This is a genomic window from Acidipropionibacterium jensenii DSM 20535 (assembly GCF_000425285.1).
Lineage (GTDB): Bacteria > Actinomycetota > Actinomycetes > Propionibacteriales > Propionibacteriaceae > Acidipropionibacterium > Acidipropionibacterium jensenii.
In genome coordinates this window covers 114,153-170,391 of record NZ_AUDD01000001.1, presented here as the reverse complement: position 1 = coordinate 170,391, position 56,239 = coordinate 114,153, and the positions used below count along the sequence as shown (strand labels likewise).

At 69.3% G+C, this 56,239-nt stretch carries 49 protein-coding genes (2 of these 49 only partly in view); 32 read left to right on the top strand and 17 right to left on the bottom strand.

Going from position 1 to position 56,239, the window contains the following annotated elements; translation table 11 throughout:
* Positions 1–796, top strand: the 3' portion of a protein-coding gene (locus H590_RS0100785) for a sensor histidine kinase (protein WP_028702052.1). Its footprint begins 587 nt before the window's first position; only the last 796 of its 1,383 coding nucleotides appear in the window; its start codon lies off the left edge, out of view; its stop codon occupies positions 794–796.
* Positions 793–2,151 carry a YibE/F family protein gene (locus H590_RS14100; protein ID WP_084149163.1) on the top strand — a complete coding sequence of 453 codons (1,359 nt, stop codon included), beginning with the start codon at positions 793–795 and terminating at the stop codon, positions 2,149–2,151. Before H590_RS0100785 ends, H590_RS14100 begins: the two co-directional genes overlap by 4 nt.
* A gap of 8 nt (positions 2,152–2,159) precedes the next feature.
* On the opposite strand, the gene idi is transcribed toward H590_RS14100, so the two are convergent.
* The gene (idi, locus tag H590_RS0100775) at positions 2,160–2,774 is read right to left on the bottom strand and encodes an isopentenyl-diphosphate Delta-isomerase (protein WP_028702051.1); all 615 of its coding nucleotides are present in this window, start codon (positions 2,772–2,774) and stop codon (positions 2,160–2,162) included.
* Between the two features lie 158 nt (positions 2,775–2,932).
* Here idi and H590_RS0100770 point away from each other — a divergent pair, with 158 nt between their 5' ends.
* Both H590_RS0100770 and H590_RS0100765 read left to right on the top strand, forming a co-directional pair.
* Positions 2,933–4,138 (top strand): MarP family serine protease, encoded by a 1,206-nt coding sequence (locus tag H590_RS0100770; protein WP_028702050.1) that lies wholly within the window; start codon positions 2,933–2,935, stop codon positions 4,136–4,138.
* 44 nt (positions 4,139–4,182) lie between these two features.
* The gene (locus tag H590_RS0100765) at positions 4,183–4,455 is read left to right on the top strand and encodes a YciI family protein (protein ID WP_028702049.1); all 273 of its coding nucleotides are present in this window, start codon (positions 4,183–4,185) and stop codon (positions 4,453–4,455) included.
* 1 nt (position 4,456) lies between these two features.
* Here H590_RS0100765 and H590_RS0100760 read toward each other — a convergent pair whose 3' ends face one another.
* Entirely contained in the window at positions 4,457–4,849 is a 393-nt protein-coding gene (locus H590_RS0100760) for a thiol-disulfide oxidoreductase DCC family protein (protein WP_028702048.1), read from the bottom strand.
* 254 nt (positions 4,850–5,103) lie between these two features.
* On the opposite strand from H590_RS0100760, the gene H590_RS0100755 reads away from it, so the two are divergent.
* The 4 genes from H590_RS0100755 to H590_RS18200 all read left to right on the top strand — a co-directional run bounded on the left by H590_RS0100755 (position 5,104) and on the right by H590_RS18200 (position 11,065).
* Positions 5,104–5,781 (top strand): HAD family hydrolase, encoded by a 678-nt coding sequence (locus tag H590_RS0100755; protein WP_028702047.1) that lies wholly within the window; start codon positions 5,104–5,106, stop codon positions 5,779–5,781.
* A 564-nt stretch (positions 5,782–6,345) separates the two neighbouring features.
* The gene (locus H590_RS0100750) at positions 6,346–7,353 is read left to right on the top strand and encodes an ABC transporter permease (RefSeq protein WP_084149162.1); all 1,008 of its coding nucleotides are present in this window, start codon (positions 6,346–6,348) and stop codon (positions 7,351–7,353) included.
* A gap of 2 nt (positions 7,354–7,355) precedes the next feature.
* Positions 7,356–8,216 (top strand): ABC transporter permease, encoded by an 861-nt coding sequence (locus tag H590_RS0100745; RefSeq protein WP_028702045.1) that lies wholly within the window; start codon positions 7,356–7,358, stop codon positions 8,214–8,216.
* A 65-nt stretch (positions 8,217–8,281) separates the two neighbouring features.
* Complete coding sequence (locus H590_RS18200) at positions 8,282–11,065, top strand: GNAT family N-acetyltransferase (RefSeq protein ID WP_245569810.1); 2,784 nt, start codon at positions 8,282–8,284, stop codon at positions 11,063–11,065.
* A gap of 46 nt (positions 11,066–11,111) precedes the next feature.
* Here H590_RS18200 and H590_RS0100735 read toward each other — a convergent pair whose 3' ends face one another.
* Positions 11,112–11,399 (bottom strand): phage holin family protein, encoded by a 288-nt coding sequence (locus H590_RS0100735; RefSeq protein ID WP_232020902.1) that lies wholly within the window; start codon positions 11,397–11,399, stop codon positions 11,112–11,114.
* Positions 11,400–11,641: 242 nt separating this feature from the next.
* Between H590_RS0100735 and H590_RS0100730 the strand changes: the two genes are divergently transcribed.
* The 4 genes from H590_RS0100730 (at position 11,642) to H590_RS0100715 (ending at position 15,264) form a co-directional block, all read left to right on the top strand.
* Complete coding sequence (locus H590_RS0100730; protein ID WP_051238015.1) at positions 11,642–13,003, top strand: DUF2252 domain-containing protein; 1,362 nt, start codon at positions 11,642–11,644, stop codon at positions 13,001–13,003.
* Between the two features lie 175 nt (positions 13,004–13,178).
* Positions 13,179–13,730 (top strand): HdeD family acid-resistance protein, encoded by a 552-nt coding sequence (locus tag H590_RS0100725; RefSeq protein WP_028702042.1) that lies wholly within the window; start codon positions 13,179–13,181, stop codon positions 13,728–13,730.
* Positions 13,731–13,772: 42 nt separating this feature from the next.
* Positions 13,773–14,906 carry a S1C family serine protease gene (locus H590_RS14090; RefSeq protein WP_051238014.1) on the top strand — a complete coding sequence of 378 codons (1,134 nt, stop codon included), beginning with the start codon at positions 13,773–13,775 and terminating at the stop codon, positions 14,904–14,906.
* 67 nt (positions 14,907–14,973) lie between these two features.
* Complete coding sequence (locus tag H590_RS0100715; RefSeq protein WP_028702041.1) at positions 14,974–15,264, top strand: GNAT family N-acetyltransferase; 291 nt, start codon at positions 14,974–14,976, stop codon at positions 15,262–15,264.
* Between the two features lie 68 nt (positions 15,265–15,332).
* Here the strand turns inward: H590_RS0100715 and H590_RS0100710 are convergent, their stop codons facing one another.
* Positions 15,333–15,863 carry a Dps family protein gene (locus H590_RS0100710; protein ID WP_028702040.1) on the bottom strand — a complete coding sequence of 177 codons (531 nt, stop codon included), beginning with the start codon at positions 15,861–15,863 and terminating at the stop codon, positions 15,333–15,335.
* A gap of 257 nt (positions 15,864–16,120) precedes the next feature.
* On the opposite strand from H590_RS0100710, the gene H590_RS14085 reads away from it, so the two are divergent.
* Genes H590_RS14085 through H590_RS14080 form a run of 3 tightly spaced genes read left to right on the top strand, consistent with a single transcriptional unit; the run spans position 16,121 to position 20,560 of the window.
* Positions 16,121–17,158: a hypothetical protein gene (locus H590_RS14085; RefSeq protein WP_036980436.1), complete on the top strand. Its 1,038-nt coding sequence runs from the start codon at positions 16,121–16,123 to the stop codon at positions 17,156–17,158.
* Entirely contained in the window at positions 17,151–19,940 is a 2,790-nt protein-coding gene (locus tag H590_RS0100700; RefSeq protein WP_028702039.1) for a multicopper oxidase domain-containing protein, read from the top strand. The genes H590_RS14085 and H590_RS0100700 overlap by 8 nt, the downstream gene beginning before the upstream one ends.
* A complete protein-coding gene (locus H590_RS14080; protein ID WP_051238013.1) occupies positions 19,937–20,560 on the top strand; it encodes a helix-turn-helix transcriptional regulator in 624 nt (207 codons plus the stop codon). Before H590_RS0100700 ends, H590_RS14080 begins: the two co-directional genes overlap by 4 nt.
* Before the next feature lie 11 nt (positions 20,561–20,571).
* On the opposite strand, the gene H590_RS0100690 is transcribed toward H590_RS14080, so the two are convergent.
* Positions 20,572–21,702, bottom strand: coding sequence for a 6-phosphofructokinase (locus H590_RS0100690; protein WP_028702038.1), 1,131 nt, complete (start codon positions 21,700–21,702; stop codon positions 20,572–20,574).
* Positions 21,703–21,800: 98 nt separating this feature from the next.
* Here H590_RS0100690 and H590_RS18735 point away from each other — a divergent pair, with 98 nt between their 5' ends.
* Positions 21,801–22,001, top strand: a complete 201-nt coding sequence (locus tag H590_RS18735; RefSeq protein ID WP_028702037.1) for a hypothetical protein — start codon at positions 21,801–21,803, stop codon at positions 21,999–22,001.
* 41 nt (positions 22,002–22,042) lie between these two features.
* On the opposite strand, the gene H590_RS0100680 is transcribed toward H590_RS18735, so the two are convergent.
* A complete protein-coding gene (locus H590_RS0100680; protein WP_028702036.1) occupies positions 22,043–23,506 on the bottom strand; it encodes an NAD-dependent succinate-semialdehyde dehydrogenase in 1,464 nt (487 codons plus the stop codon).
* A 106-nt stretch (positions 23,507–23,612) separates the two neighbouring features.
* On the opposite strand from H590_RS0100680, the gene H590_RS14075 reads away from it, so the two are divergent.
* The gene (locus H590_RS14075) at positions 23,613–24,416 is read left to right on the top strand and encodes an ABC transporter ATP-binding protein (RefSeq protein ID WP_084149170.1); all 804 of its coding nucleotides are present in this window, start codon (positions 23,613–23,615) and stop codon (positions 24,414–24,416) included.
* Complete coding sequence (locus tag H590_RS0100670; protein WP_028702035.1) at positions 24,413–25,849, top strand: ABC transporter permease family protein; 1,437 nt, start codon at positions 24,413–24,415, stop codon at positions 25,847–25,849. Before H590_RS14075 ends, H590_RS0100670 begins: the two co-directional genes overlap by 4 nt.
* A gap of 25 nt (positions 25,850–25,874) precedes the next feature.
* Here H590_RS0100670 and H590_RS0100665 read toward each other — a convergent pair whose 3' ends face one another.
* Positions 25,875–27,299, bottom strand: coding sequence for a phosphoglucomutase/phosphomannomutase family protein (locus H590_RS0100665; RefSeq protein ID WP_028702034.1), 1,425 nt, complete (start codon positions 27,297–27,299; stop codon positions 25,875–25,877).
* Positions 27,300–27,660: 361 nt separating this feature from the next.
* Between H590_RS0100665 and H590_RS14070 the strand changes: the two genes are divergently transcribed.
* The 3 genes from H590_RS14070 (at position 27,661) to H590_RS0100650 (ending at position 31,772) form a co-directional block, all read left to right on the top strand.
* The gene (locus H590_RS14070; RefSeq protein ID WP_161625989.1) at positions 27,661–29,820 is read left to right on the top strand and encodes an acetate--CoA ligase family protein; all 2,160 of its coding nucleotides are present in this window, start codon (positions 27,661–27,663) and stop codon (positions 29,818–29,820) included.
* A 735-nt stretch (positions 29,821–30,555) separates the two neighbouring features.
* On the top strand, positions 30,556–31,500 hold the full coding sequence (locus H590_RS0100655) for a hypothetical protein (RefSeq protein ID WP_232020901.1): 945 nt from the start codon (positions 30,556–30,558) through the stop codon (positions 31,498–31,500).
* Positions 31,497–31,772 (top strand): acylphosphatase, encoded by a 276-nt coding sequence (locus H590_RS0100650; RefSeq protein ID WP_028702032.1) that lies wholly within the window; start codon positions 31,497–31,499, stop codon positions 31,770–31,772. The genes H590_RS0100655 and H590_RS0100650 overlap by 4 nt, the downstream gene beginning before the upstream one ends.
* A 122-nt stretch (positions 31,773–31,894) precedes the next feature.
* Here H590_RS0100650 and H590_RS0100645 read toward each other — a convergent pair whose 3' ends face one another.
* Positions 31,895–32,212: a hypothetical protein gene (locus H590_RS0100645; RefSeq protein ID WP_028702031.1), complete on the bottom strand. Its 318-nt coding sequence runs from the start codon at positions 32,210–32,212 to the stop codon at positions 31,895–31,897.
* Between the two features lie 45 nt (positions 32,213–32,257).
* On the bottom strand, positions 32,258–32,563 hold the full coding sequence (locus tag H590_RS0100640) for a hypothetical protein (protein WP_097798123.1): 306 nt from the start codon (positions 32,561–32,563) through the stop codon (positions 32,258–32,260).
* Positions 32,564–32,836: 273 nt separating this feature from the next.
* On the opposite strand from H590_RS0100640, the gene H590_RS0100635 reads away from it, so the two are divergent.
* Positions 32,837–34,168, top strand: coding sequence for a hemolysin family protein (locus H590_RS0100635; RefSeq protein ID WP_197720469.1), 1,332 nt, complete (start codon positions 32,837–32,839; stop codon positions 34,166–34,168).
* The gene (locus tag H590_RS0100630) at positions 34,165–35,289 is read left to right on the top strand and encodes a hemolysin family protein (protein WP_028702028.1); all 1,125 of its coding nucleotides are present in this window, start codon (positions 34,165–34,167) and stop codon (positions 35,287–35,289) included. Before H590_RS0100635 ends, H590_RS0100630 begins: the two co-directional genes overlap by 4 nt.
* 7 nt (positions 35,290–35,296) lie before the next feature.
* Here the strand turns inward: H590_RS0100630 and H590_RS0100625 are convergent, their stop codons facing one another.
* Positions 35,297–37,021, bottom strand: a complete 1,725-nt coding sequence (locus tag H590_RS0100625; protein ID WP_028702027.1) for an NAD-dependent malic enzyme — start codon at positions 37,019–37,021, stop codon at positions 35,297–35,299.
* A 100-nt stretch (positions 37,022–37,121) separates the two neighbouring features.
* On the opposite strand from H590_RS0100625, the gene nhaA reads away from it, so the two are divergent.
* Positions 37,122–38,300: a Na+/H+ antiporter NhaA gene (nhaA, locus tag H590_RS14065; RefSeq protein WP_051238010.1), complete on the top strand. Its 1,179-nt coding sequence runs from the start codon at positions 37,122–37,124 to the stop codon at positions 38,298–38,300.
* On the opposite strand, the gene H590_RS0100615 is transcribed toward nhaA, so the two are convergent.
* Both H590_RS0100615 and H590_RS0100610 read right to left on the bottom strand, forming a co-directional pair.
* Positions 38,293–40,845 (bottom strand): YhgE/Pip domain-containing protein, encoded by a 2,553-nt coding sequence (locus tag H590_RS0100615; RefSeq protein ID WP_051238009.1) that lies wholly within the window; start codon positions 40,843–40,845, stop codon positions 38,293–38,295. The genes nhaA and H590_RS0100615 overlap by 8 nt on opposite strands.
* A complete protein-coding gene (locus H590_RS0100610) occupies positions 40,845–43,652 on the bottom strand; it encodes an MMPL family transporter (protein WP_051238008.1) in 2,808 nt (935 codons plus the stop codon). Before H590_RS0100610 ends, H590_RS0100615 begins: the two co-directional genes overlap by 1 nt.
* A gap of 199 nt (positions 43,653–43,851) precedes the next feature.
* Between H590_RS0100610 and H590_RS0100605 the strand changes: the two genes are divergently transcribed.
* A complete protein-coding gene (locus tag H590_RS0100605; RefSeq protein WP_028702024.1) occupies positions 43,852–44,484 on the top strand; it encodes a TetR/AcrR family transcriptional regulator in 633 nt (210 codons plus the stop codon).
* Between the two features lie 5 nt (positions 44,485–44,489).
* Here the strand turns inward: H590_RS0100605 and H590_RS0100600 are convergent, their stop codons facing one another.
* The 3 genes from H590_RS0100600 to galE all read right to left on the bottom strand — a co-directional run bounded on the left by H590_RS0100600 (position 44,490) and on the right by galE (position 46,416).
* Positions 44,490–45,182: an HAD family hydrolase gene (locus tag H590_RS0100600; protein WP_028702023.1), complete on the bottom strand. Its 693-nt coding sequence runs from the start codon at positions 45,180–45,182 to the stop codon at positions 44,490–44,492.
* Positions 45,183–45,248: 66 nt separating this feature from the next.
* The gene (locus H590_RS18195; RefSeq protein WP_154655305.1) at positions 45,249–45,404 is read right to left on the bottom strand and encodes a hypothetical protein; all 156 of its coding nucleotides are present in this window, start codon (positions 45,402–45,404) and stop codon (positions 45,249–45,251) included.
* A gap of 22 nt (positions 45,405–45,426) precedes the next feature.
* Positions 45,427–46,416, bottom strand: a complete 990-nt coding sequence (gene galE / locus H590_RS0100590; protein ID WP_028702022.1) for a UDP-glucose 4-epimerase GalE — start codon at positions 46,414–46,416, stop codon at positions 45,427–45,429.
* Between the two features lie 108 nt (positions 46,417–46,524).
* Between galE and H590_RS0100585 the strand changes: the two genes are divergently transcribed.
* The 6 genes from H590_RS0100585 to H590_RS14055 all read left to right on the top strand — a co-directional run bounded on the left by H590_RS0100585 (position 46,525) and on the right by H590_RS14055 (position 53,611).
* Positions 46,525–47,904: a sensor histidine kinase gene (locus tag H590_RS0100585; RefSeq protein WP_028702021.1), complete on the top strand. Its 1,380-nt coding sequence runs from the start codon at positions 46,525–46,527 to the stop codon at positions 47,902–47,904.
* Positions 47,905–47,945: 41 nt separating this feature from the next.
* A complete protein-coding gene (locus tag H590_RS0100580) occupies positions 47,946–48,602 on the top strand; it encodes a response regulator (protein WP_028702020.1) in 657 nt (218 codons plus the stop codon).
* A 149-nt stretch (positions 48,603–48,751) separates the two neighbouring features.
* A complete protein-coding gene (locus H590_RS0100575) occupies positions 48,752–49,687 on the top strand; it encodes an ABC transporter ATP-binding protein (protein WP_028702019.1) in 936 nt (311 codons plus the stop codon).
* Positions 49,687–52,191 carry an ABC transporter permease gene (locus tag H590_RS0100570; RefSeq protein WP_028702018.1) on the top strand — a complete coding sequence of 835 codons (2,505 nt, stop codon included), beginning with the start codon at positions 49,687–49,689 and terminating at the stop codon, positions 52,189–52,191. Before H590_RS0100575 ends, H590_RS0100570 begins: the two co-directional genes overlap by 1 nt.
* A gap of 201 nt (positions 52,192–52,392) precedes the next feature.
* The gene (locus H590_RS14060) at positions 52,393–53,073 is read left to right on the top strand and encodes a hypothetical protein (protein ID WP_051238007.1); all 681 of its coding nucleotides are present in this window, start codon (positions 52,393–52,395) and stop codon (positions 53,071–53,073) included.
* 22 nt (positions 53,074–53,095) lie between these two features.
* Positions 53,096–53,611, top strand: a complete 516-nt coding sequence (locus tag H590_RS14055) for a DUF3592 domain-containing protein (protein ID WP_051238006.1) — start codon at positions 53,096–53,098, stop codon at positions 53,609–53,611.
* A gap of 24 nt (positions 53,612–53,635) precedes the next feature.
* On the opposite strand, the gene H590_RS0100555 is transcribed toward H590_RS14055, so the two are convergent.
* Positions 53,636–54,031 carry a hypothetical protein gene (locus H590_RS0100555; RefSeq protein ID WP_028702017.1) on the bottom strand — a complete coding sequence of 132 codons (396 nt, stop codon included), beginning with the start codon at positions 54,029–54,031 and terminating at the stop codon, positions 53,636–53,638.
* Between the two features lie 29 nt (positions 54,032–54,060).
* Positions 54,061–55,758 (bottom strand): formate--tetrahydrofolate ligase, encoded by a 1,698-nt coding sequence (locus H590_RS0100550; protein ID WP_028702016.1) that lies wholly within the window; start codon positions 55,756–55,758, stop codon positions 54,061–54,063.
* Between the two features lie 150 nt (positions 55,759–55,908).
* Here H590_RS0100550 and H590_RS14050 point away from each other — a divergent pair, with 150 nt between their 5' ends.
* A protein-coding gene (locus H590_RS14050; protein WP_051238005.1) for an ABC transporter ATP-binding protein crosses the window boundary here: on the top strand, positions 55,909–56,239 show its 5' portion. It continues 662 nt past the right edge of the window; only the first 331 of its 993 coding nucleotides appear in the window; the start codon lies at positions 55,909–55,911; its stop codon lies off the right edge, out of view.

The window sequence follows — 56,239 nt, the reverse complement described above, 5'->3', positions numbered from 1 at the left end:
CCGCACCGACAAGCTGGACCCGATCCCGGTGCGCTCCTCCGACGAGCTCGGCCGACTGGCCACCTCCTTCAACACCATGCTGTCGTCGCTGGCCAGCTCCCGGGAGCGCCAGCGCCGGCTCATCGCCGACGCCTCCCACGAGCTGCGGACCCCGCTCACCTCGATGCGCACCAATGTCGAACTGATGCTGGCCGACCAGAAGACCGGGATGCTGCCCGAGGCGGCGCGCGGGGAGATCCTCACCGACATTGCCGCCCAGCTGGGCGAGTTCTCCAGCCTCATCGGTGACCTGGTCCAGCTCTCCCGCGACGACGCGATGACCCGGTCCCCCGAACCCCTCGAGCTGTCGGCGGTGGTCTCCAAGGCGGTCGAACGGGCCCGCCGGCGCGGGCCGGGGCTCACCTTCGACGTCGAGCTGGCCCCGCACCCGATGATGGGGGACGCCGCCACCCTCGAGCGGGCCGTGACCAATCTGCTCGACAATGCCGTGAAGTTCTCCCCTCCCGAGGGCACCGTCACCGTGCGGATGGAGGACGACAAGGTCATCGTCTCCGACCAGGGCCCCGGCATCGCCGAGGAAGACCTGCCCCACATCTTCGAGCGGTTCTACCGCTCCGACCGCTCCCGCAACACCCCGGGAACCGGCCTGGGACTGTCGATCGTGGCGCACACCGTCACCTCCCACAACGGCTGGATCAAGGCCTCCCGGGCACCCGGCGGGGGAGCCATGTTCACCATGAGCCTGCCGGTCGCCGACCTTCCGGAGCCCGCCGCCGACGAGACGGCCTCCGAATGAGCGACCCCGGCCATTCCCACCGGCCGAGCACCCCGGAGCAGGCCGCCCGGGAGCGCTCGGCCCTGGGCCGTCTGCTGCTGATGCTGGCCCCGCTGTTCCTGGCCACCGTGGTGGGGATCATCGCGCTGTGGCCCCACGACGTCTCGGCCCATCTGCAGTCCGACACCGCGGCCTGGAACGCGCCGGGGGTGACGATCGTCAACGGGACCATCGAGTCGGTGCGCAACGGCTCGTGCCAGGGCACCCCCGGCTCCACCGGAACCAGCACCGGGGAGAAGTGCGCGGTGGCCACGGTGAGGCTGGACCAGGGCAGCGACGCCGGCCGCACCACCACCATCCAGTTCACCTCGGCGGTCACCTCCTCGGGGATCGAGCCGGGCCAGGTGGTCCGGATGTACCGCTCCCCGGGAACCCAGGCCGGTCAGAACACCTCGGGCAGTGCACAGGGCACCGCCTCGGGGACCTACCAGTACTACGAGTTCGAGCGGACCACGCCGCTCATCGTCATCGCGGTGGTCTTCATGGTGGTCGTCGTGGCGGTGGCCAGACGCCGGGGACTGGCCGCCATCGTGAGCCTGGTGCTGGCCTTCGTCATCCTCTCGAAGTTCATGCTGCCCGCCCTGCTGGTCGGTTCACCGCCGGTGCTGGTGGGTCTGGTGGCCTGCTCGGCGATCATGTTCATCGTCATCTACCTCACCCACGGCCTGTCCACCCGCACCACCACGGCCCTGCTGGGCACCCTCTTCGGTCTGCTGCTGTCGGCCGGTCTGGGCTATCTGGCGGCCCGCTGGGCCCACCTCACCGGGGTCACCAGCGAGGACGACTTCATCATCACCGCCACCGCCCCGAATCTGACTCTCGGATCGGTCATCATCTGCGGGGTGATCGTCGCCGGCCTCGGCGTCCTCAACGACGTCACCGTCACCCAGGCCTCCTCGGTGTGGGAGCTGGCGGAGTCCTCCACCAGCCGCCGGGAGCTCTACACCCGCGCGATGCGGATCGGGCGCGACCACATCGCCTCCAGCGTCTACACGATCGCCTTCGCCACCGCCGGGGCGGCCCTGTCGACCCTGCTGCTGCTGAGCATCTACAACATGCCGCTGGGCGACATGCTGAGATCCGAGACCTTCTCCGAGGAGATCGTGCGCACCCTCGTCGGGTCGATCGGCCTGGTGCTGTCGGTGCCGCTGACCACCGCCCTGGGGGCGGTGCTGGCCTGGCAGACGGTGCACGGCCGGGGCACCGACAAGACTCCTGACCGGGCCGCAGAACGGGTCGCCGAGCAGCCCGTCGCCCGGCCTCGCCACGGACTCGACACCGATCCCGACGCGCCCTTCCGCCGCCCCCGGGACTGATCCCCGACTCAGGGCAGGTGGGCGCTGATGTCCTCGCCGAGCTGACGGACCTGGAGCACCGACCACGGGCTGAGCAGCGGGGACATCGTCTGGACCGTGCGGTAGAGATCCTTCCAGCCGACCCAGGCCACCTCCTCGACCTCCTCGGGATCGGGGTACAGCTCGACGATCTCCTCGGGATCGTCCAGCAGGGCCAGGTAGACCGGGCAGAGCTCGTCCTCGACGATTCCCGAGGCGTCGGTGGCCCGGTAGGAGAAGTCAGGGATGGCGCAGACCATCGTCGAGGGGTTGACGTCCAGGCCCAGTTCCTCGCGGACCCGGCGCTCGATGGCTTCGGGAATCTTCTCCCCCGGGCGGGGATGGCCGCAGCAGGAGTTGGTCCAGACCCCGGGCCAGCTCACCTTGCCCAGGGCCCGCCGGGTGATGAGCACCCGGCCGCCGACATCGAGGATGTGGCAGGAGAAGGCCAGGTGACGGGGGGTCGAGCGGGTGTGGACGGCCAGTCTCGGCGCCGTGCCGATCTGATGTCCGTCCCTGTCCAGGAGCACGACGAGGTCGTCCTGGTCGTCAATCGCCTCACCGTCGGAGGCTGGTCCGACGCCGGACTCGCTCTGACTCGTCATGGGGACAAAACTACATCATGTAGCACGAACTCATCAGGAGAACTGGTGCCAGTCACAGCTCATGACGAACTGCGCACAGATATGCACAGACAACCGTGTCAGTCTGGAGGGTGCGCCGATACTCCCGGTGCGATCCCGAGACGGAGGAGGATGGAGACATGAGCGGTTCCGGCGCACTGGACATCGTCCTGGTCCTCCTGTTGATCGGCCAGGCGGTCAGGGGACGACGTCGGGGCGCGGTGGTCGGTGTCCTCAGCCTGGCGGGACTGGTGCTCGGCGCCTGGCTCGGGCTGTGGCTGTCGGGTCGGCTGGCCCCCTGGATGGCCACCCAGGGAATCGGTCCGGTCGGCAGCGCCGTGCTGCGGATCATGGTGCTGCTGGCGGTCGCCGCCATCGGCGAGTCCCTGCTGTCGGGGATCGGCATGCGCCTCAACCGTGCCAACCGCATCCCCACCCTGAGGGCGGCCGACTCCCTGGTGGGGGCGGTCGTCTCGATCCTCGTCTCGGCCGTCGTGCTCACCGTGCTGGCCGGGGCGGTGCGCCCGCTGGTCCCCACCGACTGGTCCCGGGCCATCGCGGGTTCCCGGGTGCTCGCGGTCACCGACGAGGTCGTTCCCGACGCCGTCAACCGCGCCGCGGTGCGGGCCGCCGGATCGCTGGCCGACGGCTTCCCGAGGGTCTTCTCCGGTCTGGAGACCGAACCCGAACTGCCCACCGGGACCCCCGACGAGGCGGTCATCCGCAGCGCCGGGGTGCAACGGGCGGCCGGCAGCATCATCAAGATCAGGGCCACCTCCACGCTGTGCTCGCGGGCCTCGGAGGGCAGCGGCTGGGTGAGCGCCGACGACCGGGTGGTCACCAATGCCCACGTCGTCGCCGGGGCGAGCAGGGTGACCGTCCAGATCGGGGGGACCGGTCTGTCCCGGCCGGCCACGGTGGTCTCCTACGATCCGAACCTGGACCTCGCGGTGCTGTCGGTGCCGGGGCTGGACGCCAGGCCGTTGACGATGTCGTCTCCCCCCGCCGACGGCCAGCAGGCGGTGGTCGCGGGATTCCCCCTCGACGGACCCTTCACCCTGGCGGCGGCGCGGGTGCGCGGTACGATCCTGGCCCGCGGCGAGAACATCTACTCCACCGCCACCGTCACCCGTGAGGTGATGGCGATCCGCGGCACCGTCCAGCCGGGCAACTCCGGGGGGCCGCTGCTCACCACCTCCGGGGAGGTGGCGGGAACCGTCTTCGCCCGCTCGACCGGGGAGGCCGACACCGGATACGTCCTCACCAACTCCGCCACCCGGGCGATGATCACCGCCGGGGCCACCGACACGACCCCGGCCTCCACCCAGACCTGCGCGGTCGACTGAGGCCTTGGTCCGACCATCGCGGGGCCGTGGTCTACGATCTCCCCATGGCTGTGTTCATCGTCGAGACGACCTATGATCCCGAACTCAATGACAAGAGACTGGCTGCGCGCCCGGCTCACCTGAAGAACCTGGAGGCCATGCGCGAGCGCGGGCAGCTGGTCAATGGCGGGCCGCTGAGCGACGGGTCGGGTGCCGTCCTGATCTACCAGGTCGACGACCGCAAGACCCTGGACCGGCTGCTGGAGGCCGATCCCTACCCCAAGGATGCGGTGAAAGTCTCCTCGGTCCGCCAGTGGAAGCCCAACTTCGCATTCTGAGTCATCGGGTCCGGCAGGACTCCGATCCGCCCGGGAGTCGGTACCTGTTGTCGGCCACCCAGGCGTAGATCCGCTCGGCGACGGGAATGACGGGCGGGGCGCCGATGCCCCGACCGACCCACCGCAGCGGTGCCGGGCCGCCCGACAGCGCCTCCGCGATCGCGCGGGCTCCCCACACGACGGTGCCGTCGCCCCTCACCAGGGGGATCTCCCGGCGAGCCCGCACGGGGTCGACCGCCAGGGCGTCCAGATCGGCGTCGGTCATCGGGGCGACCGTCGCCGCAGCCTGCGCCGGGGCGGTCAGCCTCTGCAGAATCCTGGCCGTCCGGGTGCAGAACCCGCAGTCGGGGTCGTAGAGCAGTACCCCCTGCGGGGGCGGCGCGGTGAGGGTCATGTCTCCAGTCTGCCGCGGGCCGCAGGCGGCTCCCGGACGCTCCTCACAGCGGTGGAACTACATCGCTGAGTTTTGTCCCCAGCCTGGGGACAAGCCTGTGGACAACTCCGGGATGAGGTGTGCACAGCTCTGCCGGTCATCGTATTTCTCCTAGTCAGAGACCTGTGCACACGGTGGACGCGAGATACCCACAGAGCTGGGACAATCGCTGTGTCCACCACTGAACCGACCACTGATGCAGCCCAGGAGCCGTCATGAATCTCGGATCCCTTCCCACCCAACGGTTCGACGCCGTGATCCTCGACCTCGACAACACCCTGGTCGACTCCCAGGAGGCCCTGGTCGCCGCATTCGGCAGCTGGGCCCGGGAGTACCGCATCTCACCCGATCAGCTCACCGGAAGGGCCGGCTGGCGAACCCGCGACATCGTCGACGCCGCCATCGAGAAGCCCCGCCGCGCCGAGGCGCTGGCCCTGATCGACGAGCTCGAGCTGACCACCACCGAGGGCATCACCGCGATCCCCGGTGCCGTCGAGGCACTGTCCGCGCTGCACGAGGTCGCCGCGGTGGCCACCTCCTCGCGGCGTCCGGTGGCCCTGGCCAGGCTGGCCGCGGCCGGACTCGAACCGCCTCGGGTCATGGTGAGCGGTGAGGACGTCGAGCGCGGCAAGCCCGAGCCCGATGCCTTCCTGCTGGCCGCCCGGCGGCTGGACGCCGACCCGGCCCGCTGCCTGGTCGTCGAGGACGCCCCGGCGGGGGTCGAGGCGGCCCACCGGGCCGGCATGTCGGCCCTGGCGCTGACCACCTCCACCCCCAGCGCCGATCTGGACGCCGAGGCCGTGGTCACCGATCTGTCCGAGGTCTCCTTCACGGTGGGCCGGGACGGTGTGAGCATCACCGCACCCGGTTTCCAGCTGCGCTCAGAAGCGTGATTGAGACCCTGAGGAATATCAGATATTGATATATGGTCTCACGTTTCAAGACAATGTTGGAACCACGGTGGCTCTGCCCCTAGTGTCCTTCGCAATCCCGGTTGGTCGGGATCCGATCGGCAGTACCGTCCGATCGTCATGGTTGTTGTGAGTCACACTGTCGACTCACGCAACCCGGTTGAGGAGTTTGCGTGAACGCGATCGTGCACACCGTCGGAGGCCTGGCAATCTCAGCCCGCCGCCCGATGTGTATGTGCATGCCGTGTCCCAGCGCCCTCGACCCCATGTGTTGCCGCTGATCCGGCTGTTCGGCCTTCCGGGGCATCGGTCCCCGGAAGCCTCGCAGCAGTGACCTCTTCGGGCACCGCCCCTCTGTCACCCAGCTGCCAGATCCGTTAGCGCTGAGCACCACCCCAGATTCCGGCCCCCGAGGGCCTGATCCGTGGGCCTCTCGCGCCCTGCGGCTCCCCAGAACCACTCTGCCAGGGCCCCACCATGCATGCCCGGTCCACTCAACTGACCGGCCTCCGCAGTTCCTGTGCTGAAAGTTTGGAAGTATCAGAGATGGACCACTTCGTCCTCCACAACACCCGGCAGGTCGCCGCCGAGACGGCTGCCGCCCCACGCCGAGCGCACCTCGCCAAGTTGGTGCTCTACCGCATCCTGGGAGCCCTGTTCGTGCTGTGGGCGGCCACCACACTGACTTTCCTGGCCGTCCACGCAACCCCCGGCGACACCGTCTCCCTGCTGCTCGGCGAGAACCGCGATGATCCAGTGCTGCGTGCCCGCACGATTGAGCGATGGGGGTTGGACCACCCGCTGTGGTACCAGTACCTGGTCTACCTAGCACGCATCCCCACCGGTGACCTCGGAACCAGTTACAGCTTCTCCCGGCCAGTCACCTCGCTGCTCGCCGAGTCCATCGGGCCGACCCTCCAACTGGCCTTCTCCGCGGCTATCGGTGCCGTCCTGATCGCCTACCTGCTCACCGCGCTCACCTCGACACGGTTCCGCAGACTGCGGCCGATCTCCCAGGTCGTCGAGCTGATCCTGCTCTCGGCCCCGGCATTCTGGCTCGGGATCGTGCTGCTGCTGGTCTTCTCCTTCAAACTCGGTTGGTTCTCCATCGTCGACCCCGACTCACCCAGTGCCTTGGTACTGCCAGCACTGTCACTGGCCCTCCCGATCGGCTGCTATCTCACCCAGATCCTGCGCGACGGCGCCGACCGCGCGATGGAACAGCCGTTCTCACTCACCTCCCGCTCTCGCGGACTCTCGGCACCACAGGTCCACACCCGGCATGCCCTCAAGCACGGAACGGTCCCGGTGATCACGGTTCTGGGTCTGGTCATCGGCAGCCTTATAGGCGGGGCTGTGGTCGTCGAACAGGTCTTCGGCCGATCCGGGCTGGGCCAGATTGCCGTTCAAGCGGTCACTGTCAAGGACATCCCACTGATCCTGGGCATCACTCTGGTCGCCACGGCCGCCTTTGTAGCGGCCTCCACCGCCGTCGACATCATCGCCCTGGCGATCGATCCACGGCTTCGCACCGCACGAGCCTCCAGGAGCTGATCATGGCCGTCATCTCACTGTCCACCGCACCAGCAGTCGTCCGCCACCCCGGCAGACTGCGATCCAGTCTTGCGATCACCGCCAGTGGCACGGTCCTTGCACTGGCCGTCATCGCGGCACTGTTCCCCCGGTTGCTCAGCCACGTCGATCCGCTCTACGCCGACCCGGCCGTGTCCCTGCACGCTCCCAGCACCGCTCACTGGGCCGGAACAGATCTGCAGGGTCGAGACGTCTACTCACGGATCATTCACGGCGCCCGCTACTCCCTGTCGATCGGGTTGGGAGCCACCATGCTGGGCCTGTTCGCCGGCCTGGTCCTCGGGATCCTGGCATCCACCGGGCCGCGCTGGCTGGACTACACCGTCGGCCGGGCGATCGACATCCTGGCAGCATTTCCCGAGGTTCTGCTGGCCCTGCTGTTCATCGCTCTGACCGGCCCCGGCGTCCCCAACCTGATCGTCGCGATCGGGATCGCCGGGATCCCCAAGTACGCCCGCCTGGTGCGCACCCAGGTACTGCAGACACGCCAGTCCGGGTACGTCGAACAGGCCCGCACCTTCGGGGTCACCGGTGTCCGGTCGCTGCTGCGCCACATCCTGCCCAACGCCCTGGGATCGCTGCCCATCATCGCCACCATCGCTCTGGGCGAGGCGATCGTCAGCTCCGCAGGCCTGAGCTTCCTGGGGCTCGGTCCCCAGCCGCCGGCCCCCGAATGGGGCCTGATGATCTCCGAGTCGCGCGACTACCTGCGCCATGCCTGGTGGCTCGGCGTCTTCCCGGGTGCTGCGGTCACCACTGTCGTGATCGCCGCGACCGCACTGGGCCGCACCCTGCAGGCCCGCTACGAGAGAAGGTCGGCATGAGCCTCGCTACCACTTCACACACCGCAACCCACCGGGGAGTCGCAGTGACATCGAAGCCTGAACCCGTGCCTTCCGGATCCTCCGCATCCGGCCCCCGGACAACCGGTTCCCCAACCCCACTGGTGGAGGTCCGCAACCTGGATGTCCGGTTCACCGGCGCCCGTCGGGTGCATGCCGTGCGCGGAGTCTCGTTCACCATCAACCCTGGCGAGGCGCTGGCCATCGTCGGGGAGTCCGGATCCGGAAAATCGGTCACCTCGCGCAGCATCGTGGGACTTGCCGGCGACAACGCCGAACTGACAGCCGACCAGTTCTCGGTGATCGGCCAGGACGGACTGAGACTGCGCGAGGGCCAGTGGCGAGCCATCCGGGGCCGCCGGATCGGCTTCGTCCTGCAGGATGCCCTGACCTCACTCGACCCACTGCGCACCATTGGCCGCGAGATCACCGAGACCCTGCGCGCCCACCGCATCGTGCCTCGCCGACAGTACGGCGAACGGGTCGACGAGCTGCTTCGCGAGGTTGGTATCCCCGATCCTCAGGTCCGCTCCCGGCAGTATCCTCACCAACTGTCCGGCGGGCTGCGGCAGAGAGCCCTGATCGCCTCGGCACTGGCCGGCGCCCCCGACCTGTTGATCGCCGACGAGCCCACCACTGCCCTGGATGTCACCGTGCAGGCCCAGATCCTCGACCTGCTGGAGTCCCGGCGAGCCGAGGGAACCGCCCTGCTTCTGGTCTCCCATGACCTGGCAGTGGTTTCCCGGGTCGCCGACCGAGTGCTGGTGATGCATGACGGAGTGGTCGTCGAGCAGGGCCCCACCGAGAAGGTTCTCACCGCCCCGGAGCACGAGTACACAAAGGCTCTGCTGGCGGCGGTCCCGTCGGCCTCCACCCGCGGAACCCGACTGTCGGCGTCCCCCGGAATCCGGCTGCGTGCCCGGGCTGAGGCCCCTCTACGCCTCCGCCAGGAGACCGAGGGTCAGGTCGACACCGGCACTCCAGTGCTTGCCGCCCACAACCTCTCGAAGTCCTTCCCGCTGCCGGACGGCGGCACCCGCACCGCCGTCGATCATGTCAGCCTGACCCTGAAAGCCGGCCAGAAGCTCGGCATCGTCGGCGAATCGGGATCGGGGAAGAGCACCCTGGCCAGGCTTCTGCTGGACCTCACCCACCCCGACGAAGGTTCGATCGAGATCGGCGGAGTGCAGATCAGCGGTCCATCCGGACAGGACTCACGACCACCCACCCCGTGGGCAAGGCACCGCTCCGCACGCTCGCTGAGCCCCGCGCTGCGCCGTCAGGTGCAGTTCATCTCCCAGGACCCGCTCGGCTCCTTCGACCCCCGCTACACGACCGACCCCAGGGATGCACCCGACGTCCGGCGACCCCTCGACGCGCACGACCTGCCCCCCGAGGTGATCGCCTCGCTGTCGCCGATTCCCTCGACTCTCTGGTTCCGCGAGCTCCAGGTGCACGGGCGGGAGTTGGCGCTGCGCCATGCGCTGCCTGAGGAGTACCCCGAGGTGGGCGACGTCCTGGAGACGGCCTTCACCACCGGCTGCACCTCGACCCCCGAGTATGTGGCCTCCCTGCACGCCATCACGGAGCGGGCGCGGACCTCGAATGTCTGGGTGATCACCGATGACCGAGGAGTTCTGGCCGCGGTGCTCACCCCGATGCCACGATTCCTCGACTCCGACACCTTCACCTTCAACATTCTCGGTGTCGGGCCACGAGCACGGGGGCTCGGACTGGGCCGGGTGCTCACCGACCATGCCGTTGCGGTGGCTCGGGCGCTGGGGCTGCGCCGGGTCGACATCCATTCCGGGCCCCAGATGACCTGGGCGCACAGAATGTACCTGGATTACGGGTTCGTGCGGCGCATCGACTGGGAGACCGCGGTGGTCGATGGACACCAGCGGCTGCGCAGCTTCTCATACCGCATCACCGATCCCGCGCAGAGTAGCGCCGCTTCTGAATACCGCCTCGAGACCTCGGGAGGGTCTGTGAGTACTGAGACTGCACACGCCGGGTCGGCGCACACCGCCACCGCCGACCTCGCCTCGCACCGCCCGGCCGGAGAGGTGGACGACGCCGGCCGCTTCATCGCCGAGGAGCCCTCACTGCCCGGACCGGCCGAGCTGCCCGATACCCCGCTGCGCCTGATGGCACCCACCGATTCCCCGCGCAGCTGGGGCGCGGTGCTGGGGGCTCGGTTCGCCGCGCCGGACTGGGTGAGCGTCGAGCTCACCGGGCCCGGGAGCGCGAGCTCGCCCCAGCTGGTGGATGCCTCAGGGAATCTGGTCAGCGATGACTGGGCGTGGATCTCCCGCAGCCTGGCCGCCGCGGCAGATAGCCCGCTCTACCCGGCCGCCCGCCGGGACGAGATCGACCGGCTCGAACGGCTCATCGATGAGGAGGTGATCGGCGGCCTGGAGCAGGCCATCTTCTCCACCGACCAGCCGGTCCGCGATGCGGTCGAACGGCTGCTCTTCGCGCGTCTCGGGATGCTGGACCTGGCACTTCACCCGGCGGCCGGGAGAGGGCAGCGGTTCCTGCTCGGCAACGAGCTCAGCACAGCCGATCTGGCCCTTTTCGGGACGCTCGTCGGGTGGGACCTGTGCTACCGGGGGCACCTGGGGTGGGGATCCGCATCTCTGGTCGACTATCCGCAACTGTGGGCCTGGGCCCGTCGGGTGCTCGCGGTCGAGGGGCTGGTGGGCGCGGAGGACCGAGTGCTGCTCGGCCTGGAGCCCGACGCCAACGGCTCCTTCCACGAGGCCTGGGGACCGGCCGAACCAGTGGAGGGAGTGCCCGACATCCGAGCCGCCTGGAGGGCCACCGACTGAAGCAGTCCCTCGGGGCCACCCCGCGGTGGCCCTCCGGTGCCCAGGATCAGCCGGCCACCTTCTTCTTGATGAAGATGAGCGGCAGCAGCCACGCCCCGAACATCGTGACGATCCACACGATCAGGGTCCCGAAGACCCAGGTCGAGAAGCCGCGGATGGTGAGACCGTGGGAGACCGACGACGCCACCAGCAGGGCGACGTAGGTGGAGATGAGGCCGGCGGCGCCCAGCAGGGAGGACGCATAGCGGTTCGCCATCTTGAAGATGAACGGGGCGAGGACGCTCTGCACCACGGCGAACACGATGACGGCGAGGAGGAAACCAGAGATTGTCACCCGGAAATCATGAAGGTACAGCGCGGCGACCACCAGGCCGATCGCTGCTGTGGCCAGAAAGATGGCTGCCCGAATGACAAATCGGATCATGACGGCTCGCTCTCTGCGACATGGTGAATCACGGCCGGCACTCGACCCGCGATTCCGTGTACTCCCATGATGCCCCACCCGGTGCCCCCATTTGTGAGGGATTGCGGCGCGCGGGTTGGTGACGACGACAACGCCGGTGGATGATCTTTTCCATGAGCAAGGTTGTGTCACCAGCATTCACCCCCACCCCTCCCCCCTCCTTCGACGATCGGATCCACCGGGGCCGGGAAGCACGGGAGAGCACCACCTGGGACGGCGTCGCACAGCTGAGCACCACCGATCGCGACCCGATCGGCATCCTCTCCGAGCAGAATGAGGATCGCCTGCAGTCCCTGGTGCCGCTGCGCACCGAACGGATGAGCGTCAGCCCGTTCACCTTCTACCGCGGCACGGCGGCCCTGATGGCCTCCGATCTCGCCAGAACTCCCCACAGCGGCATCCTGGTGGCCTCCTGTGGAGACGCCCACGTCAGCAACTTCGGCTTCTACGCCTCCCCCCAGCGCAGCCTGGTCTTCGATCTCAACGACTTCGACGAGTCCGCCTGGGCACCATGGGAGTGGGATCTCAAGCGCCTGGTGGCGAGCATCGTCATCGCCGGCCGGTCGACGTCGCGGAAGAAGGCAGTGGTGCGCCAGACCGCGGTCGACACCATCGCCAGCTATCTCGACGCCCTGCGGGCCGCGGTTCACACCAGCCCGACCGAGCGCTACTTCACCCACTTCGACGCCGAGCAGCATGTCAGCCAGCTGAGCAAGAGGTCCCGCGAGGTGCTCAAGGACGCAATCGGGGATGCCGAGAAGCGCACCAGCGCCCGCGTCGTGAGACGGCTGACGGCCGTGGCGAAGGACGGCCACCGGCGATTCATCGAACAGCCTCCGGTGCTCACCCCGATCGATGACGCCGCGGCCGCCGCGGTGGCCGACGGTCTGAGGCAGTACCAGGACTCGGCCAGCGAGGACATCCACCTGCTGATGCTCCACTACAGGCTGGCCGACGTGGCACGGCGGGTGGTGGGGGTCGGCAGCGTGGGGACCCGGTGCTTCCTGGCACTGTTCGAGGACGGCGACGGCCACCACCAGGTCCTCCAGGTGAAGGAGGCCGGCCGAAGCGTGCTGGAGCAGTACGGCGGCATCGCCCAGCCGCCCGCACTCCAGGACACGATGACCTCCAGGGGGCAGGGCGCCCGCGTCGTCGGCCTGCAGCGCATCCTCCAGGGACTCTCCGATCCCTTTCTGGGCTACATCGACCAGGGCTCCCGGGGCTACTACGTGCGCCAGTTCCACGACATGAAGGGCAACATCGACATGGACACCCTCAAGAACGAACCCTTCAACCAGTACGGGACCGCCTGCGGCCGGGTACTGGCCCGAGCCCACGCCCAGTCCCCCGAGGCAGTGGAGATTCTCGGATTCGCAGGTCACGGGAAGAAACTCACCGAGGCGATCCTGTCCTGGTCGCTGGACTACGCGAAGCTCTCCGAGTCGGACTTCGACCTCTTCACGGCACGGTCCTGACCGAGGTGATCCCCGGACGCACTCCTGAGTTTTTCTCACCGATTACTCAGCTGCAGATGTTCTCCCGACACCCGGGAAACGTAAGATTTTTCCTACCAGAGAACGTTCCCCTAGGATACAATGTGGCGAGCCACCCGTCGGTGACAATTCGCCCTGTTCAGTGAAGGATACGCAAATGTCAGAAACTTATACCAGCGGTCTGGGCGAGGGCACCCGGCGATTCATCGCTGTCGCGGGATTGTTGGCAGCCCTTTCGGGTGTTGCAATTCTTGTCTGGCCGGGTCACGCGTGGAAGGCGATCACGGTCGTCATGGCCATCTACGCCGTCCTCGCCGGGCTCGTCTATGTCATCGGTGCCGTCGTTGGCAAGAGCCTGGGAACGGGTGGCCGCATCGGTCACGGCCTGCTCGGTCTGCTCTACGTCATCGCCGGCTGCTTCGCCTTCGGCCAGCTCAGCAGGACGGCCGTCTTCCTGGCCCTCTTCGTTGCCGTGATGATCGGCGTCATGTGGATGATGGAGGGTTTTGTCGCGCTGTTCGTGCTGAGCACCGGCGAGTCCTCCGCATGGAACATCATCTTCGCGGTCATCTCGATCCTGGCCGGAATCTCCCTGGTCTCCAGCCCGCTGTGGGGGGCCGTCTTCCTGTGGTGGCTGCTCGGCATCTCGCTGGTGGTCCTCGGACTCCTCAACGCCTTCCGAGCGATCTTCTCCAAGAAGAAGGCCTGAGACACCACCGCCGTCCCTGACCGGGTCGGGAGAGGAGCAGCAATGACCGGCGCGAACGCTCATGGCAGGAAGTCCCCTGCATCGTCGGGCAGGAGGTTCGAGGTCACCCCGGCCGTCCTGGCCGTGATGGCCGGTCTGCTGGTCCTCTCCCTGATCGCCTCAGGGGCGGCCCTGTGGGCGGCTCTGGCGAACCGCTCCGCGGGGCCGTCCGCATCCTCGTCCTCCGCTGCGACCTCGGCGGCCGGTACGAACGACTGCAATGCGGTGGTGATCGCGAAGAAGGTCCTTCCCAGCGTCGTCACCATCCATCTCACCTCCCCCTCCGGCCAGTCCGGAAACGGCACCGGGGAGTTCATCGACGACCAGGGCCACATCCTCACCAACGATCACGTCATCGCCGAGGCCGCCAAGGGCGCGAAGATGACGGTGCTGCGCTCCAACGGCGTCCAGTCCCCCGCCACACTCGTCGGACGTGTGCCGCGGCTGGATCTGGCGGTGATCCGGACCGCCCCCGACAAGGACACCGTGATCGACACGGCCGACTCCTCGAAGCTCAATGTCGGCCAGCCGACCGTCGCCCTGGGCGCCCCGCTCGGGCTGTCGGGATCGGTGACCCGCGGCATCATCAGCGCTCTGGGACGTCAGATGCCCCTTCCGGACGCCTCGGGGGAGTTGAGTGCCTTCCTGTCCGATGTCATCCAGACCGATGCCTCGATCAACCCCGGCAACTCGGGAGGGCCGCTGGTGGACTGCGACGGGCGCCTCACCGGCGTCAACACGGCGATCGCCACCGTGCCCACCGCCGAGGGCGCGGCCGGAGGGGGAAGCGTCGGACTGGGATTCGCCATCCCGGTCAACACCGCGATGGCGGTGTCCAAGGAGATTCTCAGCTCCGGTTCCTTCACCCCGGGATCGTTCGGGATCTCGGTCGTCCCGCTCGACGTCAGTTCCGCAGCGGGCTCCGGCGGCCTCTACGTCAACGCGGTGGTGGCCAACGGCGCGGCGGCCAGGGCCGGCCTCAAGGCCGGCGATGTGATCACCGAGTTCGACGGCCAGAAGGCCCGGTCCTTCGAGGACCTCGTCATCGCGACGGTTCGCAAGAGGGCCGGTGCCGTCGTCAAGGTCAGCTACACCAGGGACGGCCAGAGTCACAGCACTCCCGTCACGCTGCTCTGAGGCCCCCGGCGAGGCGACGTACCGTGGAGGCGGAGCAGCAGCATGCCGTCATCACCGAGGAGGACCCATGGCCGAGCCCACCATCACCGACAACACCGCTGAGCACCGCTACGAGGCGCACCTCGACGGCGAACTCGCCGGATACCTGGTCTACGAGCAGGACGGGGAGGTCGTCGACCTGCCCCACACCAAGGTCTTCTCCCAGTACGAGGGGAAGGGGGTCGCAGGGGCCCTGGTCCGACACGGCCTCGACGACATCCGCGCGCGCGGCGGGCTGACGGTGACGCCGACCTGCCCCTACGTCGAGAAGTGGATCCAGCGCCACCCCGACTACGCCGACCTGGTGCACCAGAGTTGAGACAGGGGCGCCGCCGGACCTCAGGTCCGGCGGCGCCCCTTCGTTCTGTCAGCGCCTCAGCGCGGTGATCAGTTCCTCGGCGAGCGGGTCTCGGAGCTGATGAACCAGGCCTGCTGCTCGAGCTTCTGGATGTAGCCGTGCAGGATGTCGGCCGAGGTCGGGTCCGCCTTGTCGACGGCGTCATGAACCTCGCGCATCGTGCCGGTCACAGACTCGACGGCGGCCACGACCAGGTCGATGGCGTCGTGGCTGTCGACCTCGCCCTGGGGGAACTGGGCGATCGAGGTGCGAGCGGCGACGACGGAGGGACGGCCGTCCGGGGTGGCGTGCAGGGCGCGCATCCGCTCGGCGACCTCGTCGGAGGCGTCGCGGGCGATGGCGACGACGTCATCCAGGTTGAGGTGGAGGCTGCGGAAGCTCGACCCCACGACATTCCAGTGAGCCTGCTTGCCGACCAGGCTCAGGGCAATCATGTCGACGAGAACCTTCTGCAGGTTGTCGCTCAGGTCCTTCGAGGCCACGAAGCCGTGCTCTGCGTTCTCCAGATGGGTCTGGGTGTCACCGGCGGGCTGCGGGACAGTGATGCTCTGCTGAGTCATTGACGATCTCCTTGTCTTGGACATCTGTGGGGGTCCTGACGACCTGCACCTGCTCGGCGCGGCCGCCCTGACCTGTTGTCGTTCTCACCCAGTTGTAACACAGGGTCGCCGCCGACTATTCCGTGCCCACCGGACCGGCCCGGGTCCGGCGTGTCGATCCCGTGGCGTCGGCGCTTGTCGGCGGTGATATTTTGTGACGAGTCGGTCAGCGAAAAGGAGAACCGGTGTCCACCCTCAGCCGCCATCGAGCATGGCTCATGGTCGGCGCCGGAATCGGCCTCCTGTGCGGGCTGGACGGCGCCCTCATCCTGCTGGGGGTGTGGTCCCCGGTGCTCTCGTCACGGCTGGCGCTGTGGCACGGCCCCTTCATGACGCTGGGATTCATCGGCACCGTCATCTGCCTGGAACGGGCCGTCGCGCTGAACCACCGGGCCGGATACCTCGTCCCGCTGTCCTCGGGCCTGGGGGCGGTGCTGCTCGCCAGCCCGGCGCCGGTGCCCTTCGGACTGAGCTTCCTGGCGGCCGCCCAGATCGGCCTGCTCGCCCTCTACCTGCCGCTGTGGAGACGCAGTCGCGACGACGCCACCGTCATCCAGGCGGCCGGCGCGCTGTGCGCCTGCGGGGCGGCCCTGCTGCTGCTGAGCGGAGCCACCGTCGCCTCGACGATCGGCTGGCTGTCCTCCTACCTGGTGCTCACCATCCTCGGGGAGCGACTCGAGCTGTCCCGGCTCACCATGATGCGCAACCGGTTCCTGCCGGGCTGCGCGATGGCCCTGCTCGCCGCCTTGCTCGTCCAGGTGGCCTCCCCCGCCCTCGGCTGGCCGCTGTTCGGCGCGGTCCTGGTGGTGATGTCGGTGTGGCTGGTCCGCAACGACGTCGCCCGGGCGGGGATCCGCCGCGGCGGCCAGGCGGCCTTCATCGGCGGAATGCTGATGATCGGCTACCTGTGGCTGACGGTCGCCGGGATCATCTGGCTGGTGGCCGGCCCGCTGGAGTCCGGACCCGGCTACGATGCAGCCGTCCACGCCGTCTTCCTCGGCTTCGTGATGGGCATGATCCTCGGCCACGCCCCGATCATCCTTCCCTCGGTGCTGCGCGTCCGGCTCGACTGGTCGGGGTGGTTCTGGCTGCCCGCGGTCCTGCTGGAGGTCTCCCTCGTCCTGCGTCTGGGCGTCGGCGACGGCCTGGACCGCCCGCTCGCCGTCCAGCTCGGCGGCTCGCTCAATGTCATCGCGCTGCTCAGTCTCATCGCGGTCGTCGTCACCCATGTCCGTTCCAGGAGGTCCCATGCCTGAGATCAGCCCCCGTCCCGCCGACGCACCGGGGAGCGCCCCCGGCGGCACCTCCGGCGCACGGCCGCCCCGGACCGGCAGGAGCGCCTGGCACCGCAAGGCCTCCCGGCCGGTCTCGCTGTGGCTGATGGGTCTGGTGGTGGTGCTCATCGCCGGACACTGGATCCCGCAGTCCCGCTGGCTGCTGGTGCACATGGTGACCCTCGGGGTGGCAACCACCTCGATCCTGGTGTGGGGCCAGTACTTCACCGAGTCGATCCTCCACGAACGACTCGGCGAACCCGACCGGCGTCGCCAGGTGATCCGCATCAACGCGCTCAATGTCGGCGTGCTGGCCTGCTGCGTAGGCATGGTGGGTGCCTGGCCGTGGGTCGTGGTGGCCGGCGCCACCGTGGTCGGGCTGGCGATGTGCTGGTACGCGATCGACCTGGGTCTGCAGGTGCGCCGGGCACTGCCGGGACGGTTCGACGCGACCGTCCGGTTCTACTCGACGGCGGCATGTCTGCTCCCGGTCGGTGCCGTCTTCGGGGCCATCATGGCCTTCTCCCCCGCCGAACCCTGGCGGACCCGACTCCTGCTGGCCCACCAGGGGGTCAACATCCTCGGCTTCGTCGCGATGACGGCGGTAGGCACCCTGGTGACCCTGTGGCCCACGGTGCTCCGCACCCCGATGGCCCCCCGGCAGGACCGGCACGGCCGGATCGCCCTGGTCATCATGATCGCCGCCGTCCTGGCGGTGGCCACCGGATCCCTGGGCGGATGGTGGTGGCTGACCGCCGCCGGGGTGCTGATCGAACTGGTCGCCGTCATCATCGTCGGCGTCGACATGGTCCGCTGCGCCTCCCGCAAACCGCCGCGCGACTTCCCCGGCTACTCGATGGCGGCGGCTATCTGCTGGCTGGCGGTGTGGCTGTGCTGGCTGGCGTGGACTCTGCTGACCCGGCGCGACCACCTCCTCCAGGAGGACATCACCGCACTCACCGTGCCGGTCGTGCTGGGGTTCATGCTGCAGCTGCTGATCGGGGCGATGAGCTACCTGATGCCGATGGTGATGGGCGGCGGGCCCTCCATCGTGAGAGCCACCAACGCGAAGATGCACACCCTGGGAGCGCTGCGCGCCACCGCCGCCAACGCGGGGCTGGTGGTCTGGGCGCTGTCCATCGGGACATGGACCTCCCGGATCGGACTGGGCCTGGCCGTCCTCGCGATGGCGGGGTTCCTGCCGGCGATGCTGGCGATGGTCAGGACAGGAGTCACCCTGCTGCGCGCCAAGAGGGCGGGAGCGGCGGGTTCGGTGCACCCGGTGGCGGGTTCGGCGGGTGAAGGGTCGACAGATCACTCGCCACATCACCCCTCGGAGCCCCGCGAGGACGAGAAGGCCAGTTCCGCGAGTGAAACGTCCACCTCAAGACCCACCATCCCCGCGGCAACCGCCCCGGCCGGCCGCCGATCCTTCGTCGAGGGAATGGTCGGCCTGGGCGCCGCCCTGGGTGCGGTGGCCGTGGGCCGGCGGCTGGACGGCACGCCCGGTCTGTCGGGCCCGGGCCTGTCGGGCGCCGCCGCGGTCGCCCCCACCGGTCGCACCACGACCGTGTCGGTGACGATGAAGGACATGCACTACCACCCCGCCACGGTCGACGTGCCGGCCGGCAACCGCCTGGTGATCTCGCTGACCAACGCCGATCCCGACCAGGTGCACGACCTCTACCTGGCCGGAGGGGCGCACTCCCCCCGGCTCTCCCCCGGCCAGAAGGCCACCGTGGACGCCGGCGTGATCACCGCTGCCACCCAGGGGTGGTGCACCATCGTCGGCCACCGCTCGATGGGGATGGAGCTGGAGGTGAGGGTCAACGGGGCCTCGGTCGGCCAGGGATCCGAGTCCCCGGCGGTCGGCACCGGACGCCGCAAGGTCGACCTCAGCCAGGCGCCGGGGCGCGGCTTCACCACCCGTGACGCCCGGCTTCCGAGCCTGCTGCCCGGGCGCACCCACCCGATGACGCTGACCGTCACCGAGTCGGTCCAGGAGGTGGCACCGGCCACCACGATCCACGCGATGACCTACAACGGCCGGGTGATGGGGCCGGTGATCCACGCCCGGATCGGCGACACCATGAACGTCCACCTGGTCAACCGGGGCACGATGGGCCACTCCATCGACTTCCACGCCGGGATCGTCTCCCCCACCCCGAACATGCGCACCATCGCGCCGGGAGCCTCGCTGGACTACCGGTTCACCCTGCCGAGGGCGGGAGTCTGGCTCTACCACTGCTCGACGATGCCGATGAGCTCCCACATCGCCGCCGGGATGTTCGGGGCGGTCATCGTGCCCCCGCGGGACCTGGCATCGGCGGACCGCGAGTACGTCCTCGTCCAGTCGGAGAGCTACCTCGACGCCCGCAACGGGGCCGAGGTCAATGCCGACAAGATCGCCGCCGAGACCCCCGACCTCACGATGTTCAACGGCCACGCCAACCAGTACGTCTTCGCCCCGCTGACGGCGAAGGTCGGGGAGCGGGTGAGGATCTGGGTGCTGGCGGCCGGACCCAGCCGCGGCATCTCCTTCCACGTGGTCGGCACCCAGTTCGACACCGTGTTCAAGGAGGGCGCCTACCTGCTGCGCCCCGACAACCCCGAGGGAGGCGGCGCCCAAGCCCTCGACCTGTCCTCCGCCCAGGGAGGATTCGTCGAGATGACCTTCCACGAGCCCGGGAAGTACACCTTCGTCAACCACTCCTTCGTGGAGATGGAGCGAGGGGCCCGGGGACTCATCGAGGTGACGGCATGACCAGCCTCACCGATCCGGGAGCCGACTCCCCCGCCGGGCGGGTCACCGAGGCGCTGAGACGCCGCGGCGGAACCGCCTCGGCCAGTGAGGTCGGGGCGGATCTGGGCCTCCACCCCTCCACCGCCCGCTTCCACCTGGACCGTCTGGTCAACCAGGGCAGGGTCCGGGTGAGCCGCGAGAGACGGGCCACCAGAGGGCGGCCGCGCACCATGTTCACCCTGGAGCCCGATCCGATCGAGGGCCCGAGGTCCTACCAGATGCTCGCCGAGGTCCTCGTGGCCAGCCTGGCCCGGCAGTCGGACGGCCCCGAGCGGGCGGCCCGGGCGGGCGCCGAGTGGGGACGCCACTTCACCGGACAGGACGTCGTGGCACTGCTGGCCGAGGTGGGGTTCGCGCCCTCACCCGATCCGGACCACGACGATCGGATCGCGCTGGGGCACTGCCCCTTCATCGATCTGGCGACCGATCACCCCGAGGTGGTCTGCCCCTTGCACCGCGGAGTGGTGGAGGGGGCGGTCGGCCACCCGGTGACGCTGGAGGCGCACCCGGGGGCGACCTGTTTCATCGATCTGGACCCGACCCTCAGCTCCGGGGCCTCGAGAACCCCCGGAGGACGCTGAGCCCGGACGGATCAGCCGTCGCCGAGGTTCGTCCCGACCTCACGGGCGGCTTCCACCCAGGGGTGGTCCAGCGGCACGTACTTCACCTTGCCGCCGACCTCCTTGAGGGGGACGGTGCCGGTGCCGGTGCCCTTCGCGGCGACCATGATCCCGAACTCGCCGTCCTGGACCACCTGGGCCCCCTTGGTCCCCAGCCGGGTGGCCAGCAGCCGGTCCTGGGCGCACGGCGTCCCGCCCCTCTGGACATATCCCAGAATGGTGACCCGGGAGTCCAGTCCGGTGGCGGCCTCCAGCTGGCTGGCCAGTTTGAAGGTGTTGTCGCGCATCGAGCGCTCGAGGTCCCGCTTGGCCTTCTTGGCCGTCTCCCTGGTGGAGGGGTTCCTGGTCTCGTCGACCAGAGCCTGGGCGCCGGACAGGGCGAGGGCATCGGTCTCGTCACGAGCCCCCTCGGCGACCGCGATCACCGAGAAGCTCAGCCCCTGCCTGCGGCGGGCCTCGACCGCGTTGACGATCGAGTCGATGTGGTAGGGCAGCTCGGGCAGCAAGATGACGTCGGCACCGCCGGCGATCCCCGATCCCAGCGCCAGCCATCCGGCCCGGTGACCCATGATCTCGGCGAGGATGATCCGGTGGTGGGAGTGGGCGGTGGAGTGCAGCCGGTCGATGGCCTCGGTGGCGATCTCCAGGGCGGTCGAGAACCCGAAGGAGTCGTCGGTGCCGACGATATCGTTGTCGATGGTCTTCGGCAGATGGACGACGTTGAGCCCCGCCTTGGACAGCTTGTTGGCGTTGCGGGCGGTGCCGCCACCGCCGAGGGTGACCAGGGCGTCCAGGCCGAGCTTCTCGTAGTTCTCCACGATGGTGGGGATCATGTCGCGGGTCTCGCCGTCGACCAGCATCCGGTTGACCTTGTCGCGGCTGGTGCCCAGGATCGTCCCGCCGATCGTGAGGATCCCCGACAGGGCCCGGCCGTCCAGCTTCATGTAGCGATTCTCGGCCAGCCCGCGGACGCCGTCCAGGAAGCCGACGAGCTCCATGTCGAACTCGCGGATGGCGGCCTTCCCGAAGCCGCGGATGGCAGCGTTGAGGCCCGGGCAGTCACCACCAGCGGTAAGAATGCCGACCTTCTTCTTCTTGGGCATGGACCCCTCCTGTCTGTCTGGCGGTCATCCTGCCATGTCCGGGCCCCGGCGTCAGCGCGCCGGGGGTCCGGCACCGGATCTGCGGACCGCGGCCAGCCGTGCAGCACCACCTTGGCGAGGGTGTGGCCCGACTCGACGATCTGGTGGGCCCGCCGCAGCTGCTCGACGTTGATCGGGGTCAGGCAGCGGGCCGCGGTGGTGACCACCGTGCCCCGGTCGACGAGGTCGGCGACCCGCTCGAGGATCCGGTGCTGGGCGACCTGAGGCCCTGGGTCGAGGGCCACGTCCAGGCGAGCTGAACGGGCCCCCGACGGGGACTCCTCGGATCAGAAGGGGCGGATCAGGACGGGTCGGGAAGGGCCACGTAGATGGTCTCCAGGAACTCCTCGATGCCCTGGTAGGACCCCTCGCGTCCCAGACCGGACTCCTTGACGCCGCCGAAAGGCGCCGCAGCATTGGAGAAGACGCCGATATTGGCGCCGATCATGCCGGTCTCGAGCTTGGCGGCCATCCGCTGGATGCGGTCGACGTCGCGGGTGTAGACGTACCCGGCCAGACCGACCGGAACCGAGTTGGCGATCGCCAGGGCCTCCTCCTCGGTGGAGAAGGTGGTGATCGGGGCGACCGGCCCGAAGATCTCGGTGGTCATCACCTCGGCGTCGGGGGCCACCCCCGAGATCACCGTCGGCGGGTAGAAGTAGCCCTTCCCGGAAGGCATCTCGCCACCGGTCAGCACGGTGCCGCCGGAGGCCTTGGCCGACTCGACCAGACCGTGCACCTTGGCCCGGTCGTGATCGGTGATGAGCGGTCCGACCTCGCTGCCCTCGGCCATCCCGTCGCCGACCGTCAGGCCGGACATGTACTTGGTGAACTTCTCGGTGAACTCCTCGGCCACCGACTCGTGGAGGATGAACCGGTTCGCGGCGATGCAGGCCTCGCCCATGTTGCGCATCTTGGCGCCCTTGGCGCCCTCCACGGCGGCGTCGACGTCGGCGTCGTCGAAGACGATGAAGGGGGCATTGCCGCCCAGCTCCATCGAGGTGCGCAACACGTGCTCGGAGGCCTTGGCGAGCAGCCCCTGGCCGACCGGGGTCGAGCCGGTGAAGGACAGCTTGCGCAGTCGCGGATCCGCCAGGATCTTGTCGGTGACGTCGTGGCTGCGGCCGGTGATGATGTTGAGCACTCCGGCGGGAAGGCCGGCGTCCTGCATCACCTTGGCGAAGAGCATGGTGGTCAGCGGGGTGGCCGAGGCGGGCCGGATGATGACGGTGCAGCCGGCGGCCAGGGCCGGGCCGGCCTTGCGGGTGGACATCGCCAGCGGGAAGTTCCACGGGGTGATGAACAGGCAGGGGCCCACCGGACGCTTGGTCACCAGCTGGCGGACCTTGCCCTCGGGCAGAATGCCGTAGTCGCCGCGGATGCGCACGGCCTCCTCGGAGAACCAGCGGAGGAACTCGGCGCCATAGGTGACCTCGCCGTAGGCATCGGCCAGCGGCTTGCCCATCTCGAGGGTCATCAGGCGGGCGAAGTCGTCGCGGCGCTCGGTGATGAGCTCCCAGCCGCGGAGCAGGATCTCGCCTCGCTCCCGAGGGGCGGTGGCCGCCCAGGCGTCCTGAGCGGCAACGGCGGCATCCAGGGCGTCGATGCCCTGGAGGGGGCCGGCGTCGGCGATGGAGGTGAGGACCTCCTCGGTGGCGGGATCGATGACGTCGAAGGTGCGGCCACCATCGGCATCGACCCATTCACCACCAATGAACAACTGGGAGGGAAGATCTGATGGAAGCGAACGGTCAGCGGTCGTCATGTCCCCCACATTACGACTCCGGTTCGGCAGTCATTCCGTCGGATGACGGCAGAACAGTCCCGGGGAATGATTCGCGACGACATTGGCTCCGAGCAGGCTGTGGGTCATGTCGAGCAATCCGCAACCGCAGACCATTGACGGCCCCCGCCCATTCCTGAACAGCCCTGTGGCGACCGGCCCGGTGACGACCAGCCCTGTGGCGACCGGGGCGCCGCCGCTGATTGTCGCCGACCGGCTGGTGAAGTCCTACGGACCCACCCACGCCCTGGTGGGGGTCAGCCTGACGATCGCCGCCGGGTCCTCGGTGGCGATCATGGGCCCCTCCGGATCGGGCAAGACCACCCTGCTGCACTGCCTGTCGGGGATCCTGCCGGTCACCTCCGGTGCGATCGGGCTGCAGCTGCCGAGCGGGCAGATCCGCCTCGAGACCCTCGATGCCGCCGGGCGGGCCCGGCTGCGCCGGGAGCACCTCGGATTCGTCTTCCAGCAGGGGATGCTCGTCCCCGAGTTGACCGCGGTGGAGAACGTCGCCCTCCCGCTGATGCTCAACGGCGTCCCGCGGGCGGCCGCCGAGAGGCAGGCCGAGGAATGGCTGGTGGCGTTGGGCCTGCCGGGTCTGGGGGAACGTCGGATCGGACAGCTGTCGGGAGGCCAGGCCCAGCGGGTGGCGATCGCCCGCGCCCAGGCCATCGACCCGGCCCTGGTCTTCGCCGACGAGCCCACCGGCGCCCTGGACAGCGCCACCTCGGTCGACGTGATGACCGCCCTGCTGCACTCGGTGACCGGCCGGGGACGCACCCTGGTGGTGGTGACCCACGACATCAACGTCGCGCGGTGCTGCTCGCGGATCCTCACCCTGGCCGACGGCCGGATCGTCTCCGACCAGCAGGTGACGGGAGGACGTCGATGACCACCGGCCTTCCGAACCCTGCTGAGAACCCGACCCCTGTCCACTACCCGTCCCCGCTCGAGATGCCCGGCGCCGGTTCCCTGCGGTCCACCGCCGCGATCTGGCCGATGCTGGCCCGCCCCACCCTGGCCGACCGGCGCTCCTGGGGGCTGCCGGTGACCGCCTTCGCGGTGATCGCCACGATCACCCTCGACGTCATCGCCGGTGCCGCCGTGTTCTGGCGGATCCCCGGCCAGATGAGCGTCATCTACCGCGGCCTGTCGGGGCTGGCGGCGGTCCTGCTGGTGATGCCGCTGGCGACCCTGGCCTCCTCGGCGGCCCGGCTGTCGGCCAGACGCCGCGACGAGCGGCTGTCCTCACTGCGTCTGCTCGGCGCCCGGTCGGGCACGCTGCGACTGCTCACCCTCGCCGAGGCCGGTGCGCACGCCCTGGTCGGGTGCCTCATCGGGATCCTGGGATACGGCCTGTCGATCCCCCTGCTGGGCCTGCTGCGCGTCAACGGATCCCGGATCGGGGCCTCCTCGCTGCTGCTCAGTGCCCCCGCCCTGGCCGGGGTCATCGGCGCCCTGCTGGTGCTGGCCCTGGCCAGTTCGGCGGTGAGCCTGCGCCGGGTCGAGATCTCCCCGCTGAGAGTGCGGATGCGTTCCACCGCCCAGCGCGTCTCGGTGGCGCGGATCATCATCGGCGTCGTCCTGCTGACGGTGGCGGCGTCGGCCGGGCGGATCGCACCCCTTCTTGGGGTCGGCACCGGACCGGTGGTGTCGATCGCCGTCGTCCTGCTGGCGATCGCGATCGGACTGGGCGTGATCTCCATCGTCGGGCCGAAACTGCTGGCGGTGTACTTCCGGTCCCGGCTGCGCAGGGCCCGGACCGCACCGGCGGTGGTGGCCGCGCGGATGGTGCTGGAGTCCCCCCGGGCCGCCTGGCGCCAGGTCTCGGCACTGGGCTCGGTGTGCTTCGTCGCGGTGGCCGGCGGCGCCGGCGTCGCCCTGATCGGCAAGGCCGGCAGTGCTGACGCAGATCCTGCCGGAGCGATGCTGATCGCCGACATCCGCACCGGGATCATCCTCACCATCGCTTTCGCCTTCGCGACGGTGGCCTGCTCGGTCGGCATCAACCAGACCTCGGCGGTGCTGGACCGCCGCGATGTGGAGGTCGGCCTGGATCTGGTCGGGATGACGATGGCCGAGCAGGAGCAGGCCAGACGCCGTGCCGTGCTGGGGCCGTTGTGGTTCGTGATGGCGGTCTCGATCGCCAGCGCGGCGATCGTCCTGATGCCCCTGGTCGGGGTGGCGCTGATCCTGGATCCGCTCACCATGGCGGTCACCGCGGCGGTGGTCGCCGCGGGAGCGCTGATGGTGGTCGGCGGGTTGCGGGCCACCCGGTCGACCCTGGCCGGGGTGCTGTCCGGCGGCCTGGAACGGATCGACTGAGTGGTTGAAGAGGGCCCGGGGCGACTCAGCCGAGGTCGTACTTGTCGACCACCGCGTCGACGCACCGCTGGGCCAGGGCGGCGTCGGGCATCTCGCAGAACACCCTCAGCAGCGGCTCGGTGCCGGAGAACCGGACGATGAGCCAGCCGCCGTTGGAGAAGTAGACCTTGATGCCGTCCATGTCGGAGACGTGGTCGACCGCCAGGTCGAAGGCCGGCAGGTCCTTGTCGACGTAGATCCGCCTCCTCAGCCCCTCCTTGGCCTCCGGGGCGAAGGAGAAGTCGTCCTCCACCATCTCGAAACTGCCGTAGCGCTCGACGATATCGGCGTAGATCTGGGAGAGCGGCTTGCCCCGCCTGGCGATCATCTCGACCAGCAGGGTGCCGGCGTAGACGCCGTCCTTGCCGGAGATGTGGCCCTTGACGGTCAGGCCGCCGGAGGACTCGCCGCCGATCACCGCACCGGTCTCGGCCATCTTCGCCGAGACCCACTTGAAGCCGACCGGCACCTCGTAGCACTTCTGCCCGTGGGCCTCGGCGACCCGGTCGAGCAGGTGGGTGGTGGCCAGGTTGCGCACGCACGGGCCCACCCATCCCTTCTCCTCCAGCAGGTAGGTGTACAGCAGCACCAGGATCTGGTTGGGGTGCAGGAAATTGCCCAGGTCGTCGATGATGCCGAGCCGGTCGGCGTCCCCGTCGGTGGCGATGCCCAGATCGGCGCCGCGCTCGACCACCACCCCGGCCAGCGCCTTGAGGGTCTTCGAGTTGGGCGAGGGGAGCCGGCCGCCGAACAGGGTGTCGCGGCGCTCGTGGATGGTATCGACGTCGCAGCGGGCGGTGAGCAGGATGGTCTGGAGGCAGGTCTTGGAGACCCCGAACATCGGGTCCAGGACGATCTTGAGGTGGGCGTGCCGGATGACGTCGAGGTCCACCTGGTCGAGGATCGAGTCGATGTACCAGTTCATCGAGGTCTGCACCCGGATGAGCCCCTGGTCGAGGGCCTCGGCGCGGGTGATGGCCCGCACGTCGTCGGCTGTCAGCCGGTTGACGTGCTCCTGGAGCGGACCGGTGACCTCGACCTCGGCGTCCCGGCCGCCCTCGGTGAAGACCTTGATGCCGTTGTAGATGGCGGGGTTGTGGGAGGCCGTGACGGCCAGCCCGTAGGCGCACTCCTTGTCGCGGACGGTCCACATGATCATCGGGGTGGGGGCCGGCCGGTCGATGATGCGGACGTGGATGCCGTTGCCGGCGAGCACCTCGGCCGCCCACCAGGCGAACTCAGGAGAGAGGAAGCGCTGGTCGTAGCCGATGACGACCGGGCGGTCGGACACCTTCTCGTGGTGGATCCGGTCGGCCAGCCCCTGGGCCAGTCGCTGGACGTTGGCCTTGGTGAAGGTGTCGGCGATCACTGCGCGCCAACCGCCGGTACCGAACTCGATCTCATCAGCCATGTCACCGACGGTAGCCGTCGGCGCCCGCCGGCCACCACGACCGCTCGGTCCCGACGATCGGTTCGCGCAACGAGCCTGAGCGTTCCGTCTCGCGCCATTGCTGAGGTTGGCGCCCCGGAGCCGGGCGCAGACGTCGTGACCCTCGCGTTCAACCCTGTGATCTGACGCCTGCAACTTTGCATCAAATGTCCCATGACATTTTCCCTGTGGATCACCTGTTCATCGCTGATTACAAGTGCGTCCAGAGCGATTAAGAATACAACTCCGTGCCGGAATTATTGCCCGAAAACACGTCTGCTACTGTGCCAGCGGCGGGTTCCCGCGGGCTCGCCGGCAAATCTTTGACATGGAGGTCTCACCAATGAGTGGCGAACTGGATTGTCTGTTCACTCCGCACCGCGTCGCGGTTGTGGGAGCGGGCACCAAGCCCACCAACCTCGGACACATGGTTGTCCGCAATCTTCTCAATGGGAATTTTGACGGCGTCGTCTATCCCATCAATCCCAAGCACGAGTCGATCGGCGGCGTGCCCGCCTTCCCGAGCGTTCGTGAAACCCCTGAGACTCCCGATCTCGCCATCCTGTGCGTGCCGGCGGTCGGTGTTCTCGACGTCGTGAAGCAGTGCGCCGAGGCCGGCGTCAAGGGCATCATCTGCATGGCCGCCGGGTTCCGCGAGGTCGGCCCCGAGGGCCGCGCGATGGAGGACCACGTCGTCGACATCTGCCACAAGGCCGGGATGCGCCTGCTCGGGCCGAACTGCCTGGGACTCCAGGTTCCCGAGCGCCGCCTCAACGCCACCTTCGCCGGGCACATGCCCAAGCCGGGCAACATCGCCCTGGTCTCCCAGTCGGGCGCTCTCACCGCGGCCGTCATCGAGTGGGCCCTGGGCAAGGGGATCGGCTTCTCCAAGCTCGTCACCCTCGGAAACGCCGCCGACGTCGAGCTGGCGGCCACCCTGGACTACCTGGTCGACGACAAGGACACCCACGCCGCGGTCGTCTACGCCGAGTCGATCTCCGACGCCCAGGCCTTCACCGCGGCGGCCCGGCGGTTCACCGCCAAGAAGCCGCTGGTCATCTACAAGGCCGGACGCTTCGCCGCCTCGGCCAAGGCCGCCGTCTCGCACACCGGTGCGATGGCCGGCGCCGATGAGGTCTACAACGCCGCCTTCGAGAGGGTCGGCGCCACCCGGGTGCTGCGGATCTCCGACCTGTACCACACCATCGAGCTGCTGGCGGCCGACCGGACCGCCCACCAGCCCACCCTGGCCGTCGTCACCAACGCCGGAGGCCCCGGCGTCATGTCGGTCGACGCCCTGTCGGAGCGCGGCGGACGTCTCGCCGAGATCTCCCCCTCGACCCTCGACGCCCTCAACGAGGTGCTGCCGACCGCCTGGTCGCACGCCAACCCGATCGACGTCCTGGGCGATGCACCGGCCAAGAGGTACCAGGCCGCCATCAAGGCCGCCGTCTCCGAGGACGACGCCGACGGCATCCTGGTGATCCTCACCCCCCAGGCCATGACCGACATCCTCGGCTCCGCCGACGCCGTCATCGCCGCCGCGCAGACCACCGACAAGCCGGTGCTGGCGGTGTGGATGGGCGGCGGCGCCGAGAACGACAAGGCCATCGCCAAGCTCGCCTCGGCCGGCATCCCGACCTTCGATTTCCCCGAGAACGCCGTCGACGCCTTCGTCAACACCACCCAGTCCCAGAGCTACACCGACCGGGCCGCCGCGCCGGCCGCCGTCGCCGACGACTTCGCTCCCGACCGGGAGCGGGCCGCCGCCCTGATCGCCGGGGTGCCTGACTCCGGGCTGCTGCCCGAGACCGAGTCCAAAGAGCTCTTCGACGCCTACGGGATCCCGGTCGCACTGCCCCGGCTGGCCACCAGCGCCGACCAGGCTGCAAAGCTGGCCGACGAGATGGGCTACCCGGTGGTCGCCAAGATCGCCTCCCCCGACATCACCCACAAGACCGACGTCGGCGGCGTCGTCGTCGGCCCTAAGAACGCCGATGAGGTGCGCGCGGCCTTCGAGCAGATCGTCGCCAACGCCAAGAAGGCCAAGCCGGAGGCCCACATCGAGGGTGTCGTCATCGAGCAGATGGTCGGCGCGGGCAATGCCGAGCTGATCCTCGGATCCACCCGGGATCCCTCCTTCGGCCAGACCATCATGGTCGCCGCCGGCGGCACCTCGGCCGAGATTCTCAAGGACTCCGCCCTCCAGCTGGCCCCGGTGGACGCCGGTCTGGCCCGCACGATGGTCGAGTCGCTGCGGATCTGGCCGCTCATCAAGGGCTACCGAGGCGCCGAGGGTGCCGACGTGGACGCCCTGGTGAAGGTCATCACCCGGTTCTCGACCCTGGTGGCCGACCACCCGGAGATCACCGAGACCGAGATGAACCCGCTGACGGTCTCGCCCTCCGGTGCGATCGCCCTGGATGCCCGGGCCGTCATCGACCGCGACGCCCTGGCCAACCCCCCGGCCAAGTACTCGCACCTGGGGATCCTGCCTGAGTGATCCGAGCTGTGTGGCTGGCCTGACTGGTCTGAATGGTCTTGGTGGCCTGACTGGTCTGGATGGCCTGACTGGCCTGGATGGCCTGACTGGCCTGGATGGTCTGAGCGCCGGGTGCAAGATGTCTTGCACCCGGCGCTCAGACGCTTCCTGGGGGTGGACAGCTGTCCCCCTGTCTGGTGGCTGTCCCCGTCGGTCAGCGTCTCCGTTTCGGTAGGTGCGCCCGCCCGGCGGATGTGGTGGCCGGGCCCCTCGGACGACGTCCCCCATCTGAGCCCGGACCCTCTGGTCGCTGACCCCTTGTCTGGTGGCTGTGACCCTCTGGTCGCTGTCTCTTCTCTGAACTGGGTCTCTGTCGGTCGGTTCCTCCGTTCCGCTGGGGACACCCGCCCAGTGGACGTGACAGCCGGCCCCTTGGACGACACTCTCGGCGGCCCACACCTCCCACTGATCGACGGATGCAGGGAAAAGGCACGGATGCAGTGGAGCTCCACTGCATCCGTGCCTTTTGCCTGCATCCGTGGGATTTCGACACCATTTCCCTGCATCTGTGACGGGGTTACCGACAGTTTTCCTGCATCCGTGGAGGTGACCCGACCACTTCCCTGCATCCGTGACGGGTACCCCGACCACCCCAGTTGTCCACAGCAGGAACCACCGCTCCGCGGGCCAGGCAAGTTGTCCACAGAATGGTGATGAGGTCTGGTGCCGCCGGGATTCCTGTGGCTGACTCCAGCCATGGACAGTTCACGGCGGGTGTGGCGGGTCACCGACCTGTGTCGCAGCGGGGTCTCATACGGGACGGTGAGACGACAGATCCGGGACGGCACGGTCTCCAGAGTTCGCCACGGAGCCGTGGTCGAGGGTCCACCTCCGGCGGACCTGCGCCACCGTCAGCTCGAGCTCATCGCCGCCACCGGCCCTGTTCTGACAGGCCAGGACTGGGTACTCACTCACACCTCCGCCGTCGCGCTGCTGGGACTGCCGATGCTGCGCGACGGCGCCGACACCGTCTGGGTCAACCGGGCGTCGGGGACCAGCGGCTACCGCAGCCCCCTTCTGGTGAGCCGGACCTGCCGGCTGGCCGAGGACGAGGTCGTCCGCGTCGGCGACCTGTTGGTCACCAGCCCGGGACGCACAGCCGTCGACATGGCCAGGCAGTTCGGTTTCATCGCAGGCACCGTCACCGCCGATGCCGCACTCGCCGGTGGACTCTCCCCGCCGGCCCTGCAGAACCTGGTCGACCGGGGATCCCGGCGTCACGGCAATGCCATGGCCCGCGCCGTCTGCGACTTCGCCGACGGGCGTTCCGAGAGCCCGGGGGAGTCGTCCATGCGGGCCATGCTGGAGTTGCAGGGGTGCGCCCCCACCGACCTGCAGGTCACGGTGTACGACCGGCACGGCCGCTTCGTCGCACGCTGCGACTTCGGATGGCTGGAGTACGGAGTGGTCGGCGAGTACGACGGCGCCCAGAAGTACCTGCGCGATCTGCGTCCCGGCGAGAGCACATCCGACGTCGTCGTCCGGGAGAAGCAGCGGGAGGCCGCCATCCGCCACCAGGGCCTGGAGGTCATCCGCTTCTGCCTCGCCGACCTGAGGCACCCCGCCGCCGCGGCCGCCAGACTGGGTCGTCTGCTCGCCGGACGACGACGCCGTCCGGTACCGGGCACCATGGAGGCATGAGCACCGTTCATGTCCACGTCATCGTCCGCGGCAGGGTTCAGGGGGTCGGGTTCCGCTGGTTCACCCAGAGCGCCGCCGAGAGCCTGGGAGTCGCCGGCACCGTGCGCAACTGCGCCGACGGCACAGTCAAGGCCGAGTTGGAGGGTCCCGAGGAGGACGTCGACTCCGTGGTCGCGATGCTGCACCGCGGCCCCGGCATGTCGCGGGTGGACGGGGTGGAGACGATGCCGGCAGCGGTCACCGGGATGTCCGGATTCCGGGTGACCGGATGACCCACCGTACGACCACCTGAGCCACAGAGCCACGAAGCAACAGGACGGTCCCCAGCGCGATCAGGACGACACCCGCAGCAACACCCGGGACGACACCGGCGGTGGGAACGAGGCCCGAGAGGTCAGTCCTTGTCGGTCGGCCAGGTCTCGGCGATGAACCGGCGGGCCGCGGCGACGTCGTCACGGGTGAGGTCCTCACGCTTCTTGCCGGCCACCGAGGCGGTGATCTCGGCCACCAGGTCCAGCAGCCGGGTGCGCTCCTGCTCGTGGGCACGCAGGTAGCCCTGCGCCTTCTCCGACGGGTGCTCGTCCCCCTCGAGCTTGGCGATCGTGTTCTGGAGCTGGACCAGCCACAGCTGGAGGGCTCGCAGGACCAGCGGCAGCTCATCGGCCAGAGCCTTTCCCACCGCGTCCCGATCGATCTCGAAGTGGTCTGTCATGGATCTCACCGTAGCCCGAACCGACTCGAGGACGAGCGGGGACCCTCAGCCGGCGAATCGTGCCAGCGCCTCGGCGAACTGGCCCGGCGGTACCGGCATGTCGGCGCGACGTCCGCGCACCTCGATCACCAGATCCATCTGGACGCCGTCGACCAGCACGCTGGTGGTGATCCCGCTGGCGATCTCCATCCGGATCACAGTGCCTGCCGGGGAGATCCGGGAGCTGCGGTAGCGGTCGCGCACGAATCGGTCGGCGTCGCGTGCCGAGCCGCCGTCAAGACTGTCGATGGCCCCGCGCACCCGGGCCACGGCGACGCTCAGCACATCGACGATCCCGTCCCGCTCGGCCATCTCGGTCCCTCCGTCCGCCTCCTGACACATCCATCCTTGCGCGGAGCGCAATTCCCCGGACGACCGCGCGCAACTGTGTCCTGTCGCCCCGCCGCCCTACACTGACCGTCATCATGGACAGTGACAGTTGCAGCCGTGCGTCGGCTGAACCTCCTCCCACCACGAACTCGACGGCCACCGCTCCTGTCACCAGGACCGCTGTGACCACGTCCCCCGCGACCGAGCCCCCTGCGACCAGCACCGCGCCGGACCTCTCGACCCCGGGGAGCCACCGTGTGGACTGACATCGCCATGCTGGCCGTCGGCGTCGTGCTGACCGCCTTCACCGCCATCTTCGTGTCCTCCGAGTTCTCCCTGGTGGCCCTCGACCAGGCCTCGGTGGAGAACCACGCCGCCCGCGGCGACAAGGGGGCGGCCCGGGTGCTGACCGCCATGAAGTCGCTGTCCACCCAGCTGTCGGGCGCCCAGGTCGGGATCACCCTCACCACGATCCTGCTGGGCTACACGGCCCAGTCATCGGCGGCGAACCTGCTCACCGGCGCCCTGGGGGACGCCGGTCTGGCCCGCGCCCTGGCCACCTCCATCGGCGTCTTCGCCGCGGCCGTCATCATCAACGTGTTCTCGATGCTGTTCGGCGAGCTGGTCCCCAAGAACATCGCGATGGCCCACCCGCTGCGCACCGGCGGCCAGGTGGCCCCTCTCCAGATGGTCTTCACCACCGTCTTCAAACCCCTCATCGTGGTCCTCAACGGCACCGCGAACTGGGTCCTGCACCGGATGGGCATCACCCCCCGGGAGGAGATCTCCTCGGCCCGGTCGGCCACCGAACTGGCCGCCATGGTGCGCCACAGCGCCGACGAGGGGACGATGGACCCCTCCACCGCCACCCTGTTCACCCGGTCCATCCACATGGAGCAGCTCACCGCGGTCGACGTGATGACCGACCGCGGTCTGGTGCGCACCCTGCCGGCCACCGCATCGGCGGCCGACGTCGTGGCGATGGCCTCGGAGACCGGGCACTCGCGGTTTCCGGTGCTGGGAGCGGGCACCGACGAGATCGTCGGCCTGGCCAGCCTGCGCCGCGCGGTCGGGGTGCCCTGGCAGCGCCGCGAGGAGGTCCCGGTGATCTCATCCTCCCTGCTCGACCCGGCACCACGGGTCCCCGAGACCCTGGAACTGAGCCGGCTGCTGGTCCAGCTGCGAGACGAGGGCCTCCAGATGGCCGTGGTGGTCGACGAGTACGGCGGAGTCTCGGGGGTCGTCACCCTGGAGGACGCCGTCGAGGAGATCGTCGGCGAGGTGGCCGACGAGCACGACCAGCTGCGCGCCGGGATCCGCAGCCAGCCCGACGGGAGCTTCCTGGTGCCCGGCCGGCTGCGTCCCGACGAGTTGCGCGACCGGACCGGCGTGAAGGTCCCCGACGACGGCCCCTACGAGACCCTCGCCGGCCTCGTGATGACCCTGCTGGGCCGGGTGCCGTCGATCGGCGACACCGCCCGGACCGAGGACGGGACGACACTGACCGTCACCCGGATGGTGCGACGCCGGGTCTCCCAGCTGCGCATCACCCCCGCCCCGAAGCCCGAGGACGAGGAGGAGTCATGAGCCCGATGGTCGGACTTCTCATCACCGTCGCCCTGCTCGGCGTCAACGCCTTCTTCGTGGCCGGCGAGTTCGCCACCACCTCCTCCCGGCGGTCCCAGATCGAACCGCTGGTGGAACAGCGCCGACGCGGGTCGGCGAAAGCCTTGTACGCCCTCGAGCACGTCTCTCACATGCTGTCGATCTGCCAGCTGGGGGTCACGGTCGCCTCGACCACCCTCGGTGCGGTGGCCGAACCGGCGATCGCCCATCTGCTGGTCCACCCGCTGACATCGATCGGGCTGCCGGCCTCCAGCTCCCATCTGGTGGCCCTGGTCATCGCCCTGCTGCTGGTGGTGTTCCTGCACGTGGTCTTCGGCGAGATGGTCCCCAAGAACATCTCCATCGCGATGCCCCAGAACGCCCTGCTGACCCTGGCCCCACCGCTGGTGGCGATCGGGAAGGTGGTAGCGCCGGTGATCTACGCGATGGACCACACCGCGAACTGGTTCGTCCGGCTGGCCGGCCTCACCCCGCGGACCGAGATCGCCGCCGCATTCACCACCGAGGAGGTCGCCTCGATCGTGGAGAGGTCCGAGGAGGAGGGCAAGATCCACGACGACCTGGGCCTGCTCAGCGGATCCCTGGAGTTCACCGACCGCACCGTCGGCGAGGCGATGGTCCCGCTGGCCGACCTCGTCACGCTGACCCCCGAGTGCACCCCGGCGCAGCTGGAGCACGAGGTCTCGGTGACCGGCTTCTCCCGGTTCCCGGTGAGTCAGCACGGCAGGATCACCGGCTACCTGCACGTCAAGGACGTCCTCTACGCCCAGGGCGCCGAGCACGACCGGCCGATCGGCGCCGAGCACATCCGCCAGATGGAGACGGTCCGGGTCGACGACGAGGTGGAGGACGCGATGCGCCAGATGCAGCGCACCGGGATCCACTGCGCCGCCGTGGTGCCCGAAGCTGGTTCCGCAACCGACGTCGACGCCGCCACCGACGCCTCGGCAACAACCGGCACCTCAACCACCACCGGCGGGAGCATCGACACCGACCGGATGATCGGCGTGATCTTCCTGGAGGACATCCTCGAGGAGCTGGTCGGCGAGGTGCGCGACACCCTTCAGCGGCCGCAGATCTGAGGGCCCCTCAGGCCGGGATCACCCGCGGGTAGCGCGGCTTCCACATCGACTCGTAGATCGCCTGGACCGGATTGTGGCCCAGCTTCACGGTGGCCAGATCCTGGTTCTGGGCGGCCTCGACCACCGACAGCGCGACCCGCGCCGAGATGGACCGCAGGCTCGACATCCGGGGCAGCAGGGCGGCCCCCTTGGCGTGCACGTCGACGGTGGAGGCCAGCGCGGTGGAGGCCGCCGCGACCATCCCCTCCGAGATCCGGGTGGCCCCCGAGGCGATCGCCCCCAGCCCGATGCCGGGGAAGACCAGGGCGTTGTTCGCCTGGGCGATCCGGTAGCTGGTCCCCTTATGGGTCACCGGCTCGAAGGGGGATCCGGTGGCGATCAGCGCCCTGCCGTCGGTCCACTCGATGAGGTCGGAGGGAACCGCCTCGGCCTTCCTGGTCGGGTTGGACAGCGGCATGATGATCGGCCGCTCGCAGTACTCGGCCATCTCTCGGACCAGGTCCTCGGTGAAGGCCCCGGCCTGGGCCGAGGAGCCGATGAGAATGGTCGGGCGCACATTGCGCACCACATCGGCCAGCTCGTAGTGGCCGCGGGTGTCGAGCTTCCAGCCCTTCAGGTCGGCGCTCGGGCGCGCCCAGGGGCCCTGGAAGTCGCGCAGCGTCAGACCCTCGCGCAGCAGACCGCGGGACCCCAGTCCCCAGAAGTGGCGGCGCGCCTCGTCGGCGTCCATCCCCTCCTCGACCATCACCCGCCGCAGCAGCGAGGCGATCCCGATCCCGGCGCTCCCGGCGCCGTGGATGACGATCCGCTGCTCGGCCAGGGGCGTCCCGGAGGCCTTCACGGCCGCCATCACGGCGGCGGCCACCACGGCCGCGGTGCCCTGGATGTCGTCGTTGAAGGTACAGTAGTCGTTGCGGTACTTGTCGAGGATCCGCGTCGCATTGGCGGCGCCGAAGTCTTCCCAGTGGATCATCGCGTGGGGGTAGAGCCGATGGGCGGTGGTGACGAAGCGCTCGATGAAGTCGTCGTACTGCTTGCCGCGCACCCGGGCGTGCCGGACGCCCAGATAGGTGTCGTCGTTGAGCAGTTCCAGGTTGTCGGTCCCGGTGTCCAGCACGACCGGCATCACCCGGTGCGGGTGGATCCCGGCGGCGGCGGTGTAGAGGGCCAGTTTGCCGACGGTGATCGCGACCCCGCCGACCCCCTGGTCGCCGATCCCCAGGATGCCCTCGGAGTCGGTGACGACGATGAGGTCGACGTCGTCGGGACGGTCCCCCATCGCCTTGAGGGAGCGCTCCATGGTGCCGGGATCGTCGATCGACAGGAAGACCCCGCGCGGACGCTGGTACCAGTGGGAATACTCCTGGATCGCCTGCCCGATGGTCGGGGTGTAGACGATCGGCATCATCTCCTCGATGTGGGCGGTGAGCAGGGCGAAGTAGAGCACCTCGTTGCGGTCGTGGGTGGCGTTGAGGTAGAGGTACTTGCTCAGTGCGTCGGGCTGGGCCTGGTACTGCCCGTAGACCCGCTTGAGCTGGCCCTCGAGGGTCGTCACCCCCGAGGGGAGCAGGCCGTCCAGGCCCAGCGCCTCGCGGGTCTCCAGGCTGAAGGCCGACCCCTGGTTGATCCCGGGACTGGCCAGCACCTGGTAGCCGCGGGCCATCACCTTGACGAACTCTCCCTTGTCGTCACTGGCAAACTCGAACTCATTGGGCTGAAATCCGGTCGTCATTGAACACTCATCTCCGCACATCGATGTCACGCAGGACGTATCCCCCAAGTCAACCACGCCGTCATGTCCTCATGCCCGGCGCCGTCCCTCAAGGAGTCCCATGACCAGCATCACCACCCGGGCGCGCATCGCCCTGAGCCGGGAGACCACCGGTGGTGTGCTGGTGCTGGTCGGGGCGGTGACCGGGCTGCTGCTGGCCAACACCGCCGCCCGCGACTCCTTCCACCGGCTGTCGGGGTCCCGACTGGGTCCTCTCACCGCCGACCAGTGGGCCCAGGACGTCCTGCTGAGCCTGTTCTTCCTCACCGTGGGACTGGAGCTGATCCAGGAGATCCGGGCCGGCAGCCTGCGCGACCCGCGTCGGGCCGCAGTGCCGATCCTGGCCGCCTGCGGCGGGGTGGCGATCCCGGCGCTGTGTTACGCGGGCGTGCTGTTCGCGATGGGGGCGGGCCGCTACGCCCACGGCTGGGCGATCCCCACCGCCACCGACATCGCCTTCGCCCTGATGGTGCTGGTGCTGGCCGGACGCGGCGCGCCGGCCGGTCTGCGGGTCTTCCTGCTCACGGTCGCGGTCGTCGACGACCTCATCGGGATCCTCATCATCGCGATCGTCTACTCCCACGGCCTGCGGCTCCCCGCGCTGATCGGTGCGGCGGCCGCGGTGGCGGTCTTCGGGTGGCTGGCCCGACGCCCCCGGGTGCGCTGGTGGCTGCTGGCCCCGGTGGCGGTGCTGGCCTGGCTGTGCGTGCACTCCTCGGGGGTGCACGCCACCATCGCCGGTGTCGCCCTGGGGCTGGTGATGCCGACCCGCAGGTTCGGCGGGGAGCTCGTCTCCAGGGCCACCCGGCTCGGTCAGCTCGTCCAGCCGGTGTCCAACGCGGTGGCCCTGCCGGTCTTCGCGGTCTTCGCCGCCGGGATCCCGCTGAGCGCAGGGTCCCGGCTGGTCGACCATCCGGTGGCATGGGCGGTCGCGATCGCCCTGGTGGTGGGCAAGCCGCTGGGGATCATGGCCACCACCGCCCTGGTCACCCGGTGGACGCCGCTGAGGATGGCCGAGGGGCTGACGCTGCGCGATCTGCTGCCGGTCGGCCTGCTGTGCGGGATCGGGTTCACCGTGGCGATGCTCATCGCCGGGCTGTCCTTCGAGGGGGCCGAGGAGGTCACCGCGGCCCGCGCCGCGGTGCTGATCGGCTCCCTCCTCTCGGCGGTCCTCGGCGCAGCCCTGCTGCACCACGACCGCCTGCGCCGCGAGCACCGGGACCGTTCGGTCCTCAGGTGAGTTCGGCGATCACCTTGGCCGGACTGATGTGCCGGGCCCGGTTGACCGCGAGCAGGCTCGCCAGTCCTCCGATCAGCAACCACATGATGATCGTCAGCAGGGATCCGAAGGTCGGTGAGTGACCGGCCAGGATCGCCGTCAGCGCCTCCATCGCGGGTTTCAGCGGGGAGATGTCGTGCACCCAGCGGACCGGACCCGGCACCGCCGAGACCAGTCCGACGGCGGAGGCGGCGGCCACCAGGATGACGCTGATGAACCGTCCGATGGCGTGCAGCCAGCCGGCCAGGGCGTGGTTGACGGCCAGGAACATCGCGCCGACCAGCAGCAGCATCCCGAACAGCCCCAGGCCGCGCGGCACCGAGATGCCGGTGGTGAGGGTCGCCAGCAGGGCCAGCCCCGCCGCGCTGGCCGCCATCACGCCGGCGCCGGTCGACAGCGAGCTCCACAGCAGGGAGAGGGTGGACCGGGAGGAGGTGAGCACCCGGGAGGGCACGGTGCGGGCCACCGTCCAGATCGCCAGTGCGCCGATCCACAGTCCGAGGATGAGGATCAGTCCGACCACCCATGCCGAGGTGCCCATCGGGGTGCTGCTCGCCCGCACCGGCGAGGAGACGGCGTCGGACAGCTTCTGCCGGTCGGAGGCCGAGTAGGTGGGCACCTGCTTGGCCCCCTTGGCGACGTCGGTGGCGAAGGTGTCGGAGCCCTGGGCGAACTTGACCGCTCCCTGGGACAGTTTCACCTGTCCGGCGTAGAGCTTGTCGGCGCCCTGGGAGGTCTGGTGCACCCCCTGGGCGAACTGCCCCACCCCGGCGACGTACTGCTGGGCGCCGGTGGTCAGGGTCGGCATCTGCTGGGCCATCGTGTGCACCCCGCCGGTGTACTGCGAGACCCCCTTCGTGTAGGTCGACACCCCGGACGACAGGGTGTGCACCCCGGCGGTGTACTGCGAGACGCCGTTCGTGTAGGTCGACACCCCGGATGACAGGGTGTGCACCCCGGCGGTGTACCGCGAGACGCCGTTCGTGTAGGTCGACACCCCGCTCGAGACCTGGTTGGCGCCGGTGGCGAGCTGGTGGACACCGTCCTTGAGGGCGGTGATCTGCTTGCCGATCTGGCCGGGCAGGGCCTTCAGGGTCGCGGTGAGCTGATCGATCCCCTCGCTGACCTTCGAGGCGTAGCTGCGCGCCCCCTCGCTGGTGGCCCGGGCCCCGCCCATCAGGGAGTCGGGGTCGGAGGAGCTGCCCATCGACTGGGCGGCCGCGGCCATCCCGGCTTTCACCCCGGCGGCCAGCTGTGCCCGGGCGGCGTCGGTGGCGCAGGCCTGGGCGTTCTGGGCGCAGATCTGGTTGACGACCTGGGCGATCTGGGAGTCGGTGGGTCGGGCCATCGCCCCCTGGTAGCGCTGCATTCCGGCGTAGACCCCGGCGCTGCCGTCGGCGATCGCGGTGGCCCCGGTGCTCAGCTGCTGGATCTGGGCGAGCTGCTCCTGGCTCATCGACGGGACGGTGCCGCTGGTCTGCTGGAGCTGGCGGTCGATCTGATTGATGCCGGCCGACAGCTGGTTGGCGCCGTTGCGAAGCTGGGTGCCACCGGCGTTGAGCTTGCTGCCGTTGGCGTCCAGGGTCCTGGTCCCCGAGGCCAGCTGGGTGCCACCGGCATTGAGCTTGCTGCCGGCGGCGTCGAGAGTCCTGGCACCTGAGGCCAGCTGGGTGCCACCGGCGTTGAGCTTGCTGCCGTTGGCGTCGAGCAGGGCGACCCCGGAGGCGAGCTGACGCACCCCGACCAGCAGCTGGGAGCCGCCGGAGGTGAGGGTCTGCCCGCCCTTGTCGAGCTGGCCGAGACCGTTGGACAGCTGCTGGCTGCCCGAGGTGGCGGACTTCACCCCGCCGGTGAGCTGCTGGGCGCCGTCGTTGAGCTGGGAGGCGCCCTTGCTGAGGGAGACCATCCCGCTGGCCGACTTGTTGAGCCCGATGTACATGTTGTCGAGGTACTGGCTGTTGAGGGTCTTGTTGATCTGGTTCTGGGCGGCCTGGGCGGTCATCGTGGCGATCGCCGAGTCGGTGACCGGGGAGGAGTCCGAGGTGGCCACCGTGATGACGGCCTGGCGGGCCTGGTCACCCTTGTTGGCCGAGTAAGAGGTGGCGTCCTTGGAGAAGGACTTGGGGATGGTGACGACGGCGGCGTAGCTGCCGTCCTTCAGTCCCTTGGCGGCGCCGGCGGAGTCGGCGAGCACCCAGGAGATGGGCCGCCCGTCGGTGGTCGTGGTGCTCGACTTGATGAGTTCCCCCGACAGCTGGCGGCCCAGCGGGACGAACTGGCCGCCCAAGGTGACCCCGGCGTCCTGGTTGACGATGGCGGCCTGCACCTGGGAGAGCCGGTTGGTCATCTTCCAGGTGGTGCCGATCAGCGCCCCGGCCACCACCAGCGGCACCAGCACCAGGGCGACCACGGTGTGCCAGCTCAGCGCGATGGTCGAGTGGGAGCGTTCGGCCCTGGGGCGGGCGCTGGAGGACCCCGAGGCTGTGGACTTCGTGCGTGGGGACATCAGTTCGCTCCTTCGGGAAGGGCGGGAGTCGGGTCGACGGCGGCGAGCTCGCCGACCCCGTCGGGGTTGAGCCAGTCGAGTCGGCCGGCGCGTTGGGCGCCGAGCAGGACGCCGGTGCGTCCTGCCGTGCGGGCCCGGGTGCACAGATGCTCCAGGGCGGCCCGGGACTCCGGGTCGACGACCTGGTCGGCGTGGTCGATGATGGCCAGTCGGGTGGTGGGGGCCAGGCCCCGGCGGAGCCTCTCGGCCAGCCCGTCGGGTTCGGCGGCGTCGACGAAGGTCACCAGCCGCCGGACCCGGGGGGCCCGGTCGGGAAGCAGTTCGCCGGCCGACCGGCAGGTGCCGGAGTCGAGGGTGAGACGCCCCGACAGGGCCAGCAGCAGGCCGGTGACGGCCCCCGGAGGTCCCACCACCGCCTGGACCTCGCCGGGTTCGACGTGGGCGCGGACCCCGCTGAACAGCCCCTCGACGGCGAGATCCTCGCCGTGGACGGCCTCGGTGTGGTCGGCGGTGGGCCACTGCGCGAGATTGCGCTCGCGGGTGACGGCCTCCCCCTCGATGTCGAGGACCGGGAGACGCTCGTCCAGCCACTTCGGCAGCCACCAGGCCTTGTCACCGAGCATCGTGAGGACGGCGGGGACGAAGGTCATCCGCACCAGGAAGGCGTCCACCACGATGCCGATGGCCAGCGCCAGGGCGATCTCGCGCAGCGCGTGCATCCCCTCGGGGATGAAGAAGGCGAAGACCGAGAACATGATGAGGGCGGCCGCCGTGACGACCTTGCCGGAGTGGACGAAGCCGTCCACCACGGCCTCCTTGGCCGCCATCCCGTGGGTGTAGGACTCACGCATCCGCGAGACCAGGAAGACCTCGTAGTCCATCGCCAGGCCGAACAGGATGCCCATCACGACGATCGGCATGAAGGAGATGATCGGCACCGGCTTGTCGATGTTGATGATGCTCAGGCCGACCCCGCGGTTGAAGACCAGCTGGGCGGCGCCGAGTCCGGTTCCCGCCGAGAGCAGGTATCCCACGGTCGCCTTGATGGGCACCGCGATGGACCGGAAGACCACGGTCAGCAGGATGATGCACAGCCCCACCACGAACAGCGCGAAGGGCAGCATCGCCCGGCCCAGCTGGTCGGAGACGTCGATCTGGATGGCGGTGACGCCGGTCACCCCGGTGTCCACCCCGAACTCGCTCTTCCACCGGGACTGCTGGTCGCGCAGCCGGTTCACCAGGTCGGCGGTGGCCTGGTCGGAGGGCCCGGTGGTCGGGATGACCTGGATCATGCCGGTGTCGACGTTCTGGTTGGGAATGGCGACCGGCACCTGCTTGACGCCGGGCAGGTCCGCGATCTCCTTCTTCAACCCGTTGATGACACCCATCGGATCGGTGGAGTTGACGATGTCAGCGGTGACGATGATGGGGCCGTTGAACCCCTCGCCGAACTTCTCGGTGAGGGTGTCGTAGGTCTGCCGGGAGGGGGTGCCGAGGGCGTCCTCGGCGGCACTGGGCAGGGAGAGGTGGAGGTCCTTGACCGGGATGGCCAGGGAGCCGAGCACCACCACGACGATGAGGACAGTGACCACCGGGACCTTGGTGACCACCCGCACCCACCAGCCGAAGATCCCCTTGCGGGGGTCCTTGGTGGCCCGGGCGGGTTCGGCGGCCGGTGCCGCGCCGCTCTGCCGGCCGGAGCCGGTGGCGCCGTCCCCGACCGCCTCCTGGTCAGCGGCGGCCACCTTTGCGGCGGCCCTGCTGCGCTTCCTGCGCGGACGGCGGGGGGCCATCCGCTGCCCCATCAGTCCCATGAAGGCGGGCAGCATGGTGAGGGCGATCGCCACCGCCAGGGCGACGCCGACCGCGGCGAAGACGCCCATCACGGTGAGGAAGGGGATCCCGGCGATCGCCAGACCGACCAGGGCGATGATGACGGTGGTCCCGGCGAAGACGACCGCCGAACCGGAGGTGGCCACCGCCCGGGCCGCCGAGGACTGCGGATCGACCCCCTCGGCGAGCTGGTCGCGGTGCCGCGACAGGATGAACAGGGCGTAGTCGATGCCCACCGCCAGACCCAGCATCACGGCCAGCAGCGGGGTGGTGGAGTTGATGTCGGTGAAATTGGCCAGCAGCATCGTGATGCAGGTGGAGATCCCCACCCCGATGAGGGCGGTGAGGACCGGCATCCCGGCGGCGACGATGGACCCCAGGGTGATGAACAGCACGATGAGGGCGACCACGACGCCGAGCGCCTCGGTGATCCCGATGGACGGGAAGGTGGCGCCGAAGGCCTGGCCGCCGACGGTCACCCTGGCGCCCACCGGCAGGGCCTGCTCGATCCGGTGACCGGCCTGCTGGAGGGCCGCCTTGTCCTTGTCGGAGAAGGAGACCTGGGTCGTGTTGCCCAGATCAACCTGGATGACGGCGGCCGTCCGGTCGTCGCTGATCATGCCGCTGACGTACTTGGCCCACGGGGAGGTGGCAGTGCGGACGAAGCTCAGCTTCCCGAGGTCGGTGACCCCCTGCTCGATCTTCGGGCGGATCGCCGCCGACTCCACCGAGTCCCCCTTGGGGACCACGACCACCACATCGGCGGTGAGATCGGCGGCCTGCGGGAAGGTCGCCTTGAGGTTGTCCATGGCCACCTGCGAGGGTGCGCCGGGAATGGTGAAGGTGTCCTCGAATGATCCCCCGAAACCGGCTGTCAGCCCGCCCAGCAGGGCCAGGATCCCGAGCCAGATCGCAATGACCGTCTTGGCGCGCCGGAAGCACCAGGCGCTGAGATCATGCAGGAAGGAGGACATCGTCACCTCAGAAATATCGACACACTCGGTTTCCGCGTGCCGTCGGCGCCGCTGGCGGACGATGACTCGCAGATCCGGGATGTCGGCCCGCCGGTACTCCCCCTGAGCAGGTCCGATACATACCCGTATCCAGTACGGAAGCGTATCCGATACACTTCCGTATGCAAACTGGCAGGGGCCGGAGGACAGGAGGCCAACGATGACCGATGTGATTGCGTCCCGCGAGCAGGTCAGCACCCGGCGGGAGGCCACCAGGCAACGGCTGGCCTGGGCGGCGATCCGGGTGTTCGCCCGCAAGGGGGTCGACGGCGCCTCGGTGGAGGAGATCTGCGAGGAGGCGGGGTTCACCCGCGGCGCCTTCTACTCCAACTTCGAGTCGAAGAACGACCTCTGCCTCGACGTCCTGCAGCGCTCGATCGACCAGACTTACCAGACCCTGTCGACCCAGCTGCCGAGGGTCTCGGCCAGCGAACTGCCGATCGAGCAGAAGCTCGACCGGGCCGTCAGCCTGTTCCTGTCCACCGTGAGCACCGACCCCCAGACCATCCTGGCGATCAACGAGATCCGCCTCCAGGCGGCCCGCGACCCCGAACTGCGACCGGCCTACCGGGCGCTCAACGAGTCCTGCACCCCGGCCCTGCGCGACCTGGTCGCCGACGTCATCGCGGCCAACGACGTCCGGCTGGGGATCTCGGTGGACGACCTGCTCTCGATCATGCGCACCCTCTACGACCAGCAGATGATCGAGGCGATCATCTCCGGCAACCCGGCCGATCACCTGGCGGTCGCCCGGCAGATGACGGCCCTGCTCAAGGTACTGATGCGCGTCTGAGGCGCTCAGCCCATCGCCGAGCCGGCGGCCGAGATCACCGCCGGCAGCTCGGCGATCGACCCGAGCAGGTAGTCGGGGCCGGCCGCCTCCAGGGTCTGCCGGTCCCCGGCACCGGTGAGCACGCTGACCGGGGCCACGCCGGCATTGCGGGCGGCCTGCAGATCGACGACGGTGTCCCCGGCCGCCAGCACCTGGCGGACGTCGACCACCCGGGTGCGCTCCATCGCCCGGTGGATGAGGTAGGGGGCGGGGCACCCGGAGGCCACGTCGTCGGCGGTCACGACGGTGTCGATGAGCGGCCGGCGGGCCGGCCACCAGCCCAGTTCCTCCATCAGAGGGGTCACCGATGCCTCGTTCAGATCGGTGGTGAGGGCCACCCGGATGCCCTCCTCGTGGAGGGTCTCGAAGGTCTCGGTGGCCCCCGCGATCTCCTGCGGCGGGTCGGTGCGCCAGCTGTCCGCCAGGATGGTGGAGAACCTCAGGAACTGGGCGCGTGCCGCACCGCGGGCGGGGTGCACCCCGCCCAGCGCCATCAGCGCCGAGATGGCGCTGGTCCGCTCCACCCCGGACCAGACCTCCAGGTCCTCCTGAGCGACGCTGGCGCCGGTCTCCTCGACCGCCGCGCGCAGCGCCCGCGACACCGCACCACCGTCATCGACGGTGGTGCCGGCCATGTCGAAGGTCACCAGTGAGACCATCGTCTTCTCCTTCTCGCGCCACGGGGCGCCCCGCCTTGAACCAGCCCAGCCTTGAACCAGCCCGGCTCAGAACCAGCGGGGATGCGGGTCGGCCGAGGAGACTCCCTCGGTCGCCACCGCCCACAGGGCGGCCCGCTGACGGCGTCGGTGGGCGTCGATCCGCCCGCCGACCAGACATCCGGCCGCCAGTGCGACCAGACCCCACCAGAACCTGTGCTTCATCCTCGTGCCGGTCCTCCGGGGCTCAGTAGCCCAGGATCTTCTTGCGCTCGGGCAGCCAGGCGATGGCATCGCGGATGCCGTCGGCCGGGGTGAGCTGGGCGCTCCAGCCGAGCAGATCCTTGGCGCGGTGCGAGACGGTGTAGGCGCCGGCGACGTCACCGGGACGGGGCGGGCCGTAGACGACGTCCAGCGGCTTGCCGGTGCCCTCCTCGAAGGCGTCCACCAGCTCCTTGACGGTGACCCCGTTGCCGGTGCCGATGTTGAAGACCTGGTAGGGATCCTCGGCGGTCACCTCGTCGAGGTGCTCGAGGGCGGCGACGTGGGCGCGGGCGAGATCCCAGACGTGGATGAAGTCGCGGATCCCCGACCCGTCGCGGGTCGGCCAGTCGGCTCCGGTGACGGTGAAGGTGGTCTTGTCCAGCCAGGCGTCGATCATCTTGCCCAGGACGTGGGTGGGGTGCTCGATCTGCTGGCCGGTGCGCAGCTTCGGGTCCGACCCGATCGGGTTGAAGTAGCGCAGCGACAGGGCCTTGAGGTCGGAGGCGTGGGCGGCGTCGCGCAGCACGAACTCGACCATGAACTTGGTGGTGGCGTAGGGCGAACCCGGGTCCAGGGCGGACTTCTCGGTGACCTTGAACTCGGCGTCGGTGGCGTAGATGGAGGCCGAGGAGGAGAACAGGATGCGGTTGACGCCGTTGCGGGCCATCGCCTGCAGCAGCTTGATGGTCTTGGCAACGTTGTTCTCGTAGTAGGCCAGCGGCTGGTCGACCGACTCGGGGACGATGATCTTGGCGGCGCAGTGCACCACGGCGTCGATCTGGTTCTCGGTGAACACCCGGTCCAGCAGGTCCTGGTCGGCGACGTCGCCCTGGTAGAACTTCCGGTCGCGGACGAACTCGCGGCGTCCCGCCGACAGGTCGTCCAGGACCACCACCTCGTGGCCCGCCTCCTCGCAGGCCGACCCGACCGTCGACCCGATGTATCCCGCTCCGCCTGTGATGAGAATCCGCATCGTTGACCGTGCCCTTCGTCATTGAGTGTTGTCGCGTTGATGCCCGGGGCAATCCTACGGCAAATCCCGCGCGACGGCTGGTTGAGGGCCGTCCATACACTGGTGACGATGAGCAGCAGCGGGCGTGACGCGACGGCCCCCGCACCGCAGCAGAGGTCCGGGAGCGGTGTTCGTGCGCGCCTGACGCGGTTCTCCTCGACCCGGTCCACCCGGGGTGCGGCGCGCACCGAGGAGCAGCTCTCGATCCCCGGCATGGAGGAGGTGCTCAACCCCGAGCTGGGCGACGGCCGCCCCCAGGACTCCGAACGGGCGCTGTGGGTCGACATCACGCTGGTCGTGGTGCTCACCGTTCTCACGGTGGTGCCCTATGTCACCTCGGTCATCATGCATCCGAGTCCGGAGTACATCGCCGCCCTGGTGAGCTCGATGGTGATGGTCGGGTCGGTGACGATCCGCCGCGACCAGCCGATGCTCATGATGGGTCTGGTCGGGCTGGGCGCCACCATCCAGCTCATCATCGTCCCCTGGCCGGTGCTGTCCCTGCTCACCATTCCGATCGCCTCCTACTCGGTGGCGCGCTGGACCGGCGGCCCGCAGTCCCGCTGGGTGCTGTGGGCGGGGGCGCTGGGGGCCATCCTGGGGCCCACCCGGTGGCACGCCGCGATGACCGCCGACTACCCCGCCAACGGCGGCACCCCCTGGATGCTGTGGTTCCTGTCGATGGCGGTGTGCGCCGGCCTGGTGATCACCCCCTACGCGATCGGTCGGCGGCTGCGCGAGGCGGCCCTGATCGGCTCCCAGCAGCGGATGGCCAAGGCTCAGCGCTACCGGTCCATCCTCGCCGAGCGGGAGCAGGACGCCCGGGTCATCGAGGAGCGCACCCGCAATGAGATCGCCCGGGAGCTGCACGACATCGTCGCCCACTCCCTGTCGGTGATGATCGTCCAGGCAGAGGGGGGCAAGGCGCTGGCCCTCAAGAAGCCCGAGAAGGCTCCCGAGGTGCTCGACATCATCGCCGACACCGGACGCGACGCCCTGGTCGAGATGCGCAGGATCGTCGGGGTGCTGCGCCAGGACCCGTCCGAGAAGGCCGCCTTCTCCCCCTCCCCCGGACTCACCGACATCCCCGAGCTGGTGGAGCACTCCGGGGACCGGATCTCCCTCACCGTCACCGGGGAGCGCCCGGAGGTCCCCGAGGCCCTCGGACTGACCGCCTACCGGGTGGTCCAGGAGGCGGTGACCAATGTCCTCAAGCACGCCGGTCCGACCGCCCACGCCGAGGTGGCGGTGCACTACCGGCCCACCACGATGTGCCTGACCATCACCGACGACGGCCACGGCGAGGCGATCCAGGGGGACGGCCGCGGGCACGGCCTGCAGGGGATGCGGGAGCGGGTCACCTCGATGGGCGGCCAGCTGGACACCGGCCCACTGGCCGACCGCGGGTTCCGGGTGCGCGCCCTGCTGCCGCTTCGATCGGGACGCTGACCTCCCTCTAGGATGGGGTGTTCCCTCACCCCGGAGGTCCCATGCCCGAGCCGATTCGCGTGCTGCTGGTCGACGACCAGTCCCTGGTCCGTTCCGGGTTCCGGATGCTCATCGAGGCCGAGGACGACATGGAGGTGGTCGGGGAGGCCTCCAACGGCGCCGAGGCCCTCGACGTGCTGCGCACCACCCCGGCCGATGTCGCGCTGATGGACATCCGGATGCCGGTGATGGACGGGGTCGAGGCGGCCCGCCGGATCGCCGCCTCCCCGCTGGACACCAAGGTGATGATCCTCACCACCTTCGACCTGGACGAGTACGTCTACGCCGGGCTGAAGGCGGGCGCCTCCGGCTTCCTGCTCAAGGACGCCCGGCCCGCCGAACTGCTCTCGGCGATCCGCAGTGTCGCCGCCGGTGAGGCGGTGGTGGCCCCCTCGGCCACCCGGCGCCTGCTGGACCACGTCGTCCCGAGGCTGCCGAGCAACCCGAAGCAGAACGAGGAGCGGCTCTCGGTGCTCACCGACCGGGAGCAGGAAGTGCTGGTGGAGATCGCCAAGGGCGCCACCAATGCCGAGATCGCCCAGACCCTCTACATGGCCGAGGGAACCGTCAAGACCCACATCGGCCGGCTGCTGGCCAAGCTGGAGTGCCGCGACCGGGTCGGCCTGGTGCTCTTCGCCCGCGAGGTCGGCCTCATCTGAACCCATTCTGAGGGTGCCCTGAACCTCGACTGAGCGTCCCCTGAGGCTCATCTGAGCGTGCCCTGAGGCTGTTCTAAGATCCCCGCCAATCTCGCCGCCACGCCACCGTGCGACAGAACCACCGGCACCGGCGGCCGTAGGGTGGCCGCATGTCGACTCCGCCGCGCCGTTCCTCCGCCCCCGACCCCTCCGTCGGATCCGCCGAGACCCCGGATGCCGAGGCCCCGATCGGAACGCCGCGGCGCGGTGAGGCCGGGCCCCAGGGTTCCCCGTACCTGCAGAACCCGGCCCAGCCCTACCCGGGGGCCCAGCCCTGGCAGTCGGGAGCCCCGGCCGCCGGACCCCGCCCCGAGGACCTCGCCCAGGATGCCGCCGCGGCCCTCGGCGTCACGAAAGTCTACGGTTCCGGACCCACCCAGGTGGTCGCCCTCAACGGCGTCGACGTCCAGTTCCGGCGCGGCTCCTTCACCGCCATCATGGGCCCCTCCGGATCGGGCAAGTCGACCCTCATGCACTGTCTGGCCGGACTGGACCGGATCACCTCGGGCCGGGTGCTGCTGGCGGGCAAGGAGCTCAGCACGCTTCCCGACAAGGCCCTCACCCGGGTCCGCCGCGACGAGGTGGGATTCATCTTCCAGTCCTTCAACCTGCTGCCCACCCTCACCGCCCGGCAGAACATCCTGCTCCCGCTGGATCTGGCCGGGGCCAGCCCCGATCCGGCCCTGTTCGACCAGCTCACCCAGGGTCTGGGGATCGCCGACCGGTTGAACCACCGGCCCTCCGAACTGTCGGGAGGCCAGCAGCAGCGGGTCGCCTGCGCCCGTGCGATGATCGCCAAGCCCTCGGTGGTCTTCGCCGATGAACCCACCGGGGCCCTCGACTTCAAGTCCGGCACCGCCCTGCTGGAGTACCTGCGGCACTGCGCCACCGATCTGCACCAGACCATCATCATGGTCACCCACGACGCGCGGGCCGCCTCCTACTCCGACCGGGCCCTCATGCTGCTGGACGGGCGCATCGTCGACGACATCGACTCGCCGACCGCCGAGACGGTCGGCACCGCCATGGCGAATCTGGAGGCGTGATGCTGCGCAACGCTGTTCAGGAGGTCCGCTTCCACCCGGGCCGCTACGTCGCCACCCTGGTGGCGATCGCCATCTCGATCGGCTTCATGGTCGGCGTCTCGGTGTTCATCCGCACCCAGTCCAACGCCCTGGGTCAGCAGGAGTCCCTGGTGACCTCCAGGGCCGACGTGGTCGTCGACCTCGGCTCCACCAGCGAGAACATCGTCCCGGCCAACGTGACCAGCACCATCAAGGCCGTCCAGGGAGTGTCGGCCGTCGAACCCGCCCTGCAGACCAACGAGATCGTCCAGAAGGATGACAAGGCAGTCCAGGCAACCTTCTACGGACTGCCCTCCGAACGCTTCCGTTGGGCGGGACTGTCCTCGGGGTCCTGGCCCTCCCAGCCGACCCAGATCGCCCTGTCCGAGGAGGCCGCCGGCAAGCTCGGCGTCCAGGTCGGCGACAAGGTCGCCTCCGGCACCACAGAGCTGACCGTCAGCGGGATCAGCGACGACCCGCGCTCGCTGTTCGCCCAGACTGTCTACGTCGATCCCGCGGTGCCGATTGCCGCCGGCTTCCAGCCGTCGGTCTGGCTGATCGCCACCAGCCCGGGATCCGACCCCGGACAGGTCTCGACGGCGATCCAGTCGGCCGTCTCGAAGCTGCCGGGGATGGCCAAGCCAGGCACCAGGGCCGGGGATCTCCAGGTGGCCCCGGCCGATGAGTACCGGGCCCGCAGCATTACGGCACTGACCGGCAATTTCGACGTCTTCAAGTACATGCTGATGGTTTTCGCCGGCGTAGCGCTGATGGTGGGAATGATCATCATCTTCACCACCTTCCTCATCCTGCTCGCCCAGCGCCGCCGCCAGATCGGCCTGATGCGCACCGTCGGCGCCTCCGGCGGTCAGGTGAGAGGGCAGTTCTTCGTCGAGTCGGTGATCATCGGGATCATCGGATCACTGCTCGGCATCGTGCTGGGAGTTCTCATCGCGCTCGCCGGGGCGGCCTACACCGGGGCCCTGGGGTTCGGCCTGGTGATGCCCTGGTCCGATCTGGCCATCGAGTTCGGGATCGGGGTGGTGGCCACCGTGCTGGCCGCCTTCGTCCCCACCCTGAGAGCCACCCGGGTCGCTCCTCTGGAGGCTCTGCGCCCAGCACCGACGATCGAGACCAGGCGCACCTCGGTGGCCCTGGTGATCATCAGCTCGGTGCTGGTGGTGGCCGGCGCCCTGCTGGCCTGGCAGGCACTGAGGGTCGACAGGTGGAACATCGCCTGGGCGATGGGATCGGTGGCCCTGCTGGGGATCGGGATCCTCCTCTCGACGCCGGTCTACGTGCCCTGGGTGATCCGCGGGCTGGGCCTGATGATCCGGCCCTTCGGGGCCACCGCGAGACTCTCGACGGCCAATGCGGTCCGCAACCCGGTGCGCACCGCTCTGACCACCGGCGTCCTGATGCTGGCAGTGGGGATCATCGTCACCCTTCAGATCGGCACCGCCACCACCCGCCAGAGCGTCCTGGATCTCATCGACGAGCAGTTCCCCGTCGATCTGAGCGTCACTGCACAGGCCGTCACCTACGACGTCAACACCGGTGAACCGAAACCGGCGACCTCGGTGGCGCTGCCGAGCGCCACCGTCTCCGACTTCTCGAAGCTGCCCAATCTCAAGTCGCAGATCTCCCTGCGCGGAGCGCCGATGGTCATCAGCGACAGCGACTCCCCCACCCTGGTGATGGGGGCCGACGCCTCTCAGCTGCGGCCGGTCAGCTCGACGACCGCCGATCAGCTGGCGCCCGGCCGGGTGCTGATGAGTGCCGATGCGGGATTCAAGACCGGTGACCATGTCGACGTCAAGGGAGCCAGGGGGACCCTCAATCTCACCGTCACCGTCTCCAAGGCCATGGAGAACTCCAGCGTGGCGATGGTGAACAGCGCCGATCTGGCGAAGCTCACCCAGGCGCCACCGGTCGTGGCGGTCTGGGCGGCAATGGCCGAGCGGACCGATATGGCCCAGACCCTGGCTCCGATCGTCAGCATCCAACAGCGCAACCCCGATGTGATTCTCGGCGGCGGTGCCCTCTATGCAGCGGCCATCGAACAGGTCCTCAACATCCTGCTGATCGTGATGACCACCCTGTTCGGGGTGGCGGTGGTGATCGCCCTCATCGGGGTCGCCAACACCCTGGGGCTGTCGGTGGTGGAGAGACGCCGGGAGTCGGCCCTGCTGCGCGCGATGGGCATGCAGCGCGGATCGCTGCGCCTGATGCTGTTCTTCGAGGCGGTCCAGATGGTGATGGCCGGGGTGCTGGTCGGCATCATCTCCGGCGGCTTCTTCGCCTGGTTGGGGATCAAGTCGGTGTTCAAGATGTCCGGGGCGCCGTTGTCGGTGAAGTTCGCAGTCGACTGGCCGACCACTATCGGCCTGATCGCGATCTGTTTCGTCGCCGCCTCGCTGGCCTCGATCCTGCCGGGACGCCGGGCGGCGAAGGCCACCCCGACGGAGGCTCTGGCCGAGGAGTAGGTGTGCGCTCGACCAGGACCTCGATGACAACACCTCGCGGGTCCCGGACAACACCTCTCCGGGTGCTGACAACACCCGGACCGACTCGGGCAACACCCGGACCGAACGGGATACATCCGGCGAACCGCCGACAACATGTCTGACAACACCTCCTTGGTGGTGTGGCTCCTGAGATGCCACACACACCAAGGAGGTGTTGTCATGACCGTCACGACCGGTGACCGCCTGCACCACGAGTGGCTGCACACCGTCGACCAGCCCTGGGCCGCCGAGGTCATCGCGGACCTTCCGGTGCGTCCCGGAACCCTCCCCCACCAGCTTCCCGCCGCGATCCGCACCGACCCGCAGCTGGCCCGTGCCACCGTGCTCGCCGCCCAGCAGGACGGGCTGCTGGCCGGTCTGGCCTGCCAGGCCCTGCTCCAGGTGGTCTTCCCGATGCTGACCCGGATGGCCCGCCGGGACCCCAGCAGCAGCCTCGACGACTACCTCGCGGAGGCCTGGCTGCGGATCAGGACCGGAAAGGTGAGCCCGGCCACCACCGTCCCCACCACGATCGGTCTGGACGCGCTGTACGCCGTGTGCCAGCCGCGGCGCCGGCTGGCCGCCCGGGAGATCCCCTGGGAGATCCACGACATGCCGGTCGTCGAGAATGACCCCGACCAGGCTCAGCTCGCCCTGGCCGTCCTCGGTGCCGCCGTCGCCCTGGGGATCGTGGCCCGCTCCCAGCTGCCCCTGCTCTCCAGCGTCTACGTCCTGGAGATGTCCAGCTACCGGGCCGGCCGGGCGCACCGGATGAGCGCCGAGGCGGTACGGGCGCGGTGCAGCCGGGCGATCCGGAGGATGAGGCGCCACGCCGGGGAGATCAGAGGGTATCTGGAGTGATCGCGGTCGTACTCTGGTGGGCATGACGAAATGGCGCAGTGTCCTGGCCGTGCTGGGTGTGGTGTATCTGCTGACGGTGAGCTGCCTGTTCTTCATCCTCGGCCACCGCTACGACATGTTCCAGCGCCACGGCGACACCGTGCAGGGCACGGTGGTCGGCTTCCGTCACGCGCCGAGTGTCGGATCGGGCCCCCTCCACCTGGTCTCCCAGCCCTCCGGCGACCGACTTGCGGTCATCGAGTACCAGCGCGACGGCAGGACCCGCACCGTCACGAGCAATCCGTACACCAGGGCGAGCTCCTACACGCTGGGGCAGAAGGTCACCCTGGTCCTGGACCGCAGTCAGGACGGCGACATCAACAGCGAGGTCGTCGCGGTCAAGGACCACAACCAGACCCGGCTCAAGATGATGCCCTACGTCTTCCTGGCGGTCGCTCTGGGACTGGCCTGGTACCTGGGCATCAGCCATCCCGGGATCCTGAGACGGCGGAGGGCCCGTGCCGCCCTGCCCGGGGGCACCGCACCCGGCACCCCCTGAGATTCTTCGCTGCGCCCCGGCGTGTCAGCCGGCGGCCAACCGCCAGGCGAGGAACTCCTTGAGATAGCCGGTCTCCCCGTCGCGACCGCCACGTCCGACATGGAGCGGCGGCAGCGAGGTCTCCAGCCTCACCCCGCGCAGCCGTTCCCTGAAGCCGCCGGCCACCACCAGCTGGAAGTACTCGCCGTTCTCCCCGATCGCCAGGCTGTGGCTGGCGTTGAGGTACCAGCCGTGCCGGTCGGTCCGGGCGGTGTGCCCGTCCAGAAGCTGGGCGATCAGCGGTTCGGTGGCGATCCCCCGGTCCCGGGCGGCGACCACGAACCCGTCGATGAGGACCTGGGCGGCAGCACCCTCACGGCGACGGTCCTGCTCCTCGAGCTCGATCCGTCGGCGGGCGTCATCGGCGCGTTGACTGGCCATGGGCGAAGTCTAGGCTCCGAGGACCGACCTCAGAACAGCCCCACCGTGTTGCCGTCCGCGTCGATGTCGATCCGTTCGGCCGCCGGATGGCTCGCCAGCCCCGGCATCGTGCGCATGTCCCCGCAGATGGTGTAGACGTAGCCGGCCCCGGCGGCGGCACGCACCTCCCGGACGGGCAGTCGCCAGCCGGTCGGGGCCCCCTTGAGGGCCGGATCGTGGGACAGCGACAGGTGGGTCTTGGCCATCACCACCGGGAAGTGGCCGTAGCCCAGGTCCTCGAAGTGGGCGAGCTCCCGGGCGGCCGCCGGCGACAGGTCGATCCCGTCGGCGCCGTAGACCCGGGTGGCGATCGCCTCGATCTTGTCGGCCAGCGGCGCCTCGAGCCGGTAGGTGTAGCGGAACCGGGCCGGCTCCTCGCAGGCGGCCACCACCGCCCGGGCCAGATCGGCGGCCCCCGCACCGCCGTCGACGACATGGGTGGAGGCGGCGAAGTGCGCCCCGCACTCCTCGGCGATCTGGCGGACGGCGTCGATCTCGTCGGCGTGGTCGGTCGGGAAGACGTTGAGGGCGACGACCGGCGTCACCCCGAAGCTGCGGACGATCTCGATGTGGCGTCGCAGGTTGGGAGCGCCGGCCCACACGTCGTCGGGGTTGTCCAGGAGCATCCCCGAGGGCAGCGGCCGGCCCGGCTTGACGGTGTACCGGCCCGAGTGGACCTTGAGGGCGCGGACGGTGGCCACCATCACCGCGGCGTCGGGGTGCAGCCCGGAGACCCGGCACTTGATGTTGAAGAACCGCTCGGCGCCCATGTCGGAGCCGAAACCGGCCTCGGTGAGCAGGTAGTCGGCGCAGCCGATACCGACCATGTCGGCGACCACCGAGGAGTTGCCGGTGGCGATATTGCCGAAGGGACCGGTGTGCACCAGGACCGGGGTGTTCTCGGTGGTCTGCAGGAGATTGGGTTTGAGGGCGTCCTTGAGGATGACGGCCATCGACCCGGCGGCGTGCAGGTTCTCGGCGGTGACCGGTTCCTTGTCGCGGTTGTAGCCGATGACGATCCGGCCCAGTCGCTCGCGCAGGTCGTGCAGGGAGGTGGCCAGCGAGAGGATGACGCCGACCTCGCTGGCCGCGGTGATGTCGAAGCCGCTCTGCCGGGGGACGCCGTCGATCCGGCTGCCCAGGCCGACGATGACATTGCGCAGCGCCCGGTCGTTGATGTCGACGACCCGGCGCCAGGAGATCGAGTGCGGTTCGATGTCCAGGGCGTTGCCGTGGTGGAGATGGTTGTCGATCATCGCCGCGAGCAGGTTGTGGGCCGCGGTGATGGCATGGAAGTCACCGGTCAGGTGCAGGTTGAGCTTCTCCATCGGCAGCACCTGGGAGTACCCGGCGCCGGCCGCCCCGCCCTTGATGCCGAAGGTCGGGCCCATCGAGGGCTGCCGCAGAGCCAGCATGGAGCGTTTGCCGATCGCCGCCAGGCCCTGAGCGATGCCGACCGCGGTGGTCGTCTTGCCCTCCCCCAGGGGGGTCGGGGTGATCGCGGTGACCACGATGTACTTGGCCCGGGGGCGGTCCCGGTTGGCCGCGATCGCGTCCAGGGAGACCTTGGCGACGTCGCGACCGTAGAGCTCCAGGAACTCATCGTCGATCCCGGCGCGGGCCGCCACCTCCCCGATCGGGTCCAGGTGGGCGGCGCGGGCGATCTCGAGGTCCGTCGGCATGGCCATGGGGTCATCCTTTCGCCTCCTGCGCCCCGATGGGAACTCGGGGTGGGACCGGGACCGGCGCCCCGCGAGCCGCACCCGTGACGAATGTCACCGTCGAAATGATGACATGCGCGCCAGGTACGGTCGCCTCCCGGCGGGCACCGTGGAGCCATGAGTTCATCACCGGCCGTCCATCTGGCCGACCTGCACAAGTCATTCCGCGGCCGCCAGGGCCACTGCGTCACCGCCGTCGACGGGTTGAGCCTCGACATCCGACCCGGCGAGGTGGTGGCCCTGCTGGGCCCCAACGGAGCCGGAAAGACCACCACCATCGACATGATCCTGGGCCTGGCGAACCCCTCCGGAGGGGCCGTCGAGGTGTTCGGCCGCCCACCACGGGACGCGGTCGCCCACGGCCTGGTCGCGGCGGTGATGCAGACCGGCGGCCTGCTCCCCGATCTCACCGTCCGGGAGACCGTCGAGATCACCGCAAGCCTGTTCA

What these genes read in the sequence shown, in the direction of transcription:
- H590_RS14100 (WP_084149163.1), top strand. Translation starts at nt 793, where the DNA reads ATGAGCGACCCCGGCCATTCCCACCGGCCGAGCACCCCGGAGCAGGCC.
- idi (WP_028702051.1), bottom strand. Translation starts at nt 2,774, where the DNA reads ATGACGAGTCAGAGCGAGTCCGGCGTCGGACCAGCCTCCGACGGTGAG.
- H590_RS0100770 (WP_028702050.1), top strand. Translation starts at nt 2,933, where the DNA reads ATGAGCGGTTCCGGCGCACTGGACATCGTCCTGGTCCTCCTGTTGATC.
- H590_RS0100765 (WP_028702049.1), top strand. Translation starts at nt 4,183, where the DNA reads ATGGCTGTGTTCATCGTCGAGACGACCTATGATCCCGAACTCAATGAC.
- H590_RS0100760 (WP_028702048.1), bottom strand. Translation starts at nt 4,849, where the DNA reads ATGACCCTCACCGCGCCGCCCCCGCAGGGGGTACTGCTCTACGACCCC.
- H590_RS0100755 (WP_028702047.1), top strand. Translation starts at nt 5,104, where the DNA reads ATGAATCTCGGATCCCTTCCCACCCAACGGTTCGACGCCGTGATCCTC.
- H590_RS0100750 (WP_084149162.1), top strand. Translation starts at nt 6,346, where the DNA reads ATGGACCACTTCGTCCTCCACAACACCCGGCAGGTCGCCGCCGAGACG.
- H590_RS0100745 (WP_028702045.1), top strand. Translation starts at nt 7,356, where the DNA reads ATGGCCGTCATCTCACTGTCCACCGCACCAGCAGTCGTCCGCCACCCC.
- H590_RS0100730 (WP_051238015.1), top strand. Translation starts at nt 11,642, where the DNA reads ATGAGCAAGGTTGTGTCACCAGCATTCACCCCCACCCCTCCCCCCTCC.
- H590_RS0100725 (WP_028702042.1), top strand. Translation starts at nt 13,179, where the DNA reads ATGTCAGAAACTTATACCAGCGGTCTGGGCGAGGGCACCCGGCGATTC.
- H590_RS14090 (WP_051238014.1), top strand. Translation starts at nt 13,773, where the DNA reads ATGACCGGCGCGAACGCTCATGGCAGGAAGTCCCCTGCATCGTCGGGC.
- H590_RS0100715 (WP_028702041.1), top strand. Translation starts at nt 14,974, where the DNA reads ATGGCCGAGCCCACCATCACCGACAACACCGCTGAGCACCGCTACGAG.
- H590_RS0100710 (WP_028702040.1), bottom strand. Translation starts at nt 15,863, where the DNA reads ATGACTCAGCAGAGCATCACTGTCCCGCAGCCCGCCGGTGACACCCAG.
- H590_RS14085 (WP_036980436.1), top strand. Translation starts at nt 16,121, where the DNA reads ATGGTCGGCGCCGGAATCGGCCTCCTGTGCGGGCTGGACGGCGCCCTC.
- H590_RS0100700 (WP_028702039.1), top strand. Translation starts at nt 17,151, where the DNA reads ATGCCTGAGATCAGCCCCCGTCCCGCCGACGCACCGGGGAGCGCCCCC.
- H590_RS14080 (WP_051238013.1), top strand. Translation starts at nt 19,937, where the DNA reads ATGACCAGCCTCACCGATCCGGGAGCCGACTCCCCCGCCGGGCGGGTC.
- H590_RS0100690 (WP_028702038.1), bottom strand. Translation starts at nt 21,702, where the DNA reads ATGCCCAAGAAGAAGAAGGTCGGCATTCTTACCGCTGGTGGTGACTGC.
- H590_RS0100680 (WP_028702036.1), bottom strand. Translation starts at nt 23,506, where the DNA reads ATGACGACCGCTGACCGTTCGCTTCCATCAGATCTTCCCTCCCAGTTG.
- H590_RS14075 (WP_084149170.1), top strand. Translation starts at nt 23,613, where the DNA reads ATGTCGAGCAATCCGCAACCGCAGACCATTGACGGCCCCCGCCCATTC.
- H590_RS0100670 (WP_028702035.1), top strand. Translation starts at nt 24,413, where the DNA reads ATGACCACCGGCCTTCCGAACCCTGCTGAGAACCCGACCCCTGTCCAC.
- H590_RS0100665 (WP_028702034.1), bottom strand. Translation starts at nt 27,299, where the DNA reads ATGGCTGATGAGATCGAGTTCGGTACCGGCGGTTGGCGCGCAGTGATC.
- H590_RS14070 (WP_161625989.1), top strand. Translation starts at nt 27,661, where the DNA reads ATGAGTGGCGAACTGGATTGTCTGTTCACTCCGCACCGCGTCGCGGTT.
- H590_RS0100655 (WP_232020901.1), top strand. Translation starts at nt 30,556, where the DNA reads ATGGACAGTTCACGGCGGGTGTGGCGGGTCACCGACCTGTGTCGCAGC.
- H590_RS0100650 (WP_028702032.1), top strand. Translation starts at nt 31,497, where the DNA reads ATGAGCACCGTTCATGTCCACGTCATCGTCCGCGGCAGGGTTCAGGGG.
- H590_RS0100645 (WP_028702031.1), bottom strand. Translation starts at nt 32,212, where the DNA reads ATGACAGACCACTTCGAGATCGATCGGGACGCGGTGGGAAAGGCTCTG.
- H590_RS0100640 (WP_097798123.1), bottom strand. Translation starts at nt 32,563, where the DNA reads ATGGCCGAGCGGGACGGGATCGTCGATGTGCTGAGCGTCGCCGTGGCC.
- H590_RS0100630 (WP_028702028.1), top strand. Translation starts at nt 34,165, where the DNA reads ATGAGCCCGATGGTCGGACTTCTCATCACCGTCGCCCTGCTCGGCGTC.
- H590_RS0100625 (WP_028702027.1), bottom strand. Translation starts at nt 37,021, where the DNA reads ATGACGACCGGATTTCAGCCCAATGAGTTCGAGTTTGCCAGTGACGAC.
- nhaA (WP_051238010.1), top strand. Translation starts at nt 37,122, where the DNA reads ATGACCAGCATCACCACCCGGGCGCGCATCGCCCTGAGCCGGGAGACC.
- H590_RS0100615 (WP_051238009.1), bottom strand. Translation starts at nt 40,845, where the DNA reads ATGTCCCCACGCACGAAGTCCACAGCCTCGGGGTCCTCCAGCGCCCGC.
- H590_RS0100610 (WP_051238008.1), bottom strand. Translation starts at nt 43,652, where the DNA reads ATGTCCTCCTTCCTGCATGATCTCAGCGCCTGGTGCTTCCGGCGCGCC.
- H590_RS0100605 (WP_028702024.1), top strand. Translation starts at nt 43,852, where the DNA reads ATGACCGATGTGATTGCGTCCCGCGAGCAGGTCAGCACCCGGCGGGAG.
- H590_RS0100600 (WP_028702023.1), bottom strand. Translation starts at nt 45,182, where the DNA reads ATGGTCTCACTGGTGACCTTCGACATGGCCGGCACCACCGTCGATGAC.
- H590_RS18195 (WP_154655305.1), bottom strand. Translation starts at nt 45,404, where the DNA reads ATGAAGCACAGGTTCTGGTGGGGTCTGGTCGCACTGGCGGCCGGATGT.
- galE (WP_028702022.1), bottom strand. Translation starts at nt 46,416, where the DNA reads ATGCGGATTCTCATCACAGGCGGAGCGGGATACATCGGGTCGACGGTC.
- H590_RS0100585 (WP_028702021.1), top strand. Translation starts at nt 46,525, where the DNA reads ATGAGCAGCAGCGGGCGTGACGCGACGGCCCCCGCACCGCAGCAGAGG.
- H590_RS0100580 (WP_028702020.1), top strand. Translation starts at nt 47,946, where the DNA reads ATGCCCGAGCCGATTCGCGTGCTGCTGGTCGACGACCAGTCCCTGGTC.
- H590_RS0100575 (WP_028702019.1), top strand. Translation starts at nt 48,752, where the DNA reads ATGTCGACTCCGCCGCGCCGTTCCTCCGCCCCCGACCCCTCCGTCGGA.
- H590_RS0100570 (WP_028702018.1), top strand. Translation starts at nt 49,687, where the DNA reads ATGCTGCGCAACGCTGTTCAGGAGGTCCGCTTCCACCCGGGCCGCTAC.
- H590_RS14060 (WP_051238007.1), top strand. Translation starts at nt 52,393, where the DNA reads ATGACCGTCACGACCGGTGACCGCCTGCACCACGAGTGGCTGCACACC.
- H590_RS14055 (WP_051238006.1), top strand. Translation starts at nt 53,096, where the DNA reads ATGACGAAATGGCGCAGTGTCCTGGCCGTGCTGGGTGTGGTGTATCTG.
- H590_RS0100555 (WP_028702017.1), bottom strand. Translation starts at nt 54,031, where the DNA reads ATGGCCAGTCAACGCGCCGATGACGCCCGCCGACGGATCGAGCTCGAG.
- H590_RS0100550 (WP_028702016.1), bottom strand. Translation starts at nt 55,758, where the DNA reads ATGGCCATGCCGACGGACCTCGAGATCGCCCGCGCCGCCCACCTGGAC.